This window comes from Actinomadura nitritigenes, assembly GCF_017573545.1.
Lineage (GTDB): Bacteria > Actinomycetota > Actinomycetes > Streptosporangiales > Streptosporangiaceae > Spirillospora > Spirillospora nitritigenes.
Genome location: NZ_JAGEOK010000055.1, coordinates 1 through 45,479, shown reverse-complemented (window position 1 = coordinate 45,479; position 45,479 = coordinate 1). Strand labels below are relative to the sequence as shown.

The 45,479-nt window shown below is 74.1% G+C and carries 42 protein-coding genes; 14 read left to right on the top strand and 28 right to left on the bottom strand.

Translation table 11 applies throughout. The features are described from left to right. Positions 1 to 136 (bottom strand): acyl-CoA dehydrogenase family protein (locus tag J4557_RS46225; RefSeq protein ID WP_208273831.1); only part of this gene is annotated, 136 nt, incomplete at its 3' end. 175 nt (positions 137 to 311) lie between these two features. Here J4557_RS46225 and J4557_RS46220 point away from each other — a divergent pair. Both J4557_RS46220 and J4557_RS46215 read left to right on the top strand, forming a co-directional pair. Then, positions 312 to 1,586: a UDP-glucose dehydrogenase family protein gene (locus J4557_RS46220; protein ID WP_243777432.1), complete on the top strand. Its 1,275-nt coding sequence runs from the start codon at positions 312 to 314 to the stop codon at positions 1,584 to 1,586. Positions 1,587 to 1,624: 38 nt separating this feature from the next. Beyond that, positions 1,625 to 2,044, top strand: coding sequence for a CoA-binding protein (locus tag J4557_RS46215; protein ID WP_208273816.1), 420 nt, complete (start codon positions 1,625 to 1,627; stop codon positions 2,042 to 2,044). 107 nt (positions 2,045 to 2,151) lie between these two features. On the opposite strand, the gene purE is transcribed toward J4557_RS46215, so the two are convergent. Further along, positions 2,152 to 2,643, bottom strand: coding sequence for a 5-(carboxyamino)imidazole ribonucleotide mutase (gene purE / locus J4557_RS46210; protein ID WP_208273813.1), 492 nt, complete (start codon positions 2,641 to 2,643; stop codon positions 2,152 to 2,154). 157 nt (positions 2,644 to 2,800) lie between these two features. Beyond that, positions 2,801 to 4,009: a 5-(carboxyamino)imidazole ribonucleotide synthase gene (locus J4557_RS46205; RefSeq protein ID WP_208273812.1), complete on the bottom strand. Its 1,209-nt coding sequence runs from the start codon at positions 4,007 to 4,009 to the stop codon at positions 2,801 to 2,803. Between the two features lie 220 nt (positions 4,010 to 4,229). Between J4557_RS46205 and J4557_RS46200 the strand changes: the two genes are divergently transcribed. Next, positions 4,230 to 4,817, top strand: a complete 588-nt coding sequence (locus J4557_RS46200; RefSeq protein ID WP_307800598.1) for a GtrA family protein — start codon at positions 4,230 to 4,232, stop codon at positions 4,815 to 4,817. Positions 4,818 to 4,893: 76 nt separating this feature from the next. Here the strand turns inward: J4557_RS46200 and J4557_RS46195 are convergent, their stop codons facing one another. From J4557_RS46195 to glgX, 5 genes are all read right to left on the bottom strand, one after another. Next, entirely contained in the window at positions 4,894 to 6,171 is a 1,278-nt protein-coding gene (locus J4557_RS46195) for a sensor histidine kinase (protein WP_208273810.1), read from the bottom strand. A 101-nt stretch (positions 6,172 to 6,272) separates the two neighbouring features. Further along, entirely contained in the window at positions 6,273 to 6,944 is a 672-nt protein-coding gene (locus J4557_RS46190; RefSeq protein ID WP_019629095.1) for a response regulator transcription factor, read from the bottom strand. Between the two features lie 175 nt (positions 6,945 to 7,119). Then, positions 7,120 to 8,955, bottom strand: coding sequence for a malto-oligosyltrehalose trehalohydrolase (gene treZ, locus J4557_RS46185; protein ID WP_208273809.1), 1,836 nt, complete (start codon positions 8,953 to 8,955; stop codon positions 7,120 to 7,122). Further along, entirely contained in the window at positions 8,952 to 11,192 is a 2,241-nt protein-coding gene (gene treY / locus J4557_RS46180; protein ID WP_307800597.1) for a malto-oligosyltrehalose synthase, read from the bottom strand. Before treY ends, treZ begins: the two co-directional genes overlap by 4 nt. Then, a complete protein-coding gene (gene glgX, locus J4557_RS46175) occupies positions 11,185 to 13,350 on the bottom strand; it encodes a glycogen debranching protein GlgX (RefSeq protein ID WP_208273807.1) in 2,166 nt (721 codons plus the stop codon). Before glgX ends, treY begins: the two co-directional genes overlap by 8 nt. Before the next feature lie 190 nt (positions 13,351 to 13,540). On the opposite strand from glgX, the gene J4557_RS46170 reads away from it, so the two are divergent. Together J4557_RS46170 and bfr are read left to right on the top strand one after the other, a co-directional pair. Further along, positions 13,541 to 13,843, top strand: coding sequence for a (2Fe-2S)-binding protein (locus tag J4557_RS46170; RefSeq protein WP_208273805.1), 303 nt, complete (start codon positions 13,541 to 13,543; stop codon positions 13,841 to 13,843). 106 nt (positions 13,844 to 13,949) lie between these two features. Next, a complete protein-coding gene (gene bfr, locus J4557_RS46165; protein ID WP_208273803.1) occupies positions 13,950 to 14,447 on the top strand; it encodes a bacterioferritin in 498 nt (165 codons plus the stop codon). A gap of 6 nt (positions 14,448 to 14,453) precedes the next feature. Here bfr and J4557_RS46160 read toward each other — a convergent pair whose 3' ends face one another. Further along, positions 14,454 to 15,485 (bottom strand): adenylate/guanylate cyclase domain-containing protein, encoded by a 1,032-nt coding sequence (locus tag J4557_RS46160; protein ID WP_372442599.1) that lies wholly within the window; start codon positions 15,483 to 15,485, stop codon positions 14,454 to 14,456. 243 nt (positions 15,486 to 15,728) lie between these two features. Continuing rightward, positions 15,729 to 16,592 carry a biotin--[acetyl-CoA-carboxylase] ligase gene (locus J4557_RS46155; RefSeq protein WP_208273791.1) on the bottom strand — a complete coding sequence of 288 codons (864 nt, stop codon included), beginning with the start codon at positions 16,590 to 16,592 and terminating at the stop codon, positions 15,729 to 15,731. A 141-nt stretch (positions 16,593 to 16,733) separates the two neighbouring features. Here J4557_RS46155 and J4557_RS46150 point away from each other — a divergent pair, with 141 nt between their 5' ends. Then, positions 16,734 to 17,507 carry an enoyl-CoA hydratase/isomerase family protein gene (locus tag J4557_RS46150; protein WP_243777422.1) on the top strand — a complete coding sequence of 258 codons (774 nt, stop codon included), beginning with the start codon at positions 16,734 to 16,736 and terminating at the stop codon, positions 17,505 to 17,507. 22 nt (positions 17,508 to 17,529) lie between these two features. Here the strand turns inward: J4557_RS46150 and J4557_RS46145 are convergent, their stop codons facing one another. Genes J4557_RS46145 through J4557_RS46135 form a run of 3 tightly spaced genes read right to left on the bottom strand, consistent with a single transcriptional unit; the run spans position 17,530 to position 20,933 of the window. Then, positions 17,530 to 17,862 (bottom strand): TraR/DksA family transcriptional regulator, encoded by a 333-nt coding sequence (locus J4557_RS46145; protein WP_307800596.1) that lies wholly within the window; start codon positions 17,860 to 17,862, stop codon positions 17,530 to 17,532. Between the two features lie 36 nt (positions 17,863 to 17,898). Then, positions 17,899 to 18,342: a GNAT family N-acetyltransferase gene (locus J4557_RS46140; RefSeq protein ID WP_208273790.1), complete on the bottom strand. Its 444-nt coding sequence runs from the start codon at positions 18,340 to 18,342 to the stop codon at positions 17,899 to 17,901. Then, on the bottom strand, positions 18,342 to 20,933 hold the full coding sequence (locus tag J4557_RS46135; protein WP_208273823.1) for a phosphoenolpyruvate carboxylase: 2,592 nt from the start codon (positions 20,931 to 20,933) through the stop codon (positions 18,342 to 18,344). Before J4557_RS46135 ends, J4557_RS46140 begins: the two co-directional genes overlap by 1 nt. A gap of 131 nt (positions 20,934 to 21,064) precedes the next feature. On the opposite strand from J4557_RS46135, the gene J4557_RS46130 reads away from it, so the two are divergent. The 3 genes from J4557_RS46130 to J4557_RS46120 all read left to right on the top strand — a co-directional run bounded on the left by J4557_RS46130 (position 21,065) and on the right by J4557_RS46120 (position 24,189). After that, entirely contained in the window at positions 21,065 to 22,657 is a 1,593-nt protein-coding gene (locus J4557_RS46130; protein WP_208273789.1) for an acyl-CoA carboxylase subunit beta, read from the top strand. Positions 22,658 to 22,730: 73 nt separating this feature from the next. Continuing rightward, positions 22,731 to 22,970: an acyl-CoA carboxylase subunit epsilon gene (locus J4557_RS46125; protein WP_208273788.1), complete on the top strand. Its 240-nt coding sequence runs from the start codon at positions 22,731 to 22,733 to the stop codon at positions 22,968 to 22,970. Positions 22,971 to 23,121: 151 nt separating this feature from the next. Then, positions 23,122 to 24,189: an NYN domain-containing protein gene (locus J4557_RS46120; RefSeq protein WP_190867070.1), complete on the top strand. Its 1,068-nt coding sequence runs from the start codon at positions 23,122 to 23,124 to the stop codon at positions 24,187 to 24,189. On the opposite strand, the gene J4557_RS46115 is transcribed toward J4557_RS46120, so the two are convergent. From J4557_RS46115 to J4557_RS46100, 4 genes are read right to left on the bottom strand one after another with little or no spacing between them, the layout of a single operon-like run. Beyond that, positions 24,186 to 24,713, bottom strand: a complete 528-nt coding sequence (locus tag J4557_RS46115; protein ID WP_208273787.1) for a hypothetical protein — start codon at positions 24,711 to 24,713, stop codon at positions 24,186 to 24,188. The two genes, J4557_RS46120 and J4557_RS46115, sit on opposite strands and share 4 nt — an antisense overlap. Before the next feature lie 5 nt (positions 24,714 to 24,718). Then, entirely contained in the window at positions 24,719 to 25,111 is a 393-nt protein-coding gene (locus tag J4557_RS46110) for a hypothetical protein (protein WP_208273786.1), read from the bottom strand. Positions 25,112 to 25,113: 2 nt separating this feature from the next. Beyond that, positions 25,114 to 25,833 carry a hypothetical protein gene (locus J4557_RS46105; RefSeq protein WP_208273785.1) on the bottom strand — a complete coding sequence of 240 codons (720 nt, stop codon included), beginning with the start codon at positions 25,831 to 25,833 and terminating at the stop codon, positions 25,114 to 25,116. Between the two features lie 50 nt (positions 25,834 to 25,883). Then, complete coding sequence (locus tag J4557_RS46100) at positions 25,884 to 26,195, bottom strand: hypothetical protein (protein ID WP_208273784.1); 312 nt, start codon at positions 26,193 to 26,195, stop codon at positions 25,884 to 25,886. Between the two features lie 97 nt (positions 26,196 to 26,292). Between J4557_RS46100 and J4557_RS46095 the strand changes: the two genes are divergently transcribed. After that, a complete protein-coding gene (locus tag J4557_RS46095; RefSeq protein WP_208273783.1) occupies positions 26,293 to 26,550 on the top strand; it encodes a hypothetical protein in 258 nt (85 codons plus the stop codon). 348 nt (positions 26,551 to 26,898) lie between these two features. Beyond that, positions 26,899 to 28,098: a YncE family protein gene (locus J4557_RS46090; RefSeq protein ID WP_208273782.1), complete on the top strand. Its 1,200-nt coding sequence runs from the start codon at positions 26,899 to 26,901 to the stop codon at positions 28,096 to 28,098. Here J4557_RS46090 and J4557_RS46085 read toward each other — a convergent pair whose 3' ends face one another. The 11 genes from J4557_RS46085 to J4557_RS46035 form a co-directional block, all read right to left on the bottom strand. Next, positions 28,099 to 31,206: a BTAD domain-containing putative transcriptional regulator gene (locus J4557_RS46085; protein WP_208273779.1), complete on the bottom strand. Its 3,108-nt coding sequence runs from the start codon at positions 31,204 to 31,206 to the stop codon at positions 28,099 to 28,101. 64 nt (positions 31,207 to 31,270) lie between these two features. Continuing rightward, positions 31,271 to 31,732: a TadE/TadG family type IV pilus assembly protein gene (locus tag J4557_RS46080; RefSeq protein WP_243777421.1), complete on the bottom strand. Its 462-nt coding sequence runs from the start codon at positions 31,730 to 31,732 to the stop codon at positions 31,271 to 31,273. After that, entirely contained in the window at positions 31,729 to 32,208 is a 480-nt protein-coding gene (locus J4557_RS46075) for a TadE family protein (protein ID WP_307800595.1), read from the bottom strand. Before J4557_RS46075 ends, J4557_RS46080 begins: the two co-directional genes overlap by 4 nt. Continuing rightward, a complete protein-coding gene (locus tag J4557_RS46070) occupies positions 32,205 to 32,681 on the bottom strand; it encodes a TadE family protein (protein WP_208273777.1) in 477 nt (158 codons plus the stop codon). The genes J4557_RS46075 and J4557_RS46070 overlap by 4 nt, the downstream gene beginning before the upstream one ends. A gap of 5 nt (positions 32,682 to 32,686) precedes the next feature. After that, complete coding sequence (locus tag J4557_RS46065; RefSeq protein WP_190867078.1) at positions 32,687 to 32,899, bottom strand: Flp family type IVb pilin; 213 nt, start codon at positions 32,897 to 32,899, stop codon at positions 32,687 to 32,689. A gap of 40 nt (positions 32,900 to 32,939) precedes the next feature. Continuing rightward, the gene (locus tag J4557_RS46060) at positions 32,940 to 33,854 is read right to left on the bottom strand and encodes a type II secretion system F family protein (protein ID WP_208273773.1); all 915 of its coding nucleotides are present in this window, start codon (positions 33,852 to 33,854) and stop codon (positions 32,940 to 32,942) included. Positions 33,855 to 33,870: 16 nt separating this feature from the next. Beyond that, positions 33,871 to 34,857, bottom strand: a complete 987-nt coding sequence (locus tag J4557_RS46055; RefSeq protein ID WP_208273761.1) for a type II secretion system F family protein — start codon at positions 34,855 to 34,857, stop codon at positions 33,871 to 33,873. A 70-nt stretch (positions 34,858 to 34,927) separates the two neighbouring features. Further along, entirely contained in the window at positions 34,928 to 36,229 is a 1,302-nt protein-coding gene (locus J4557_RS46050; RefSeq protein ID WP_208273757.1) for a TadA family conjugal transfer-associated ATPase, read from the bottom strand. Then, complete coding sequence (locus J4557_RS46045; protein WP_307800594.1) at positions 36,230 to 37,249, bottom strand: hypothetical protein; 1,020 nt, start codon at positions 37,247 to 37,249, stop codon at positions 36,230 to 36,232. A gap of 2 nt (positions 37,250 to 37,251) precedes the next feature. Then, positions 37,252 to 38,154 carry a hypothetical protein gene (locus tag J4557_RS46040; RefSeq protein ID WP_208273756.1) on the bottom strand — a complete coding sequence of 301 codons (903 nt, stop codon included), beginning with the start codon at positions 38,152 to 38,154 and terminating at the stop codon, positions 37,252 to 37,254. 245 nt (positions 38,155 to 38,399) lie between these two features. After that, a complete protein-coding gene (locus J4557_RS46035; RefSeq protein ID WP_208273755.1) occupies positions 38,400 to 39,110 on the bottom strand; it encodes a TetR/AcrR family transcriptional regulator in 711 nt (236 codons plus the stop codon). 130 nt (positions 39,111 to 39,240) lie between these two features. On the opposite strand from J4557_RS46035, the gene J4557_RS46030 reads away from it, so the two are divergent. From J4557_RS46030 to J4557_RS46020, 3 genes are all read left to right on the top strand, one after another. Further along, positions 39,241 to 39,714, top strand: a complete 474-nt coding sequence (locus J4557_RS46030) for an SRPBCC family protein (protein ID WP_208273754.1) — start codon at positions 39,241 to 39,243, stop codon at positions 39,712 to 39,714. 73 nt (positions 39,715 to 39,787) lie between these two features. After that, complete coding sequence (locus J4557_RS46025) at positions 39,788 to 40,729, top strand: NAD-dependent epimerase/dehydratase family protein (protein ID WP_208273753.1); 942 nt, start codon at positions 39,788 to 39,790, stop codon at positions 40,727 to 40,729. A gap of 117 nt (positions 40,730 to 40,846) precedes the next feature. Beyond that, the gene (locus J4557_RS46020; RefSeq protein ID WP_208273752.1) at positions 40,847 to 45,361 is read left to right on the top strand and encodes an FtsK/SpoIIIE domain-containing protein; all 4,515 of its coding nucleotides are present in this window, start codon (positions 40,847 to 40,849) and stop codon (positions 45,359 to 45,361) included. Positions 45,362 to 45,479 lie beyond the last annotated feature (118 nt).

Genomic DNA, 45,479 nt, shown 5'->3' with positions numbered 1-45,479 from the left:
CCTCCTGCGGGAAACGCGCGTCCTCGTCCACCTCCGCCGCGAACGGCGCGATCTTGGCATCCGCCAGCTCACGCACCGTCGCCCGCAGCAACTCCTGCTCCTCCGACGGCGCGTACGCGGGAAAGTCATGGCTCATGACGCAAATGCTACCGGCCAGTAGACTCCGCTGCGCCCCCACCGGTACCGGGCAGCACTTCGGGGAAGGTTGACTAGGGCGTACGACGGCGGCAGCGAACCGGAAGGAGCCCGCCTTGACCCAGCGGCTGACGGTCATCGGAACCGGTTACCTCGGTGCCACCCATGCGGCCTGCATGGCCGACCTGGGCTTCGAGGTGCTCGGCCTGGACGCCGACAAGGACAAGATCGCCCGGCTCGCGGCCGGTGACCTGCCGTTCTACGAACCCGGGCTCGAACCGGTGCTGCGCCGCGGCCTGGAGAGCGGGCGGCTGCGGTTCACCACGTCCTACGAGGAGGTCGCCGACTTCGGCGACGTCCACTTCCTGTGCGTCGGGACCCCGCAGAAGGCGGGCGAGTACGCCGCCGACCTCGCCTACGTGGACGCGGCGGTCGGCGCGCTCGCGCCGCTGCTGCACCGGCCCTGCCTGATCGTCGGCAAGTCGACGGTGCCGGTGGGGACGGCGGCGCGGCTCGCCGAGACGGTCGCGAGGACCGCGCCGGCGGGCGGCGACGCCGTCCTCGCGTGGAACCCCGAGTTCCTGCGCGAGGGGTTCGCCGTCGAGGACACCCTGCACCCGGACCGGATCGTCGCCGGGCTGCCCGCCGAGCAGGGCGCCGCCGAGCACGCGGAGAAGGTGCTGCGCGAGATCTACCGGACGATGATCGCCGACGACACGCCGTTCCTCACCGCCGACTACGCCACCGCCGAGCTGGTCAAGGTGTCGGCGAACGCGTTCCTGGCCACCAAGATCTCGTTCATCAACGCGATGGCGGAGGTCTGCGAGGCCGCGCACGCGGACGTGACCAAGCTGTCGGAGGCGCTGTCGTACGACGACCGGATCGGCGGCCGGTTCCTCGGCCCCGGGCTCGGGTTCGGCGGCGGCTGCCTGCCCAAGGACATCCGCGCGTTCATGGCGCGGGCCGGGGAGCTGGGCGCCGACCAGGCGCTGACGTTCCTGCGCGAGGTCGACGAGATCAACATCAGGCGCCGGATCCGGATGGTGGACCTCGCCCGGCAGCTGCTCGGCGGCTCGTTCGCGGACCGGACGGTCGGGGTGCTCGGCGCGGCGTTCAAGCCGAACTCCGACGACGTGCGCGACTCGCCCGCGCTGGACGTCGCCGCGACGATCCGCGCGCAGGGCGGCCGGGTGACCGTCTACGACCCGCGCGCGATGGAGAACGCCCGCCGCGCCCAGCCGTCGCTGGACTTCGCGCCGTCGGCGCTGGACGCGGTCAGGGATGCGCACGTCGTGCTGCTGCTGACCGAATGGCGGGAGTTCCGCGACATGGACCCGGCGGACCTGTCCGCGGTGGTGGCGGAGCGCAACATCGTGGACGGCCGCAACGCCCTGGACCCCGAGCGCTGGCGGACCGCCGGCTGGAACTACCGCGCCCTCGGCCGCCCCTGAACGGGAACGATCGGGGCCCGGCGGGTGTTGTCGCGGGCATGGGTGATGTCTACGCCGACCCGGACGTGATCAGCCGGCTGCTCAGCGAGTCCAGGACGTGGGCGTTCGTGGGCCTGAGCGACAACCCGGCCCGGGAGGTCTACAACCAGGCGCGGCTGCTGCAGCGGCGCGGCAAGCGGATCATCCCGGTGCATCCGTCGGGCGGCACGGTGCTGGGCGAGCAGGGCTACGCGTCCCTGGCCGACGTGCCGGACGCGGCGGACGTGGACGTCGTCGGCGTCTACCGGCGCTCCGAGCACGCGGGCGCGGCCGTGGACGAGGCGATCGCGGCGGGCGCGAAGGCCGTGTGGATGCCCCTCGACGTGGTCGACGAGGCGGCGGCCCGGCGCGCGAAGGAGGCCGGGCTCGACGTGGTCATGGACCGCTGCCCCGCCGTGGAGTGGAGCCGCCGGCACTGAGGAACCCGCCGGTGGAACCCGCCGGTGGAACCCGCCGGTGGAACCCGCCGGTGGAACCCGCCGGTCCCGAGCGAGAGCAAGCCGCGGCACCGGGCCGCGCGAGGCCGTCAGAGGCTCTCTCGGAGCCGTTCGCCCTTCGCCTTGGCCTGGTCGTACAGCGCCTGCTGGAAGTCCTTCATCTTCGCCTGGAGCGCCTCGTCGGACGCCGCGAGGATGCGGACGGCCAGCAGCCCGGCGTTGCGGGCGGCGCCGACCGCGACCGTCGCGACCGGGACCCCGGCGGGCATCTGCACGATCGACAGCAGCGAGTCCATGCCGTCGAGGTACTTCAGCGGGACGGGCACGCCGATCACCGGCAGCGGCGTCACCGACGCGAGCATGCCGGGCAGGTGCGCGGCGCCGCCGGCGCCCGCGATGATCGCCCGGAGCCCGCGCCCGGCGGCCTGCTCGCCGTAGGCGATCATGTCGTGCGGCATCCGGTGCGCGGACACGACGTCGGCCTCGTAGGGGACGCCGAACTCCTCCAGGGCCTCCCCCGCGGCCTTCATGACCGGCCAGTCGGAGTCGCTGCCCATGACCACGCCCACCAACGGGCTCATGCGTGCCTCCTGTGAGGAGACGACCCCCACGCCCCCCGGTTCGCTTCGCTCATGCGTGCCTCCTGTGGGGGGACGACCCCCCACACCCCCCGGTTCGCTTCGCTCATGCGTGCCTCCTGTGGGGGGACGACCCCCCACGCCCCCCGGTTCGCTTCGCTCATGCGTGTTCCTTCATCGCCGTCCCCCAGCGCAGGTAGTCCGCCGCATGCCGGGCGCGTTCCCGCAGGTCGGGCAGGTCGTCACCGAGCACGGTCACATGGCCGATCTTGCGGCCCGGCCGGGACTCCTTGCCGTACATGTGCACCTTGACGCCCGGATCGTGCGCCATCACGTGGACGTAGCGGGAGTAGACGTCCGGGTCGTCGCCGCCGAGGACGTTCGCCATCACCGTGTAGGGGGCGGTGGGCTCGGTGGAGCCGAGCGGCAGGTCCAGGACGGCCCGCAGGTGCTGCTCGAACTGGGACGTGCGGGCGCCCTCGATCGTCCAGTGCCCGGAGTTGTGCGGGCGCATCGCCAGCTCGTTCACCACCAGGCCGCTCCCGCCGCCCTGTCCGCCCTCCGGCGCCCCGGTCTCGAACAGCTCGACCGCGAGCAGGCCCGCGACGCCCAGCTCGTCGGCGATCCGCAGCGCGAGGCTCTGCGCCTCGGCGGCCAGCTCGCCGGACAGGCCCGGTGCCGGGGAGATCACCTCGACGCAGATGCCGTCGTTCTGGACGGTCTCCACGATCGGGTACGCGGCGCCCTGCCCGTAGGGGGAGCGGGCGACGAGCGCGGCCAGCTCCCGCCGGAACTGAACGTGCTGCTCGACCATCAGGTCGACGCCCTCGCCGATCAGCCGCTCCACCAGCTCGGCGGTCTCGACGCCGGGCTCGTCGGCGATCCAGACGCCCTTGCCGTCGTAGCCGCCGCGGGTCGCCTTCAGCACCACCGGCCAGCCGTGCTCCCGGCCGAACGCCTCCAGCGCGGGCACCGGGTCGGCCGAGGGCAGGGGCGCGTAGGCGGGGCAGGGCGCGCCGAACGCCGACAGCCGGTCCCGCATGACCAGCTTGTCCTGGGCGTGGGCGAGGGCCGCCGAGCCCGGCCGGCACGGCACCCCGGAGATCTCGACCTCCCTGATGTGCAGGTCGGGGACGTGCTCGTGGTCGAACGTCACCACGTCGCACCCCTTGGCGAACGCCATCAGGTCGTCCAGGGCGCGGTCGTCGCCGACCTGGACGTCCGCGACGACCTTCGCCGCCGAGTCGTCCGCCGACCCGGCGAGGACGCGCAGCGGCACGCCGAGGGCGATCGCGGCCTGCTGGGTCATCCGGGCCAGCTGCCCGCCGCCCGCCATGCCGACGACCGGTGTCTGAGGTGGATTGCTCACGTCAGAAGGCTATCGGCCCATGGACCCGAACAATTCCCCCGTTCCGGGCGTCGGACCAGGTGTGGACCTCCGGGCTCGGGGCAGGGAACGCGAGGAAAACGCAGAACGTTCATGTTCCGACGTCGTGGGGTCGGGGGCGTCTATCCTCGTTGTGCCCCCGCACCGGCCGCGTCAACGACCGCGGCGCCACCAGCCGAGGTCCGGAAGGACGGTTCCCTTCGTGAACCTGATCGCCACTCTCAACCGGCGTTTCGCGCACCTGCTGCGCGAACTCGCCCAGTTCGGCAGCGTGGGCGCGATCGCCTTCGTGATCACGGTCGGCATCGGGAACGGGATGAACAGCGGCCTCGGCATGGGCCCGCTGACCTCCAACGGCGTCGCCACCGTCGTCGCGACGACGTTCGCCTACCTCGCCAACCGCTACTGGACGTTCCGGCACCGCGACCGGACCGGGCTCGGCCGCGAGTACGTGCTGTTCTTCGCGCTGAACGGCGTCGGCCTGGTGATCACCGAGATGTTCATCGGGTTCACGCACTACGTGCTGGGGCTGACGGGCGCGATCCCCTACAACATCTCGCTGGTGATCGGCACCGGCGTCGCCACGCTGTTCCGCTTCTGGTCGTACAAGAAGTGGGTCTTCCTGCCCGCGAGCGCCCCGCCCGTCGACCCGGCGTCCGGGCTGCCCGAGGGGCCCGGCGCGCACGCCGCGACCAGCCCGCGCGCCATGAACGGCGGGTCCGGCCCGTCGGGGCGGCTCGGTCACCCGCTCGACCAGGACGCCGCGGGCGACTACGCCCAGTTCTCCTGACCTCGCACGGCGTTCCCTCCCGGCCTCGCGCGCTCTCCGAGCCGCCCCGGCACCGCCTCTCCTGGCAGGCCCCCCGCTAGGCGGGCCCCAGGACGACGCGTTCTCCGGCCAGCCGGGCCTCCGCCGCCTCCCGCAGGAACACCCCGAACACCGCCGGGCGGGACTGGAGCAGCTCCAGCCGCCCGCCGTCCACCACGGCCAGCGAGCGGGCCAGGTAGAGGCCGAGGCCGGTGCCGCGGCCGCCGCTGACGCTCCGCTCGAAGATCCGCGGCTCCAGCTCGGGCGGTATCCCGGCGCCCTCGTCGCCGACCTCCACCACCACCGAGCTGGCGCCCGGCTTGGTGTGGATGGTGACGGTCCCGGCGCCGTGCATCAGCGAGTTGTCCAGCAGCGTCGCGACGATCTGCGACAGGCCCTCCGGGTTGGTCATGCCGACCAGGCCCTGCTCGCCGACGATCCGCACGTCCCGGCCGTCCCGCCGGAAGATCGGCCGCCACTCCTCCACCTGCTGGCGGATGATGTCGTCGATCGGCGAGGCGACGGCGCCGCCGGTGCGGTCGTGGCGGGCGCGGGCGAGCAGCTGCTCGACGACGGCGACGAGCCGCTCAGCCTGCGCGACGGCCGCGGCGCCCTCCTCGCGGACGACGTCGGGGTAGTCGGCCGCATCGATCATCTCCTCCAGCCGCATGGACAGCGCGGTCAGCGGGGTGCGCAGCTGGTGGGAGGCGTCGGAGGCGAACTCGCGGCTCGCGGCGAGCAGGTCGGCGATGCGGACGGCGCTGCGGTCCAGCACCTCGGCGACCCGGTCGACCTCCGGGATGCCGTAGCGGCGCCGGCGCGGCCGGGCGTTGCCGGTGCCGAGCCGGTCGGCTGTCTCGGCGAGGTCGCGCAGCGGCAGCGTCAGCTTGCGGGCCTGGACCATCGCGAGGCCGACGGTGACGGCGACGCCGAGCAGCGCGAGGCTGCCGATGAACAGCAGCAGCCGCAGTTCCTGGTCCTTCAGCTGGGAGGCGGGCCGCGACATCCGCACCCGCACGCCCTGCCCCGCCGCGGTCGCGGTGAGCTGCCGCGCGCCCGGACGGGGCCGCGGCCCCGCCTCGACGGCGGCGCCACCCGGCAGGGTGACCGCGATGTACCGGCCGGGGTACTCCCGCGCGATCGCGGCGCCGGTGACCGGCTGGCGCGACTCGAGGGTGTAGGCGACCCCGCCGGCGATGGCGGACGCCTCCCGGTCGAGGGACTGCCCGGCCTCCTCGTAGATGAGCTTGTGGGCGGCGTAGGCGAGGGGTATGCCGAGCAACAGGATCGCGACCACCGCCACCGCGAGCGTCGACAGGAGGAGTCGGCGCCTCATCTGGGCTCCTTATGGTGGGGCCACGCCCGGGCGGGGCGCCCCGGGCCTCTCGGGAAGGCCCGGGGGCTGACCGCGCGGCCATGGCGGCCGGTACGGGCCTGTCAGTCGCCGCGCTCGAACCGGAAGCCGACGCCCCGCACGGTGGTGATGTAGCGGGGGCTGCCGGCGTCGTCGCCGAGTTTGCGGCGCAGCCAGGAGATGTGCATGTCGAGGGTCTTCGTGGAACCCCACCAGTTGGTGTCCCACACCTCGCGCATGATCTGTTCGCGGGTCACGACCTTCCCGGCGTCCCGGACGAGGACGCGCAGCAGGTCGAACTCCTTGGTGGTGAGCTGCAGTTCCTGATCGCCCATCCAGGCGCGGCGCGACTCGGCGTCGATCCGCACCCCCTGGACGATCGGGGTCTCGGTGCTGCCGCGGCGCAGCAGCGCGCGGACCCGGGCCAGCAGCTCGGCCAGGCGGAACGGCTTGGTGACGTAGTCGTCGGCGCCCGCGTCGAGACCGACGACGGTGTCGACCTCGTCGGCCCGGGCGGTCAGGATCAGGATGGGCACTCCATGCCCCTCGGCACGGACCCGGCGGGCCACCTCCAGGCCGTCCAGCTCGGGTAGGCCCAGGTCGAGAACAATGAGGTCCACGCCGCCCCCGAGCGCCCGCTCGAGCGCCTGCGGACCGTCCGGGCTGACTTCGACGGTGTACCCCTCGCGACGCAGCGCGCGGGCGAGAGGCTCGGAGATGGACGTGTCGTCCTCGGCGAGCAGTACTGAGGTCATGAACCGATCGTATGACCATTCTTGAACGTTTCCCGGGTGCCGCCGCGCTCTTGACCTGCGGTTTGCCACTCGTAGTACATCCTCGAACACCCATCTTCCGGTCGGTACCGGGAGCTAGGCGGACATCGCGCCGCGGGCCGCCGGGCGGCGGGCGGCGGGCGCGCCGCCGTGAGCGTCATCCGCAGACGGCGGCCGACGCGCCCGGGAGGATCACGACCGGGGTTTTGGAATCGCCGTTGACGCCGGTTTCCAACCGGATTGCCGGATCTGACGCGAGCAGCAGGCGGGCCCCGGCCCCGGGCAGCGGGAGCCGGACGGTCGCGTCGCCGAGGTTCGCCGCCACGCGGACGCCGCCGCGCCGCATGACCAGCCAGCGGCCGGCCGCACCGCCGGCGCCGGCGCTGCCGTCGGCTTCGCTGGTCACGACGGACGCGGCGGTCAGGCGCGGGTCGTTCAACTCCGGCCGGGCGCGGCGCAGCGCGATCAGGGACCGGTGCCATTCCAGCAGGCCGGCGTGCGGTCCGGCGGCGGGCTCGGCCCAGTCGAGGACGGACCGGCGGAAGGTTTCCACAGCCTGTGGATCGGGGACCTCGCCCGTCCAGCCGTGCCGGGAGAACTCCCTGCGCCGGCCCTCGCTGACGGCCCGCGCCAGTTCCGGGTCCTGGTGGTCGGTGAAGTAGCACCAGGGCGTGGAGGCGCCCCATTCCTCGCCCATGAAGAGCATCGGTGTGAACGGCGCCAGGACGAGCAGCGCCGCGCCGACCTTGAGCAGCCCGGGAGGGAGCCCCGCCCCGGCTAGGACGGCGCCTATACGGTCCCCCGCGCCCCTGTTACCGACCTGGTCGTGGTTCTGCAGAAAACCGAGGAACCGGTGGGCGGGCAGCTTTTCCAGGTCCACGGGACGGCCGTGCCTGCGTCCCCGGTACGTCGACATCGTTCCGTCGTGGACGAACACCCTCGTCAGTGCTTTCTTGAGGGTCTCCAGAGAACCGAAGTCGCAGTAATAACCCTGCCGTTCACCGGTCAGCGCGGCGTGCAGGCAGTGGTGGAAATCGTCGCTCCACTGGGCGTCGAGCCCGTATCCGCCCGCCTCCCGCGAGGTGACGAGGCGCGGATCGTTCAGGTCCGATTCCGCTATGAGGAACAGATGCCGTCCCAACTGCGCGGACAAGGCCGACACCGCCTGCGCCATCTCTTCCAGGAGATGGACGGCGCTGTGGTCGGTGATGGCATGGACGGCGTCCAGGCGTAGCCCGTCGAAGTGGTAATCCCGCAGCCACATCAACGCGTTCCCTATGGCGAAGGCACGGACCTCGTCCGAGCCTTCCTGGTCGTAGTTGACCGCGTCGCCCCAAGGGGTGCTGTGGGCGCTGGTGAAGTAGGGACCGAAGTCGCCCAGGTGGTTTCCGTCGGGCCCGAGATGGTTGTAGACGACGTCCAAGACGACGGCGAGGCCACGCGCATGTGCGGCATCGACGAAACGCTTCAGCGCGTCAGGGCCGCCATAAGGCTCGTGGGGCGCCCATAGGAGGGCACCGTCGTAGCCCCATCCGTGGTGGCCCGGAAAGGACGCGACGGGCAGGAGTTCCACGGCGTCGATCCCGAGCGTGACGAGATGGTCGAGACGCTCGATCGCGGCGTCGAACGTCCCTTCGGGCGTGAACGTGCCGACGTGCATCTCGTACAGGACGCTGCCGGGCAGCGGGCGTCCGCGCCATCGCCCGTCCGTCCAGGCGAACCGGTCGTGCTCGTAGACGCGGCTGAGACCGTGCACGCCGGACGGCTGCCACGGGGAGCGCGGGTCGGGCAGGGGATCGGCGGCGCCGTCCAGCGCGAACCCGTAGTCCGTCCCGTGCCCCGCGCCGGGCACGCCGGCCGTCCACCAGCCCGGCCGTCCCTCCGCCGCCGCCATGGGACGGCGCTCTCCCGCGACGACGACATCGACGCGCCGGGCCCCCGGGGCCCAGACCTCGAACGGCCGGCTCCTCTGCCGATCTTCCGGAGGGTTCACCTGTCGATCTCCCGGGGGACGATCAGCGCGACGGGCAGATGCGCGAACACCTCGGCGGCTTCGAGGCGCGGGCCCCAGTGCGTGGCGCCGGTGAGGACGTCCCGCCAGCCCTGCCGGCCGACGTCCACCTCCGTCCGGTCCCAGCCGCCCTCGCGATCCAGGCCGGCGGGGAGCCGGGTGGCGAGCGCGATCGCGCCGCCCCGCCGGAACGCGACGACGTGGTCGGCGGCGGGCCCCGCCACCGCGACCGGCTCGTGCGCCGCCGGCGGCCCGAACCACTGCGGATGGGTGCGGCGCAGCCGGAGGGTCCGCGCCGTGACCAGGAGCTTCTCGTCGTCGACGTCCCTCGGCGGCCGGCCGGTGTCGAGCCGGTGCAGCCGCTCCCGGCGCCGCCCGTAGTCCACCGGCCGCCGGTTGTCGGGGTCGACGAGCGCCAGGCCGGTCAGCTCGCAGCCCTGGTAGACGTCGGGGACGCCCGGCATCGCGAGCTGGACGAGCTTCTGCCCCAGCCCGTTCACCCGCGCGTACGGTTCGAGCCGCGCCACGAACGCGGTCAGGTCGGTGACGAGGTCGGGGTCCTCCAGGACGCGCCGGGCGTACCCGAGGGCGGCGTTCTCGTAGGCGGTGTCCTGCTCGGCCCAGGACGTGCGGGTCTTGGCCTCGCGCATCGCCTTGACGAGGAACTCGCGCAGCCGGTCGGGGGTGATCGGCCATGCGCCGACGAGCGTCTGCCAGAGCAGGTACTCCAGGTCGGGTTCCATCGGCGACTCGGCGGGCCCCCACCAGGAACGCCACCGGTGCACCGCGTCGGCCCACTCGTCCGGCAGCTCGGACAGGACGGCCAGCCGCGCCCGCACGTCCTCCTGGCGTTTGGTGTCGTGCGTGGACAGCGTCGTCATCGTGGACGGCCAGTCCCGCGCGAGCCTGATGCAGTGGGCGTGGAAGTCGGCGGGACTGACGGAGAAGCGCCCCGGGTCGCCGCCCACCTCGTTGAGGACGGCCATACGGTTCCAGCGGTAGAAGGCGGTGTCCTCGACGCCTTTGGCGGCCAGCGGCGCGGCCGTCTGCTGGAACCGCACGATGAACTCGGGATCGGCGTTCTCGCCTCGCCCGAGCGCCATCTCCACCACCGTGTCGAGCGCCGGATGCAGCTCCTCGGGCAGGTGCCCGCGCGCTCTCTGCGCGGCCTCGGTGAGCACGTCCACGGCCTGCGGAGGCGGGTCCTCACCGGGCACGACGTACGCCCGGTAGACGGGCATGGCCACGAGCAGCGCCTGCAGGGCCTGTTCCAGGTCCGCGTCCTGCTTCCCCACCACGCGCCCGAGGACGCGCATCAGCCGGTCCATCTCCGGCTTCATGCCGTGGGTCGCGGCGTGCAGGCGGGCGTCGTGCTCGACCTCCTCGAAGGCCGCGGGTCCGCCCGTCAGCGCCGTGTAGAGCTCGGTGAGCGGCTCCTCGCCCGCCGGGTCGACGAACAGGCCGCCGATCATCCCGAGCGAGTCGTAGCCGGTCGTGCCCGCGCACGGCCAGTCCGCGGGCAGCCGCTCCGCCCCCTCGGTGATCTTCTCGACGAGCAGCCAGCGGCCGGACGCGGCGCCAGCCAGGCGGCGCAGGTACCCGCGCGGGTCGGCGAGGCCGTCCGGGTGGTCGACGCGCAGGCCGTCCACCAGGCCCTGCCCGACCAGGCCGAGCAGCAGCGCGTGCGTCCGCTCGAAGACCTCCGGCTCCTCCTGCCGCAGCCCGATCAGCCCGGAGATGTCGAAGAACCTGCGGTAGTTCGGCTCGCCCTGGCCGGGCAGGACGAGCCGCCCGCCGCCCGCGTCCCAGTCCACGTCGAACCACTTCGCGTACGGCGACGACGGCCCCGTCGCCAGGACGGCGTCGAGCGGCAGGTTCAGGTCCGGCGGCACCGGAACGGCCATGTGGTTGGGGACGATGTCGACCAGCACCCGCAGCCCGTGCGCGCGGAACCGCTCCGCCATCGCGCCGAACGCCTCGCCGCCGCCCAGCTCGTCCGACAGCCGGGAGTGGTCGACCACGTCGTAGCCGTGCGTGGAGCCCGGCGCGGCCCGCAGGACGGGCGACAGGTACACGTGCGACACCCCGAGAGCCGACAGGTACGGGGCGAGCGCGGCGGCCTCGGCGAACCCGAAGCGGCCGTCGGGCGTGCCGCGGAGCTGGAGCCTGTAGGTGCCGGACGGGGGGTCGTCGTGCTCGGGGGGAGGCAGGTCAGACACGGCGTAGCACCTGGACGGAGCGGGCCGCGACCTTCACGGACTCCCCGGCCTTCACGACCGGCGACTCCTCCTCGGCGAGCAGCGGGTCGGCGGTGTCCAGCACCTTGATCCACATCTGCCCGTACGCGGCGGGCGGCAGCGCGAACGCCAGCTCGCCGTCGTGCGCGCTGAACAGCAGCAGGAACGAGTCGTCCCGCACCTGCCGGCCCCGCCGGTCCGGCTCGCCGATCGCCTCCCCGTTCAGGAACACGGTCAGCGACTTGTTGAACCCCGCGGACCAGTCCGTCCCGGCCATCTCCTCGCCGCCCGGGGTGAACCACACCAGGTCGGCCAGGTCGGAGACGCCGCCCCGGCCCGTCCTGTCGTCCCCGGACGGCCGGTCGCCGACGAAGAAGCGGCGGCGCCGGAACACCGGATGGTCCGTCCGCAGCTTCGACAGCCGCCGGACGAAGTCGAGCAGCGGGCCGCGCTCGTCGAAGAACGTGTCCTCGTGGAGGCCCGTCCAGTCCACCCAGGAGATCTCGGTGTCCTGGCAGTAGGCGTTGTTGTTGCCCTGCTGGGTGCGGCCGAGCTCGTCGCCGTGCAGCAGCATCGGGACGCCCTGCGAGAGGAACAGGGTGGTCAGGAGGTTGCGCTTCTGCCGCTCCCGCAGCGCGATGATGTCGAGGTCGTCGACCGGGCCCTCGTGGCCGCAGTTCCACGAGCGGTTGTCGTCGCTGCCGTCCCGGTTGTCCTCGCCGTTGGCCTCGTTGTGCTTGCCGTCGTACGACACCAGGTCGTGCAGCGTGAACCCGTCGTGGCAGGTCACGAAGTTGATCGAGGCGATCGGGCGGCGGCCGTCGTCGGCGTACAGGTCGGACGACCCGGTCAGCCGGGACGCGAAGTCGGGCAGCGCGCCCGGCTGCCCGCGCCAGTAGTCGCGCATCGTGTCGCGGTACTGGCCGTTCCACTCCGTCCACAGCGGCGGGAAGTTCCCGACCTGGTAGCCGCCCTCCCCCACGTCCCACGGCTCGGCGATCAGCTTGACCTGCGACACCACCGGGTCCTGCTGGACGAGGTCGAAGAACGCCGACAGCCGGTCCACCTCGTGCAGCTCGCGGGCCAGCGTCGCGGCCAGGTCGAACCGGAACCCGTCCACGTGCATCTCCGTCACCCAGTACCGCAGCGAGTCCATGATCAGCTGCAGCACGTGCGGGCTGCGCATCAGCAGGCTGTTCCCGGTGCCCGTGGTGTCCATGTAGTAGCGCTGGTCGCCGTCGGTCAGCCGGTAGTACGAGGCGTTGTCGATCCCCCGGAAGGACAGCGTCGGCCCCAGGTGGTTGCCCTCGGCGGTGTGGTTGTAGACCACGTCGAGGATCACCTCGATGCCGGCCTCGTGCAGCGCCTTCACCATCGCCTTGAACTCCAGCACCTGCTCCCCGCGCTCCCCCGACGAGGAGTACTCGCCGTGCGGCGCGAAGAAGCCGATGGTGTTGTAGCCCCAGTAGTTGCGCAGGCCCCGCTGGATCAGCGCGTCGTCGTGGACGAACTGGTGCACCGGCATCAGCTCGACCGCCGTGACGCCGATCGACGTCAGATGATCGATGATCACCGGGTGGGCGAGGGCCGCGTAGGTGCCGCGCAGCGCGGGCGGGATGTCCGGATGCCGGGCGGTGAGGCCCTTGACGTGCGCCTCGTAGATCACCGTCTCGTGGTACGGGATCCGCGGCGGCCGGTCGTCGCCCCAGTCGAAGTACGGGCTGACGACCACCGAGCGCATCGTGTGCCCGGCCGAGTCCAGGTCGTTGCGCGACCACGGGTCGCCGAACCGGTAGCCGAAGCACTCCTCGCCCCAGTCGATGCGCCCCTCGATCGCCTGGGCGTACGGGTCGAGCAGCAGCTTCGCCGGATTGCACCGGTGCCCGCGCTCCGGCTCGTAGGGCCCGTGCACCCTGAACCCGTACCGCCGTCCCGGCATCACCCCCGGCAGGTAGCCGTGCCAGACGAACGCGTCCACCTCCGGCAGCGTCAGCCGCGTCTCCTCACCGTCGCCCGCCGGCCCGTCGAACAGGCAGAGCTCCACTCGTTCGGCCGCCTCGGAGAAGACGGCGAAGTTCGTGCCCGCGCCGTCGAACCGGGCTCCGAGGGGGTATGCATCGCCCGGCCACACCTGTGCCACTGTCCCGCCCTCCCGTCGTACCGGGTGAAGCCCTTCCCCCTGAGGGTTGAATCACACCGTTTGGGAGACCACTGGCCAGAACGGACATCACTGGGTTACCTTAGGGGAGCCTAACCTTCATAAGGGTGCCCTAAGGGCCCAGGTCGGGCGCGTTCGTACCGGGTCGTCGCATGGAAGGTCCCCCAACCGGATGTACGTCTGCATCTGCAACGCGATCACGGAGGACGACGTCCACGGCTGCCTGTCCCGCGGCGGCTGCGGCACTGCCAAGGAGGTCAAGGCGGCCTGCGGCTTCAAGCCCGGCTGCGGCTCCTGCACCAAGCGGCTGCACGCCATGGTCAGCGAGTACCGCACCGCCGGGGAGCTCGCCGACGCCCTGACCGGCGGCCCGGTGCCGCTCGCCGCCGTCCCCGACGCCGCCCCGGCCGCCGCTCCCGTGACCGGTCCCGTGGCCGGCCCCGCCGCCGAAGCCGCCGCCGAAGCCGCCGCCTGAGCCGCCGCACCGCAGCCCGCACCGTCCGGCGACCCGCGCGGCGGCCCGCGCCGGCAGGCGCGCCGCTGCGGGGATCGGTGCGGCCCCCTGTGCGAGCATGAGGCCCATGGAAGGCGACAAGGACATCATCGCGCTGCTGAACGACCAGCTCACCGCGGAACTGACCGCGATCAACCAGTACTTCCTGCACTCCAAGATGCAGGAGAACTGGGGCTTCACGCGCATCGCGAAGCACACCCGCGACGAGTCGTTCGACGAGATGCGGCACGCGGAGCGGCTCACCGACCGGATCCTGTTCCTCGAGGGCCTGCCGAACTACCAGAAGCTCGGCACCCTGCGGATCGGCCAGACCGTCGTCGAGCAGCTCAAGGCGGACCTGGAGATCGAGATGGAGGCGGTCGCCCGGCTGCGCCCCGGCATCGAGCTGATGCGCTCGCGCGGCGACGTCACCTCCGCGCGGATCTTCGAGGACATCCTCGCCGACGAGGAGTACCACATCGACTACCTGGAGACCGAGCTCAGCCTCGTCCAGGCCCTCGGCGAGCAGAACTACCTGCAGCGCCTCACCGACGCCCCCGGCGAGGAGCTCGGCAAGCCGGCCTGACGCGCCCTACCGGCCGCCGTCGCCCGGCGGGCCGTCCTCGGGACGCGGCGCGCGCCGCAGCACGAACGGCTGCACGATCCCGAGCCCCTGGACGGGCCGCCGGACGATCCGCGTGATCCGGTACGCCGGCTCCTTCTCCAGCCGCGCCGCCAGCTCGCTGTCGATCACCACCGAACCCGGCCGGGCCAGCGACGTCAGCCGCGCCGCCAGGTTCACCGTGGTGCCGAACACGTCGCCCATCAGCGGCAGCACCGGCCCGTGCGCGACGCCGACCCGCACGTCCGGCACCTCGGTCTCGTCCTGGATCGCCGCCGCGATCGTCAGCGCGATCTCCGCGCCGATCGTCGGCGACTCCGCGCTGAACAGCACCTCGTCGCCCAGCGTCTTCACCAGCCGGCCCCCGCACGCGGCGATGATGTCGGCGGCGGTCTCCTCGAACCACTCCACCACCCGGGCCAGCTCGATCTCCTCCAGCTCCCGGCTGACCTGCGTGAACGACACCATGTCCGCGAACCCGACGGTGGTCAGCGGCCGCCCCGCGGGCTCCCCGTCCTCCCGGGTCGCCGCCGCCGCGATCGCCCGCGTCCCCGCCGCGGCGAGCTGCCGCCGCCACGCGTGCACCACCAGCGGCTCGAACTCCCCGATGTGCTTGTCGGCGATCTCCACGATCGTCCCGACCGCCTCCGCGGACGGCACGTCGTTCGGGTCCGGGGCGACCATCTCCCGCATGAGGTTGACCTGCCACTCCGCGAGCCGCGTCATGGTCTGCCCGAACGCCCGGATGAGGCGGATCACCCCGTCCTCGTCGAGCACGCCCTCCTCCATGAGGCGGCGGAGGCGGCACAGCGCCGCCACGTCGCCCTCGGTGTAGGCGACCGCGTCGTCCGGCATCGACGGGTACCCGAACGCGCGCCACACCCGCCCGGTGAAGTCCCGCGACACCCCCGACAACCGGACGGCGTCGACGCGCGTGTAGCGGAGCTCGCCGCCGAGGAGCAGCTCCTCGATCTCCTTGGGATCCGGCAGTCCGCGCGCCATCATCCGCCCCTCAGTCCGCCGTCGCGCGGAACCCCGCCGCCGGCGTCGTGGATCGGTACCATCCCATATCGTTGCAGATCCGACGTGACGCAGCGCACCCACCTGCGCTGTTCACCCGGCGTGCACCATCCCCCCACCGTCGCGAAGCGACGAACTTCAGTCCCTCGCCCCAGATACCGTCGCGAAGCGACAATGTTCAGTCCCTCGCCCAGATACCGTCGCGAAGCGACAATGTTCAGTCCCTTACCGGACGTGGATCACGTCGCCCGCGCTCACGGCGACGTCGCCGCGCGGCCCCTCGACCACGAGACGGCCCGACCCGTCCACGTCCCGCGCCGTGCCCTCCAGCGTCTCGTCCGCCGGCAGCTCCACCCGGACGCGGCGGCCGAGGGTCGTGCACAGATCCTTGTAGGCGGTGCGGAGCCCGCTGGACTCCGGGTCGCCGCCCAGCATCGTCCACTCGCCGTACCAGGTCCGCATCTCGCGCAGGATGGCGCGCAGCAGGGGCGCCCGGTCGGTGAGCGGGGCGCCCTCGATCGCCAGCGACGTCGCGGTCGGCACCGGCAGCTCCTCCGCGTGCAGTCCCACGTTCAGGCCGACGCCCACGATCAGCGCGTCGTCGACCTTCTCGGCGAGGATCCCGGCGAGCTTGCGGTCCCCGACCAGCAGGTCGTTCGGCCACTTCAGCCGGGCGTCCACGGCGACGTCGCCGTCCGCGCCGCCGAAGAACCGCTCCCCGGACTCGGCGAACGCGGTCATCCGGCGGATCGCGGTGGCGACCGCGACGCCGGTCAGCAGCGGCAGCCAGCCGAGCAGCGGCACCGGCACCGCCGGCCGCAGCAGCATCGAGAACATCAGCCCCGAGCGCGGCGGCGCCGTCCACGGCCGGCCGAGCCGCCCGCGCCCGGCCGTCTGCGACTCGGTGACCAGCACCGTCCCCTCCGGCGCGCCCTCCCTGGCCCGGGCCGCGAGGTCGGCGTTGGTCGACCCCGTCTCCGGCACGACGCGCACCTCCCGCCACAGCCCGCCCTCCTGGACGAGCGCGCTCCGCAGCGCCGCCTCGTGGAGCGGCGGCCGGTCCAGGTCCCCATACGCTGAATCGCTCACCCGTCCATCCAACCTCACCGGTCCCCGCTCTCTCCCGGCCGCCACCCGAACCCGGTTCCACGTGCGGCGAGTCGTCGTCATGAGCGGGCGGACGCCGACTCGCCGCGAGCCGGCGGAGGGGCGGCCGTTAGGGTTCGCGGCATGGATGGTGTGACGCTGCGGCGCGACGGGCACGTCGCGGAGATCGTGCTGGACCGGCCCGAGGCCCTCAACGCCCTGTCGACGTCGATGGCGCGGCGGCTGGCCGCGGTCTGCCGCGAGGTCGCCGACGACGCGTCGGTGCGGGCGGTGGTGCTGAGCGCGGCGGGCGAGAAGGCGTTCTGCGTCGGCGCGGACCTCAAGGAACGCAACTCGATGAGCGACGACGAGCTCCTCGCGCAGCGGCCGGTGTTCCGCGCCGCGTTCGGCGGCGTCCTGAACCTCCCGCAGCCGGTGATCGCGGCGGTGCACGGGTACGCGCTGGGCGGCGGCTGCGAGTTCGCGCTGTCCGCCGACCTGATCGTGGCGGACGAGTCCGCGGTGTTCGGGCTGCCCGAGGTGGGCGTCGGGCTCGTGCCGGGCGGCGGCGGGACGCAGCTGGCGCTGCGCAGGCTCGGCCCCGGCAAGGCCGCCGACCTGGTGTTCACGGGCCGCCGCCTCGGCGTCGAGGAGGCCCTGGAGTACGGCCTCGCCGACCGGAAGGTGCCCGCCGGGACCGCCCGCGAGGAGGCCCTGGGCATCGCCCAGGTGATCGCGCGGAACTCCCCGACCGCCGTCCGGGCCGCCAAGCGCGCGATGCGCCTCGGCGCCGGCGTCTCCCTGGAGGCGGGCCTGGACCTGGAGGACAACGCCTGGCGCACGGTCGCCTTCTCCGCCGACCGCCGCGAGGGCATCGCCGCCTTCAACGACAAGCGCAAGCCCGACTGGCCGAGCTAGCCCGCTCTGCTCGACGGGGGCGTCAGGGGCAGGTGACGCAGGTGCGGGCCGTCGGGCGGGCCTCCAGGCGTTCCGGCGCGATCGGGCCGCCGCAGCGTTCGCAGGTCCCGTAGGCGCCGCCGGCGAGCCGCCGCAGGGCGCCGTCGATCTCGGCGAGACGCGCCTCGGCCCGGTTCAGGGACGCCTCGATCCGGGCGCGCTCGAAGGCGATGGTGGCGCCCTCCGGGTCGTGCTCGTCGTCCACGTTGCTCTGCGCCGACGCCTCGACGACGCCGTCCCAGTCGCGGCGCAGCGACGCCAGGAGCTCCAGCGTGCCCGCGCGGTCCGCGATCAGGCGTTCCTCCGCTGTGGTCACACCGCGTTCAACGCCCGCCGCGCCCGGCGCGATTCCTCACGCCAGCGGCTTGGCCATGTGGACGACGTTGCGGCCCTTGAGGACCTCGCGGCCGGTCTCCCGGTAGCCGAGGCGCTGGTAGCGCGCGATGTTGCCGGTCATCCGCTCGTTGGTGATCAGGCGGAGCCGGGGCAGGCCGAGGGCGCGGGCGCGGGTCTCGGCGAACGCGAGCAGCCGCCCGCCGACGCCCGTGCCGTGCAGCTCCGGGTCCACGGCGACGTTGTCGACGAGGAGGACGCCGTCCTCGGGGACGAGGACGATCAGGCCGTCCGGCCCGGGGCCGGTCACGAACACGTGCCCGGCCCCGATCAGCGCGGCGTAGTCGTCGTCCATGGGCATGGGGCGGGTGCCGATGATCTCCGCCCAGGGCGCGTAGGCGGCCTGGACGATCTCCTCCACGCGCGCGCGGTCGGCGGCCGCCGCGGGCCTGACCTCCGCCATCAGCCGGTGTTCTGCAGCCCGGCGGCGACCCCGTTCACCGAGAGCAGCAGCAGCGCTTCGAGGTGGCTGCGCTCCTCCTCGTCGGTGACGCCCCCGGCGCGCAGCGCGGTGAGGGCGCGGAGCTGGAGGTGGGAGAGGGCGTCCACGTACGGGTTGCGCAGCTCGACGGCGCGGGACAGCACGCGGCGGTTCTCCAGCAGCCGCTCGTGGCCGGTGACCGCGAGGACGAGCCGCCGGGTGCGGTCGTACTCGGCGAGGACGGCCTCGGACAGCTCCGGGCGCCCGCCGAGGGCGAGGTAGCGCTCCGCGATCGCCCGGTCGGACTTGGCGAGGCTCATCTCGGCGTTGTCGAGCAGGGTGTTGAACAGCGGCCACGCCTCGTAGGCCTCGCGGAGCCCGGCGAGGTCGCGGCCGTCGTCGGAGACGGCGGCGAGGCCGCTGCCGAGGCCGTACCAGCCGGGCAGGTTGACGCGGGTCTGCGTCCACGCGAACACCCAGGGGATGGCGCGCAGGTCCTCCAAGCCGCGGGCGGCCTTGCGGCGGGCCGGGCGGGACCCGATCCGCAGCTCGGCGATCTCCTCCAGGGGGCTGACGCGGGCGAACCAGGCGGCGAAGCCGTCGGTCTCGATCAGCGCCTGGAACGCGTCCTTCGCCGCCTCGCCGAGCTTGTCGGCGAGCGGGCGGAACCGGGCGGCGGCCTCCCGGGCGCGGTCCTGGACGGCGTCGGTCGAGGCCAGCAGGACGGCGCTGGTGACCTGCTCGACGTGCCGCTCGGCGATCTCCGTCCGGCCGTACCGGGCGAAGATCACCTCGCCCTGCTCGGTGACCTTGAAGCGGCCCGCGACGGAACCGGGGGCCTGCGCGAGGATCGCCCGGTTCGCGGGGCCCCCGCCGCGGCCGAGGGATCCGCCGCGCCCGTGGAAGAGGGTCAGCGTGATGCCGTTGCGGGCCGCCCACGCGGCGAGCGCCTCCTGCGTGTCGTACAGGCGCAGGGTGGCGCTGGCCGGGCCGAGCTGCTTGGCGGAGTCGGAGTAGCCGAGCATGACCTCCATGCGGCGGCCGGTGTCGTCCAGCCGCCGCCGGACGGCCGGGATCTCCAGCATCCCCTCCAGCACGGACGGGGCGCGCTCCAGGTCCTCGCCGGTCTCGAACAGCGGGATGACGTCGAGGACGGGCGCGCCCTCGCCGAGGGACGCGGCCAGCTCGTGGACGTTCGCCATGTCCTGCGCGGACCGGGTGAACGACACGATGTAGCGGTGGCAGGCGCGGACGCCGAAGCGCTTCTGGATCCACGCGACGACGCGGAGGGTCTCGAGGATCTCCTCGGTCATCTCCGACCTCTCCCCGCCCGCGCGGACCTCGGCCAGGGCCGCCTCGTGCAGCTCGGAGTGCTGGCGGATCTCCAGCTCGGCGAGGTGGAAGCCGAACGTCTCGACCTGCCAGATCAGCTGCTGGACGCGCCCGTACGCCTGCCGGACGGCCCCGGCGGCCGCCAGGGACCCCTGGACGGTCCGCAGGTCGGCGAGCAGCTCGTCCGGGGACGCGTAGGCGAGGTCGGCGTCGCGTTCGCGGGTGGCCGCGACCCGCGCCGCCGCGTACAGCAGGAACTGGCGGTGCGGCTCGCCCGGCGACCGCTTGGCGTCCTCGGCGAGCCGGGACGGGTGCGCGGTGCGGGCGGCGGCGAGCGCGTCCCGCAGCTCCGCCGAGGCGGGCGTCGTGGCCTCGTGGACGGTCAGCTCGCGGCCGATCCGCGCGCAGGCGGTCTCCAGCGCGCGCAGCACGTGGTCGGCCTGGATCATGATCGCGTCGCGGGTGACCTGCGCGGTGACGTAGGGGTTGCCGTCCCGGTCGCCGCCGATCCAGCTGCCGAACCGCAGGTACGGGCGGGCCTTCGGCGGGCGGGTGCCGGTGCCCTCCCCGTCGAGGGCGCGGTCGAGGGCGCGGTAGACCTGCGGCACCACCCGGAAGATCGTCTCGTCGAACGCGGCCATCGCGGTGCGGACCTCGTCCAGCGGGTCCATCTGGGTGCCGCGGCGCAGCGCCGTCCGCCACAGCACGTCGATCTCCTCGCGGAGCCGCCGCTCGGTCTCCTCCCGCTCGCTCGCGCCCTGCCCGCCGTTCAGCGCCGTCAGCAGGTCGCTGATCCGCTGGATGGCGGTGACGACGGCGCGGCGGCGGGCCTCGGTCGGGTGCGCGGTGAAGACGGGCCGGAACTCCAGGCCCTCGATCATCTCGGCGAGCCGGTCGCCGCCCGCGGCGCGGATCTCGTCGACGGCCGCGGCCACCGAGCCCGGCACGCTCCCGCCGGTGTCGCGCTCGCGGAGCGTCCGGATCCGGTGGTGCTCCTCGGCGAGGTTCGTCAGGTGGAAGTACACGGTGAACGCGCGCGCGACCTGCTCGGCCCGCTCCAGCGTCCAGCCGTCGACGATCGCCGCGACCTCGTCGGCGGACGTCTCGCCCCGCCGGGCGGCGATCACCGCGTGGCGCAGCCGCTCGACGTCGTCCAGCAGCTCCCGGCCCCCGTACTCCACGAGCCCGTCGCCGAGCATCGCCCCGAGGAGGCGGACGTCGCGGCGCAGCGGTTCTGGCATGTCCTGCCGGAGGATGTCTCGCGTCTTCGTAGCCACGCGCCCAGCGTAACGAGCCCGGTGGGACGGAGTTCATCCCGGTCAGCGGGCCCCGCCCGCCGGTCCGGGGTCAGCGTGCGGTTACCCTGGCCCGCATGGCGACGGAAGCCCCTGAACCCGCGGTCGAGTACGACATCCACACGACGGCGGGAAAGATCGCGGACCTGGAACGGCGCCGCTACGAGGCGGTGCACGCCGGCTCGGCGCGCGCCGTCGAGAAGCAGCACGCCAAGGGCAAGATGACGGCCCGGGAGCGGATCGACGCGCTGCTCGACCCCGGCTCGTTCGTCGAGTTCGACGAGATGGCGCGGCACCGGTCCACCAACTTCGGGATGGAGAAGAGCCGCCCCTACGGCGACGGTGTCGTCACCGGGTACGGCACGGTCGACGGCCGGCCGGTCGCGGTCTTCAGCCAGGACTTCACCGTGTCCGGCGGATCCCTCGGCGAGGTGTTCGGCGAGAAGATCGTCAAGGTCATGGACCACGCGCTGAAGACGGGCTGCCCGGTGGTCGGGATCAACGACTCCGGCGGCGCGCGGATCCAGGAGGGCGTCGTCGCGCTCGGCCTGTACGCGGAGATCTTCAAGCGGAACGTGCACGCCTCCGGCGTCATCCCGCAGATCTCGCTGGTCCTCGGGCCGTGCGCGGGCGGCGCGGTGTACTCCCCCGCGATCACCGACTTCATCGTCATGGCCGACAAGACCTCGCACATGTTCATCACCGGCCCGGACGTCATCAAGACGGTCACCGGCGAGGAGGTGACCATGGAGGAGCTGGGCGGCGCGCACTCGCACAACTCCCGGTCGGGCGTGGCCCACTACCAGGGCTCCGACGAGGAGGACGCGATCGAGTACGTCAAGGCGCTCCTGTCGTACCTGCCGTCCAACAACCTCTCCGACGCGCCCGCGTTCGACGTGCCGGTCGACCCGTCCGAGCCGGTCGAGGACCTCGACACCCTCATCCCGGACTCGCCGAACCAGCCGTACGACATGCACACCGCGATCGAGCACGTGCTCGACGACGGCGAGTTCCTGGAGGTCCAGGAGCTGTTCGCGCCGAACATCATCTGCGGGTTCGGCCGCGTCGAGGGCCACTCGGTCGGCATCGTCGCGAACCAGCCGATGCAGTTCGCCGGGACGCTCGACATCGACGCCTCCGAGAAGGCCGCCCGGTTCGTCCGGACCTGCGACGCCTTCAACATCCCCGTGCTGACCTTCGTGGACGTCCCCGGCTTCCTGCCCGGCACCGACCAGGAGTGGAACGGGATCATCCGGCGCGGCGCCAAGCTGCTGTACGCCTACGCCGAGGCGACCGTCCCGCTCGTCACAGTGATCACCCGGAAGGCGTACGGCGGCGCGTACGACGTCATGGGCTCCAAGCACCTCGGCGCCGACATCAACCTGGCGTGGCCGACCGCGCAGATCGCCGTCATGGGCGCGCAGGGCGCGGTCAACATCCTGTACCGGCGCGAGCTGGCCGCCGCGGACGACCCCGACACCCGCCGCGCCGAGCTGATCACCGAGTACGAGGACACCCTCGCCAACCCGTACGTCGCCGCCGACCGCGGCTACGTCGACGCGGTGATCAAGCCGTCGGAGACCCGCGGCCAGGTCGTCAAGGCGCTGCGCGCGCTCCGCGAGAAGCGCAAGACGCTGCCGCCGAAGAAGCACGGCAACATCCCGCTCTAGAGCACCGAGACGGACGTCCGTTCCCGGGGCCGGACCGCCCGCCGCGTCCGGTCCCGGCCGCCGAGGAGAACCCGTGACCGCTGAAGACAAGCCTTTCCTGCAGGTGGTGCGGGGCGACCCGTCCCCCGAGGAGGTCGCCGCGCTGGTCGCCGTGCTGACCGCGCGCGCCCGCGCCGCCGCCGCGGCCCGCGACGGCGGCGAGCCCCGGACGTCCCGCTGGGCCGACCGGACCCGGCTCGTCCGCGCCACCGCGTCCGGCGGCCTGCGGCCCCGCGGGCCCGGTGCGTGGCGGGCCAGCGGCCTGCCTCGCTGACCCCGCGCCGGCACCCGCGCGACGCGCCCGGGATGCGTCCGATCTCCCGTCCTATGGGGTGTGTTGATCCCCGGACGGGGAATGGGATCGGGCGACACGTAACCGTGGTTCGCGCCCAGCGGGGGTCTCCGCACGAATAAGGTGGAAGGCCATGGCCACCTCGGAGTTCGTCCCACAGCCCGCGCGATACGCCATCTTCGTCGACGCGGGGTACCTTTACGCGGCCTCCGGGGCCCTGCTGCTCGGCTGCGGCTCGCGGCGCGAGTACCGGGTCGCCGCCGAACAGCTGATCAAGGCCCTGACCAGCCACGCGGACGACCAGCTGCTGGGCGAGCTGCTGCGCGTCTACTGGTTCGACGCGGCGCCGAAGAAGCAGCCCACCGTCGACCAGCGCGTCATCGCGAACCTGCCGCTGGTGAAGCTGCGGCTCGGCAACCTGAACGCGCAGGGCCAACAGAAGGGCGTGGACGCCCAGCTCCGCGCCGACCTCGAGGCGCTCGCCCGGCACCGCGCGATCACCGACGCGGTGCTGCTGGCCGGCGACGAGGACATGCTGCCCGCCGTGGAGGCCGCGCAGCGCTACGGCGTCCGCGTGCACCTGTGGGGCGTGGAGCCGACGCACGGCTCCAACCAGGCCGAGTGGCTGGTGTGGGAGTCCGACCGGGTCGAGGTGCTGTCCGCCGACTTCCTGCGCCCCTACTTCACCAAGGCCAAGGTGCTGCCGGTGCCCGCGCCCGGCACCGCCGCCGCCGTCCGCGACGCGGCCGCCGCCGCGCAGCGCACCTCGCCCGTCCCGTCCCCGTCCCAGGTGTTCGCCGGGCGCCCCCCGGCGGTCAAGCCCGCGCCCGCCGCGGCCGTCCGCACCGCCGTGCCCGTCCCGGGCGGCGCCCCGGTGACCCCGGCGACCGTGGCGGCCTCGATGAACGCGGCGTCCGCCGCCCAGTCCGACGGCCGCCTCGGCCCGGACCGCGACCACATGCTGGAGATCGGCGAGCACGTCGCCCAGAAGTGGATCTTCGAGCGGGGCCGCGACAACATCCGCGACCTGCTGCCCGGCCCGATCCTGCCGCCTGTCATCGACAAGGAGCTGCTGATCGAGGCCGAGAAGGAGCTCGGCGGCTCCCTGCGCCCCTACCAGGAGGCCCGCACCTGGCTCCGCGACGGCTTCTGGGAGCGCGTCTACCGCGAGTTCGGCATCGGCTTCGGCAAGTCCGACTAACTCCTCGCGTCCACCCAGTCCCCGAGCCCATGCCGCTCGACGTACTCGCGCGCCCGCGCCGCGAGCGCCGGAGAGGCGAACGGCGGCCGCTCCCCCACGATGACCAGGCGGAGTTCGCCGGGCCCGGCCGGCGTCCGCAGCCGCGCGACGTGCGCGGGAACGGCCGGAACCGCCGCCGGGTCGAACCGCACGTTGAGCGACCGGACGCCCTTCACCGGGACCAGACCGAACGAGCTGATCGCGGCGGCGGGCAGCAGGAACGACTCGTCGCGGCGGGAGACGCGGACTCCGCCCGGAGTGAGGGCGAGCCGGTCCGGTGCGGCGCCGCCCCTGAGCGCGAGCGCCGCCAGCGCCAGCAGGGCACCGCCGAAGACGAGAGCGATCACGCCGGCGATCGCCTTCGAGCCGCCTTGCGCGAGCATGGCGACGCTGGCGGCGGCGAACACCGCGCCGACGAGCGCCAGCACCGCCGTCCCCGCCGCCCCGCCCCGCCCGCTCCGCTGATGCAGCACCAGCTCGTCCACCGCGCTCAGCCTCCGGCCTCGAGGTCGTCCTGGTATCGCTGAAGCTCACGCACCTTGTCCTCGATCTCGGCCATCGCGCTCCGCACCCGGTCCTGGAGCCGCCGGAACTCCGCGACGCTCTCCTCGGACGTCACCTCCTGGCCCTCGGCGGTCGCCTCGTCCCACTTCTCGGCGAACGCGTCCAGGTGCGGCGCCATGCCGCTGCCGAACAGCGGGGTCCCCGCGGCCTCCCGCAGGCTTCTGCGCCCGTCGAGCACCTCCTGGATCAGCCGGCGGAACTCGGGATCGCGCGCGTTCTCCTGGAGCAGCTCCAGATTGCGGCGCACGCGGTGGGACGCCTCCACGTCCCCCCGCGCGATGTCCATCATGGGCCGGCCGACGTCGTCGAACTCCGTCATGCTCAGATCACCTTGTTGTCGTAGGAGGTCTTGGGGAACTGCTGCTCCTCCAGGCCGTGGAGCGCGCCGAGGAGGCCGCTCACCAGGCCGATGAAGGCGAAGACGGCGGACACGGTCATGCCGACGTAGCCGAGGATCTCCAGCCACTTCAGGATCCCGATGCCGATCTGGCTCATGATCAGGGCCATCCCGACGGACGGCCCCACGATCGTCCAGCTGGTGGCCGCCGATGCGGCGGCCTCGATGGCGATCATGAGGGCGAGGTCCAGCAGCGCCTCCAGCCCGCTGACCGCCGCCTTCGCCGACGCCCAGGACCCGAACGCGACCGACTGGCACTCGTCGGCGACGCTCTGGATCGGCTCGGCCTGCTTCTCCACCGCGCCCGAGAAGTCCTGGAAGTACGTGCCGCACGCGGCGGCCGCGTTGCCCTCCCAGTCCTTCAGCATCGTCGCCGAGCCCTCCTTCAGGCCCTTGCCGTACTCGGTGTAGAACTCGCTGACGTGCTTGAGGGACGAGGCGAACTTGGAGATCGACTCCCAGTCGCCGGCGAGCTGCTGGGCCAGCCATTCGGCCGGGTTGACGCCGCAGATCTTGTCGATGACCCACAGCAGCCAGTGCCCGGGGCTGACGAAGTCGGTGAGCGAGAGGGAGATGTCGACGGCCTGCGGCATCGGTTGCGTGACCGTCGGCGAGACGAGCTTCGCGGCGGGCGAGGCGGTCATGCCTGATCCTTCCGGGAGGGTTCCGGGGGTTCACCGGTGGCGGGAGCGGATCATCGGGGATAAACCGAGTCCACCCTTTCGGCCGTCTTCTTCTCCGTGTGCCGGTAGACCTCGGCGCACTTGTGCAGCTCCGTGCCCGACGCGGAACTGAGCGAGTCCAGCCGCTCCAGGTTCTTCTTCACGGCGTCGCCTATCCGCACGACCCCCATGGTGTACACATAACCGAGGAGGCGACCGCGCCCGGCCTTCACGTTCTTCTCGTTCGCCTCGACGTATCGCCTGCCCTTTCTGGCGTCTCCGGAGAGGGCGGTCAGTGCCTCGCTGAACGTCTCCAGTGAGCTGGGAACGACACGAAATGACATCGGGTTCGCCTTTCTGGTCGCGGCCGGCGGTGCTTGCGCACGCCCGCCGCGGACTGCGAGGATCTCGACGGTCCGCGGACGGCACGGAGAGCACGAGGTGATGATGCGTCGCGCCTGGCGTCTCGCCTGGGTGGGCTGGGGCTGCGTGGCGGCCGGCGCGGTCTTCGCGCTCTCTTCGGTCTGCTACCTCTATTTCGAGGGGCTGGCGGCATCCGCGGGACTCGTCGCAGGCGGCGCGCTCCTGGTGTGCGCGGCGCGCCGGAACGGTCTCCGCGCGGCGGCTTTCGCGGTAACGGGCCTGCTCGTCATGGCCGTTCTACTGCCCCTGCCCGGACTCCTTTCCCGAATCGGCTGACCGCCGGCCGAGGAAGACCGGCGCAGCGCGGGGCCACGGCGAACCGGGAGCACTCCCGCGATCACGTCGTCGAATAGGCATATTGCGGAACTCTCGACCAAGAACACGTGAACTATAGGGCCACCGGATCGGCAGCGTCCATGGTTCATTACAAGATCTGTCATGCGAGGACAGAAGCACCTGGACAGAGGTGCCTCCGGGGTGCGTCAAAGGGGAGTCGGCCCACATGGGCGTGCGCCTGCGCGGGTCATGGAGGGGGCGAGGGGCATCGCACGAACCGAGGGGCCGGACACGTTTGGTAATTATTCGGGCGCGTTGGGTGGCGGGCGGGTACAGTCGGCGGCCGTGATGGGGAGAGGCCGTGCCAGGGGACGGCGCCAGGGGCCGCTCGGCGCGTGCGCGCTCGCCGCGGTCGTCGCGCTGGTCTCGGGATGCGAGCCGCCCGTGGACTTCTACCGGCCCGGCGAGGGCGGCCCGGACGAGCCCGTCGTCGGGCTCGGCGGGCCCGCGCCCTACGTGCGGCCGGGGACGGAACGGCCCAGGGCGGCGGACCCGCCGGTCGTGCCGGCCGGCGGACGGGTGTACGCGGCGACCGGGCCCGGGATGATCGCGCCGGGCGCGCGGAGCATGCCGGCGCGGCTGTACGTCGCGGACGGGCGCGGCATCGAGGTCATCGACCCGCGGACGCTGAGGCAGGCCGGCCGGGTCGGCGCCGGGGCCGCCGCGGCGCGGGTGGTGCCGTCGTGGGACATGCGGCGGCTGTGGATCGCCGACACCGTGCACGACGTGCTGGTCCCGGTGTGGGCGCGGACGGGGCGGCGGGGCCGGCCGGTGCCCGCCGTCGACCCGGCGGGCCTGTACTTCACCCCCGACGGCCGGACGGCGCTGGTCGCGGCGGGACGGCCGAGGCGGATCGAGGTCCGCGATCCCCGGACGATGCGGCCGCGGGCGTCGGTGCCGCTGCCGTGCGCGGCGGCGGACGGCGACTTCACGCTCGCCGGGACGTCCCTGGTGATGAGCTGCACGTCGGCGAGGGCGCTGGTGCGGGTGGACGTGCCGGGGCGGCGGGTCGCGGGCACGGTCCGGCTGCCTCCGGGGGCGCGGCCCGGCGACGTGCGGCTGTCCCCCGACGGCGGGACGTTCTTCGTCGCGGACGCGGCGAACGGCGGGGTGTGGGCGGTGGACGCGCGGACGTTCGCGCCGCGCGGCTTCGTGCGGACGGCGCCGGGCGCGCGGGGCCTCGCGATCAGCCGGGACGCGCGGCGGCTGTTCGTCGCGGGCGGCGGGACGCTCGCCACCGTGGACTTCCGGACCCGCCGCGTCACCGCGCGGTGGCCGCTGCCCGGCGGCGGGGACGCGATCCCGGGCGGCGTGTCGTCGGACGGGCGGGCGCTGTGGCTGGCGGGCACGGAAGGGCTCGTCTACGCGGTGTCGACGCGGACGGGCCGGGTGCTGCGGCGGGCGCGGCTCCGGGGCCGTCCGGCGGCCCTGTGCGTGCACCCGCAGCCGGGCCGGTACTCGCTGGGCGGCACCGGCCTGTACCGCTGATCAGGAGCCGACCCGGTGCCATTCCGGGATCAGCTCCTCGACCAGCGCCTCCGTCTCCGGCTGCAGCTGGTCGAGCATCGGGTCGCGGCCGACGCGGCCGCGCAGCTCGTCCACCGCGATCCTGACCTGCGCCTGGTCGCCGGTCGCGTGCGTGGCGCGGAGCAGGTCCCGCCAGAGGCCCTCGTCGTCGGGCGCGAGCCGGAGCCCGGCGCGGGCGGCGGCGACCGCGCCGCGCGCGTCGCCCTCGTCCAGCCGCAGGACGGCCAGCCGGTGCGCCACGTCGACGACCCGCGCCGTGGCCTCGTACTCCAGGTCGTGCGCGGCGAGCCAGGAGTAGCGGCCGCGGGGGCGGCCGGAGAGCAGCGGGCCCCGGACGAGGTCCAGCGCGTACGCCATGTAGGCCATCTCGGAGGCGGGCTCGGCGGCGGACCGCCACACCAGCCACCGGAACACGGCGAGGTCGACCCGGACCTCCGAGCCGAGCCGGATCCGGCCGCGCTCGTCGTAGTACAGGTTGGGGCGGCCGCGGGCGTCGCGGCCGAGCCAGTCGGACACGCGGGCCACGCACGCGTCGCGGACGCCCGCGGTGACGCCGCGCGGCCAGATCGCGCCGGACAGGACGGTCGGGTGCACGCCGTTCGGGTGCGCCGCCAGGTAGACGAGGACCTCGGTGCAGAGTTCGCGGCGGCTCTCGTCCATCGGCCCCGGCGCCTCGACCTCGATCGGGCCGAGCAGCCGGACGTCGACCGACGACTGCTGCGCGTCGGGCGGCCGAGGGGTCTCCGCGGGGTCCGCCAGCGGCACCGGCTCGGTCCGCCCGGCCGTCTCGAACAGGTCGAACACCGCGCGGTACTGGTCGTCGCGGACGAGCTGCGCGTCCACCTCGAAGCCGAGGACGCCGGCGTGCAGCCGGCCGCGCTCGTCGACGTCCCAGGTCCAGGTGGCGCCGGACACGTCGCCGGGGACGAGGTAGCCGGCGGCCATCCGGGTGCCGGTGCGGGCGAGGGCGACGAGCCGGTCCGCCTCCCAGTCGGCCGGCGGGTCCGCCATGATCAGGTAGTGCGGCATCCACGCCTCGCCGAACACGCCGCGGCACCGCCCGGTGAGCACGGAGTCGACGCCGGACGCCGCGAGCGCCTGCCGGACCTCCTCGGTGCGGCCCTCCAGCTCGGGCAGCGCGTCCGCGAGGTTCGGCACGGACCGGACGCGGTCCGGGGCGATCCGGGCGAGGCCCTCGCCGAACTCGGCGCCGAACCCGACGAGCGTGATCCGCATGTGGTCGGACCACCGGTTGGTGGCGAGCTCCATCGCGACCGCGGCGAGCGCGGCGCGCCGGTCGGCGTCGGGGCCGCGCAGCGCGACCAGGCCGTGCGCCGCCTCCAGGTCGACGAGGATGCGGCCGTTGTCGTTGGTGCCGATGGAGACGAGGCCCGGGTAGGGGGCGAGGACGTCGGCGAGGTCGGCGGCCTCCAGGCCGGCCGCCGCGTCGGCGCGCAGCCGCCACACCTGCCCGTCGTCGAACGCCTGCCAGGGCGCGGGCGGGTTGCGGTCGGCGGGCGCGATCCACAGGTCGAGGCTGCCCTGCCCGTTCTGCGCGCGGCCGAGGTGCACCCCGTAGACGGTGGGGAGGGCGCGCCCCCCGGCGGCCATCGACTTCGACAGGTGCCGCAGGCCGAGGTCGAGGAGCCGCGCGCCGTCCTCGTCGGCGCCGAACCGCAGCGCGCGTTCCGCCTCCGCCGCGGCGCCCTCCGGCCGGGCGATCATGTGGCCGAACGCGCGGTTCCACATCTGCGTCCGGCGGCGCCGGCCGAGCACGCCGAGCAGCCCGGCGGCCAGCAGCGACGCGGCGGCGAGGCCCTGCGGCCATTTCAGCTCGAACGACGGGCCGGGGTCGTCGTAGGCGGTCCTGCCCTGGCCGGGCAGGCTCGCGCCGCCGGTGCCGGCTCCGCCGCCCATCTCGCCGGACGGCCCGCCCGCACCGCCGCCGCCGTGCGCGGGCGGATGCGACGGGGTCCCGGCCTCGTGCGACGGCGCGGCCGTATGGGACGGAGCCGGCGCGGCCGTATGGGACGGAGCCGGCGAGGCCGTGTGGGACGGGGCCGGGGTCGGCGCCGCTGTGCGGGACGGCCGGGCGGGCGCCGGCTTCTGCGGCTGCGGCGCCTCGGTGTGCGCCGGAGCCTCGGTGTGGGACGGCCGCGGTGCCGGAGTCGTCGGCGCCGAGGGCTGAGGCGCCGGCTTCTGCGGCGCGGGCGTCGAGGGCGCCGGGTCCCGCGGATGCTCCGGACGGTCCGGGACGGCGTGCCCGAACCGGTAGTAGTCGTGCAGGTCCTTCACGGGGATGGTGTGGGCGTGCTTGGCGTCCGCCGGCATCTCCAGGACCCAGCCGGGACGGATCAGGCTCGCGATCGTGAGGCGTGTCCCGTCCGGCTGCACGTGCCCCTTGTTGAGGTCGTAGATCTCCTTGTAGCGGCGCCCTTCGCCGAGGCACTTCTCGGCGATCTCCCAGAGGCTCTCGTGGTGGCGGCCCTCCGGCGGGTGCACCCGGTAGATCTTGGTGGTGTCCGGCTTCTCGCTGAGCGTCTCGGTGCGGGACTCGGCGGGCGCGGGCGGCGCCTCGGCCGGACGGGCCGGCGCGTCCGGCACGCGGTGGTACTCCTGCGCCGAGGCGTGCGCGGGACGCTGCGACAGCCCGCCGGAGAACGCCGGCATGATCACGGACGTGGCGCTGAACAGCAGCAGCGCCGCGACGACGAGCCGGTGCACCAGCGACTGCGTGCCGCCCGCGAGCGGCACCCGCGCGGGCACGCCGACCCCGCGGATCCCCGCGTACACCTCGACGACCACGCACAGCGCGAGCTGGATCCAGGCGAGCCAGACCAGCACGACGAGGACGCCGATGAGCGAGCCGGGCCCGATCCGGTGCGTGAGGTCGGACGCGGCGGGCAGGTGCGACGGGGCCGGCGACCCGAAGAACGTCAGCAGCGCGTAGGGGACGCCTGCGAGGAGCGCGGCGAGCGCCGCGAGCGCGCCGATGCCGGCGAGGACGTCGCCGGGGCCGCGGTGCGCCCGCACCCGCACGGGGGTCCGCCGCCCATGCCCTGTCACCATCGCGCCCCCACGGTTCGCCGGGTCTCGGACGTCGCCTCGATCGTAAGGCCGTTCTCCATGGGCCTCATGGGCCGTTTCCTCCGGTGACGGGGCGGGCGGTCTCGGTCGAGGTCAGGGTGAACGAGCCGAACCCCGGCACGATCCCGAGGATCTGCGGCTTCACCGTGATCTCGACGCTGACCGTCACCTGCTGCTGGTCGGCGTCGCAGCGCGACGCGGCGACCTGCGTGCCGAAGTCGCCGAGCAGGTCGCAGGCCGCGGCGCGGGCCCGTCCCGGATCGAGGACGGGCTCGCCGGTCGCGCGGAGCGCGTCGGTGTCGATCTGGTTCGCGCCGGCGCGCGCGGCCTGCTCGGCCATGTCGGCGGCGCGCTGCCGCGCGTGGATGGCGAGGCCGCCGTCCACCAGCAGGCCCGCCAGCATCAGCACGATCGGGGTGAACAGGACGGTGTACATCGCGATCGTGCCCCGGTCGTCACCGGCCCGGACGGGGACCCGGGCCCGGAGCCCGCGGAGGACGCGTCTCATCGGCCGTCCCCCGGTTCCGCCGGTCCGTTGCCGCCCCGGAAGGTGAAGGTGTCGATCGGGGCGACCGACCGGCCCTGCAGCCGCTTCGTGCCGGGCAGCCCGATGAACGCCAGGTCGGACAGGTTCACGTCGCACACGATCGTCACCTCGACGTGCCCGCCGGGCGCGAAGTCCGACACGTTCGTCTGCACGGACGGCCCGCCGGAGCACCAGTGCGAGTCGCGGAGCCCGGCGGTGGCGGTCTCCTGCGCGAGCTCCTGCGCGGACCCGGCGTCGCGGGCGATGGACGCGGCGCGGACCGCGTCGCGGGCGGCGCCGTCCACCTGGCTCTGCGCGTCCACCATCCGCCCCGCGCCGGCGAGGAACAGCAGGAACGCGACGAACAGCGGTGTGACGAGCACCAGCTCCAGCGACATGGAGCCCCGGTCGCCGCCGTCCGTGCCGCTCCGCCTCCGCCTTCCGATCCTCCCGATCACGGGCCCGCTCCCCGCTGGCAGGCGAGGCCCGTCCCGACGTCCGGCCGGAAGCACTCGATCGGCCCCTGCGACCGCTGCGACACGTGGAAGGTCAGGAACGGGATGACCTGCACGGCCTCGCCGCTGACCTGCACCCACCGCTCGTCGTTGACCTCGCCGGTGTCGACGTGCAGGCCGCTGATCAGGTGCGGCCCGATGTGGTCGATGTCGCCGGTCGCCTTCGCGACGGCCGCGTCCTGCCAGCCGCCGCCGACCGGCTGGGTCCGGGCGACGCGGGCGCCGGACTGCGCGGCGGCCAGCGCGACCTGCCGCGCGTGGAACACCATCGTGAACTGGACGACGGCGAGCAGCACGAGGATGAGCACCGGCGTGAGCAGCGCCCATTCCATCGACGACGCCCCCGCGTCCGACCGGAGCCGGCGGCGGGCGGCGGCGAGGGCGGCGGCCGGCCGCCCGCGTCCACGGCACCGCATCGCGGTCAGCCCGTGTTGATGCTGTTGGCCTTGTCCTGGATCTTTTTCTGGATGATCGCGCCGATGGTGATCGCGATCAGCGCGAGGATCGCGGTGATGATCGCCCATTCGATCGCCGAGGCGCCCTTGCTCCGCTCCTCCTCGTCGCGCAGCCGCGCGAGCCGCGTGCCGAGCAGGGCCCGCAGGTAGACGAGGGCCGGATCGTTCAGCGGGTTCATCGTGACTCCTTCGACGGGACGGGCCGGACGCGATGCGGGGTCACGAGGCGAGCACCCGCATCAGGGCCGGATAGGCCAGGAAGACCAGGAAGCCGGCGCACAGGAACAGCTGCGCGACGAGCATGGACTGGGACCGCTCGCCCGCCTTGCCCTCCAGCTCCGACAGCTCGCGGCTGCGCATCGACGCGGCGCGGGCGGACAGCGACCGGCGGATCTGCGCGCCGTCGTCGGACACCAGGGCGAGCGCGCCGGCGAGGTCGCGCAGCTCGGCGATGTCGAGGTCGTCGCCGAGGCCGCCGAGCGCCTGCCAGGGCGTCTGGCCGGTGAGGCGGGCGTTGCCGAGCGCGTCGCGGATGCGGCGCATCGCCGGGCCGTCCCCGACGTTCGACGCGGTCATCAGCGCCTCCGGGACGCCGCGCCCGCCCGCGAGGTTCATCGAGACCAGGTCGAGGAACGCGCCGACGACGTGCCGGAAGTCCTGCCGGCGGGCCTGCGCCTCCTGCCGCAGCTGCATGTCGGGGAAGAAGAAGAACAGCGCGGCGAACAGCACGCAGATCCACACCGGGACCTGCACGGACGAGCCGAAGCCGAGCAGCGCGAAGTACCCGACGACCAGCGGGATGAACAGCAGCGCCGCGGCGGGCAGCAGGAACTTGGTCGCGAGGAACGCCTCCAGCGACCGCTCGGTGATGGCGAGGTCCGCGCGGACCGAGCGCATCCTCCAGCCCCGCGACTCGCAGAACGCCACCAGCTCCCGCCCGAGCCGCGCCCGCATCCCGCCGAACCGGCCGGCGGGGCGGACCGTCCCGGCCTGCGCGTCCTCCAGGTCGCGGCGGCGGGCCGCGTCGAGCGCGGCCATCCGCGCGGCGAGGCCGGGACGCGCCGGGAACAGCGCCCGGACGAGCGCGTACAGCCCGAGGCCGACGACGGCGCCCGCGAGGATCGCGCCGGTCACGCGGCATCACCCCCGGTCATGCCGCACCACCGCCGCCCGCGTCCATGGTGTGCCGGCCGCGCAGCGGGAGGTCCTGGGCGCCGGTGGCGGCGCGCCCGGCCTGCCAGCCCGCGACGGTGCTCGGCACCTCGCCGGGCACGCCGGGACGGGCCTGCCGCGGCTCGCCGAGGAACCGTCCGGGCAGGTCGTACCTGGCGAGGCGGCGCAGCCACAGGAACGCCGCGCCGTACAGCGCGACGACGACGCACAGCACGAGCTGGCCGAGGAGGTCGTCGTAGGGCTGCACGTAGGAGTGGTTGAACACGGCGAGCGCGAGGGCCGTCCCGACCGAGACGCCGACGACGATCCGGACGCTCCGGCGGGTGGAGCGGCGGTCGGCCTCGACGCGGCGCCGCATGTCGAGTTCCGCGCGCGCGGACGTCGCGAGCGCGGTGAGCATGTCGCGCAGGCCGGGACCGCGCAGCCGGGCGTTGAGGACCAGCGCGGCGATCACGAGGTCGGCGGACGGGTCGTCGATGTCGTCGGCGAACCGGCGCAGCGCCTCCGGCATCGGGACGCGGGTGTGCAGCCGGTCGACGAGGGTGCGCAGCGGCTGCTGCAGCGCGGGGGCGGCGGCGCGCTGCGACGCCGGGATGGCCTGTTCGAGGCCGACCGCGCCCGCGATGGTGTCGCGCAGCGACTCCGTCCACGCGGCGAGGCCCTCCAGCCGCGCCATGCCCTTGCGCTCCTCGGCGGCGCCGCCGGCGAGGCCGTCCCAGGCGAGGACGAGCGCGCCCGTCCCGGCGGCGGCGATCGGCCAGCGGGTCACCGCGAGCACGAGCACGCCGACGATGACGGCGACGGCGGTGCGGGTGGTGAGGGTCCGGACCAGGTCCTCGCGGCTGCGGCCGCGCACCGGGCGGGTCCGCGGCGGCAGGCCGCGGACCGCGACGGCCAGCAGCAGGAGCCCGCCGCCGGCGACGGCGCCGGCGACGACGGCGAGCAGCACGTCGGCGGAGTACATCAGCGGCCCCCGCTCCGCGCGCGCCGCGCGCGCCGCTCCCCGCCCGCAGTGATCGCCCTGCCCACGAGAGTCACCAGGCACCCCCGTGGGACGGGTCGTAGCCGTACTCGGCGAGCTCCTCGACGCAGGCGATCGGCGCGGACGGCACCGCGAACCCGCCGGGTCCGAGCGCGAACACCTCCGACGACAGCACCCGCCCGTCCACGCCGGTGACCTCGCGGACGCTCGCGACGTAGCGGCGCAGCCGCCCGCCGGAGGCGTAGTCGTTGCGCTTCTCGATGAAGACCACGAAGTCGATCGCGCCCGCGATCAGCATGTGCGTCGCCTCGACGGGCAGCCGCTCCTCCGACTGGATCGCGTAGGTGGAGATGCGGTTGAACACCTCCGCCGACGAGTTCGCGTGGATCGTCGACAGGGACCCGTCGTTGCCCTGCGTCATCGCGTTCAGCATCGTGACGATCTCGTCGCCGAGCACCTCGCCGACGATGACGCGGGACGGGTTCATCCGCAGCGACCGGCGGACCAGCTCCGCCATCGAGATCGCGCCCTGCCCCTCGGAGTTCGGGAGCCGCTGCTCGAACGCCACGCAGTTCGGGTGCAGCTCGGGGAAGGCGTCGAGGCCGAGCTCCAGGGCCCGCTCGACGGTGATGAGCCGCTCGTTCGCCGGGATCTCGTTGGCGACGGCGCGCAGCAGCGTGGTCTTCCCCGCGTTCGTCGCGCCGGCGATCATGACGTTCTTGCGGGCGAGGACCGCGGCGCGGAAGAACCGGCCCAGCTCCTCGGTGAACGTGCCGTTCCCGACCAGGTCGGACAGGAACACCTTGCCGAGCCGGGCGCGGCGGATCGACAGCGCGGGGCGCAGCGTCACGTCCATGACCGCGGAGAGCCGCGAGCCGTCCGGGAGCCGCAGGTCCAGCTGCGGGTTCGCGGTGTCGAACGGCCGCGACGACAGCCCGCTGTAGGCGGCGAGGATCTGGATCAGCTCGACCAGCTCCTCGTCGGTCTCGGCGACCGGCTCGCCCATCACCTCGCGGCCGTCGGCGTAGCCGATGAACACCCGGTCGCAGCCGTTGATGTCGATGTTCTCGATCTCCGGGTCCTCCAGCAGCGGCTGGAGCCGGCCGACCCCGAACAGCGCGGCGTGCACGCCGGCGGCGAGCGCCTCCTCCTCTTCGGCGTTCGGCGGGCGCCGCCCGGCGGTGATCTCGCCGCGCGCGAACTCCTCCAGCACCTGGCCGATCAGCGCGCGGGCGAACTGCCGCTCGTCCTCCCCGGACATCGGGGGCAGCCCGTGCGCGGCGTCCATCCGGCGCTGCTGGGCGAGCCGGTCGCCGACCTCCTGGCGGAGCCGTTTGACGAGGACGTGGTCCACCTAGCGCCCCCGCTCCTCGTGCCGTCCGCCCGCCGGGACCTGCTCGGACCGCGCGTCCGCCGGCGGGACGGGACGCCCGTTCGCGGCGGCGTGCCGCGCGTGCGGCGCCGGCTCGCCGGCCGCGTCCGGCACGGGCGGTGCGGCGGGCGAGGCGGACGCGAACGGGCCGGACGCGATCTGGCCGGACGCTGACGGGGCGGCGGGCGCGGCGCCGAGGCGCGCGACCAGGTCGCCCGCGACCTCGCGGGCCGACCGGATCAGCAGCGACCGGTCCAGGCGGCCGCCCCAGCGGCCCGACAGCAGGTCGGCGCCCTTCGGGTCGAGCGCCAGCCCGCCCAGCACGCGCACCTCCGGCGGCGGCGGCCCGGCCTGCGCGGCCGGGTCCGGGGCCTGCCGGCCGCGCGCGCCGACGATGATCCGGTCGACCTCGGCGATCGAGCCGCGGAAGTCGCGCGGGTCGGCGAGCACCAGCACCCCGACCGGCGGCCCGCCGCGCAGCTCCGCCGTCAGCGCGGCGACGCGCTCGCGCAGGTGCGCGACCTGCTCCAGGGTCGCCCGGGTGAGCAGGACGACGAGGTCCGCCTCGCGCAGCAGCTCGGTCAGCGGGGTGCCGGCGCCGAGCCGCCCGCAGTCGGCGATCACGTCCACGGGGGCGAGCCCGGCGAACGCGCGGCCGAGCGGCCCCCACAGCCACGTCATCCCCTGCGCCTGCTCGGCGTTGGTGATCCCGACGAGCACGTCGAGGCCGCCGACGAGGCGCTGGCAGTGCTCGCCGATCTGGTCGGGGCGCAGCCCGCGGCGGGCCGTCGCGGCGAGGCTGAGCAGCCCGCGCGCGGGGTTCAGCATGCCGCCGTCGCCCGCGCCGTCCGGCGCGGCGGCGGGCAGCCGGTACACGAGGTCGCCGCCCGCCTGGTCGCACTCGGCGACCAGCACGGGGCGCGGCCACACCGCGCCGAGGGCCACCGCCGCGGTCGTGACGCCCGGCGCCCCCTTGTCGGCCGCGAGCGCGATCAGTGCCACTGTCAGTTCCCGCCTGTGCCCGGAGTGCCGTTCCCTGCGCCGGGAGTGCCGGTACCGGCGCCGCTGCCGTTGCCGTCGCCGTTGCCGCCCGTCCCGGCCGGGGGCTGGGCGCCGCCGGTCGCCGGGGCCTGCTTCCCCTGCGTCCCGCCGGCCGGCTGGGCGGGCGCCTTCGTCCCGTCCGGGATCAGCGCGATCGCGACCGTCCCGGCGGACGCGGCCTCGGTCACCTGCGGGGCGTCGCCGGGCGCGACGGCGACGTCCACGGTGGTCTGGTCGGAGCGCAGCCGGTCGCCCCCGCCGCCCCCGACGTTGATCACGATGGCCTCGGCGGCGAGCACCGTCCCGGCGCGCGGACCGCCCCCGCCGCTGCCGACCGCGTACAGGGTCACCTTCTTGCCGCTCTCGACGCCGTCGGACGGCAGCTGCCCCGGCTTGAGCGCGAGGCCCACGACCAGGCGGCCCTTGGCCGCCTCGTCGGTCCGGCTGATCATGCCGTTGGTCAGCAGCGCGCCCTTGACCAGCGGGACCGAGGCGTAGTACCGGGACACGTTCAGCCGTTCCGACCAGTTGATGTACTGGACGCCGGTGTCGCCGATCTGCACCTCCTCCAGGGCGCTCTGCGGGATCTGCTGCCCCGCCGCGACGGGCTGCGCGATCCGGATCGCCGACACCCGCTGGCCGCTCGCCATCACCAGGTAGGCGCTGGCCAGCGCGCCGCCGAGGATGAGCAGCACCGCGAGCGCGGCCAGCGCCGGCTTGCGCTCGCGCGGCGAGACGGGCAGCCGCTGCCCGCCGGAGGTCCCGAGGCCGGTGCGGCCGAGCCCGCCGCCGGCGTTCGGCCCGGAGGAGCCGCCGGACGAGCCGCCGGCGAGGGCCGACTGGTTGGCCTTCATCGCGCTGCGCACGTGCCCCTTCCCGCCCTCCCGCGGACCCCGCCTCAGGAGGTCTCCGCATCATCGGGCGATCCATGCTTGCGGTGCGGGCAAGGCCGCGTCAATGGATTCGGTGAGGGTAAGCGGGCCGTTCTCCCCGACCATGGCGATGACCTGCGAATTCACCGGCCACTTCGCTACTTACCACCAGTCACATCTGTCACTGACCGCATCTGGCGGGACGTTCGCGGCGGCCTGCCGGCCCCGGGGCGCCGCGGCTACGGGACGTCCTGGAAGCCGACGAGCCGCCCCAGCAGGGTCATCGTGTGGTCGAAGTAGGCGGCCCGTTCCTCGATCACATTGTTGAATTGCCCGAACAATTCGAAACTGACCGTCCCGTACATACCGGCCCAGGCGGTCAACGCCCGCGCCGCCACGTCGTCGGGCGCGTCGATGAGGAGTGCGGCCCGCCCGCGCGCCAGGTCCTCGCCCAGCACGGGCGGCGCCGGCGGGCACGGTCCGGCGGGCTCCAGGGCCCCCGCCGCGTGGGCCTCCGTGACGAGCCGCGCGAGGACGACCGTGTCCCGCATGGCCGCGGGGACGGTGTCCTCCGGCGCCTCGTAGCCGGGCACCGGCGAGCCGTACAGCAGCGCGTACTCGTGCGGGTGCGCCAGCGCCCACTCGCGGACGCTCCGGCACACGGCGAGCCACCGCCCGGCGAAGGACGTCCCGGCCTCGCGGGCGGCCGCATCGGCCTGCTCCACGGCTTCGCCGACGGCGTTGTAGCCGTCGATGATCAGCGCCGTCAGCAGGTCGTCGCGGCTCGGGAAGTAGCGGTAGATCGCCGAGGAGGCCATGCCCATCTCGCGGGCCACCGCCCGCAGCGACAGCCCCGCCGCGCCCTCCGTCGCCAGTTGTTCCCGCGCGATGCCGGTGATCTCTCTGATCAGCTCCGCGCGCACCCGTTCCCGTACCGTCCGCCCGCTCATGCCGCGAGGTTAGCAGAGCGCCGAAACGAAACGAGAGCACCGCTCTTGACGAGCGCCGCTCCAATGAGAGAGCATTGCTCACATCAGAGAGCACCGGACCCGCGGCGCTCCGGACCGGACGGAGACGGCCATGCCGAACCTGGCGACCCTGCACGACGAGTACGCACTGCACGGCCATATCGACGAGGACGCCCCCGTCGTCAGCGCGTCCAGCGTCCTGATCGACGCGTCGCCGGACCGGATCTGGGGCGTGCTCGCCGACCTGCGCGCCTGGGAGGGCTGGGCCACCGACTTCCGGCTGCGCGCCCTGGACGCCGTCGAGCCGGGCCGCGAGTTCCGCTGGGCCCAGAAGGGCGTGCCGCTGCGCTCGCGCTTCGCGGTCGTCGCCCCCGGCCGGGAGCTGAGCTGGACGGGCAGCATGCTCGGCCTCTACCGGGCCATCGACCGCATGGTCCTGACCAGGGAGGACGGCCGCACCCGCGTGACGCTGGAGGAGTCCCTGGACGGCCCGCTCGTCCGCCTCGTCTACGGCGAGGACAACCTCCGCGCCGGCCACGAGGCCCGGCTGTCCGCCCTCAAGGACCACATCGAGAGCGCGGCCTGAGACCGCGACCCGCACCGGCACCCGACCCGCACCGGACAGCGGCCGGGCCGAACAGCAGCGAAGGAGAAGGACCATGGGCAAGCACGTGATCGTCGGCGCCGGACAGGTCGGCGCGCACCTCGTCGAGCGGCTCACCGGCATGGGGCACGACGTCACCGTCGTGACGCGCTCGGGATCCGGACCGGAGGGCGTCGAGCGGATCGCCGCCGACGTCGCCGACCGGGACCGGCTGGCCGCCGCCGCCAAGGGCGCCGACACGATCTACAACTGCGTCAACCCGAAGTACCACCGCTGGGCGCAGGACTGGCCGCCGATGGCCGCGTCGTTCCTGGGCGCCGCCGAGGACACCGGCGCCGCCCTCGTCACCCTCGGCTGCCTCTACGGGTACGGGCCGGTGGACGGCCCGATCACCGAGGACCTGCCGCTCGCCGCGACCGGCACCAAGGGGCGGGTCCGCGCGAAGATGTGGCACGACATGCTCGCCGCGCACAGGGCGGGCCGCGTCCGCGCCACCGAGCTGCGCGGGTCCGACTACTACGGCCCCGGCAGCACCGACCAGGCGTACGTCGGCGAGACGCGGTTCGTGAAGCCGCTGCTGGCGGGCAGGCGCGTCCTCTACTTCAGCGACCCCTCGATCCCGCACGCCTGGACGTACCTGCCCGACGTCGCCGAGGCCCTCGCCATCGCCGGCACCGACGAGCGCGCCCACGGACGGGCCTGGCACATCCCGACCGGACCCGCCGTGTCGACGCGGGAGGTCGCCGAGCGGCTGTGCCGCATCGCCGGCGCGCCCGCGCCGCGCATCCACGAGGTGCCGCGGCCGGTCTTCACCGCGGCGGGGCTCGCCCACCCGATGCTCAAGGAGATGCGGGAGACCCGCTACCAGTTCGACAAGCCGTACGTCCTGGACTCCTCGGCCTTCCAGTCCACCTTCGGCATGGCGCCGACGCCGATGGACGACGCGCTCAGGACCATCGTCGCCGCGTCCCGCGAGACGGCCTCCCGCGAAGGGTGACGCCAGGACGCCCCCCACACCCCCGACCGGCTTCGCCGGAATATGGGAGCCCCGGTAATTAAGCTGGCCCGGACGGCGGCGCCGGCGGCGCGGGACGGCGCGCGATGGAGGGCTCGGATGCGGATCTCGTTCACGGCGCTGACCGGCGGCGGACCACGCGACGTCGTGATCGACATGGACTCGGAGATCACCGTCGGCGGGGTCGCGCGGTCGCTGACCGCCGCGCTCGACGCGCCGGCGGCCGCCGGCGGGGTCTCCGCCCCCCGCTTCTCCAAGGAGGCGCTGCTCACCGGGGCGCCGCAGGCACCGCGCGTCCCGCCCGAAAGCCCGTCCGCCGAGCGCGGGGCCCTGTGGATGGACGGGCGGATGCTCGACCCGCAGGCGCTCGCCGCCAAGGAGCTGCGGGACGGCGCGGTCGTCGCGGTCGAGCGGGGCGCCGCCGCCGCGACCGTCCTCGCCGAGCCGACCGGGCTGGTCGAGGTCCGGGTCGTCGGCGGGCCCGCCGCGGGCACGGTGCACCGGCTCGGCCTCGGCGTCAGCACGATCGGGTCCGGCGACGACGTCGACGTGGTGCTCGGCGACCCGTCGGTCCCGGCCCGGTCGCTGCGGCTCACGGTCGGCCGCGACGAGGTGCAGGTCGAGGCGTCCGCGATGACGATGCAGGGCGCCGCCAGGCTCGACGGCGAACCGCTGACCGCCAGGACCGCCTGGCCGTCGGGCGGGATGCTGACCGTCGGCGCGAGCGTGCTGACCCTCGCGCCGAGCGCCGCGCCCGACACGCACCTGGAGCCGCTGCCCGAGGGCGGCCTGGCGTTCAACCGGCCGCCGCGGCTCGCGCCCGCGCACCGCGCCCGCACGCTGGAGATCCCCAAGCGGCCCGAGCGGAACCCGCGCGAGCGCCTCCGGCTGTTCGGCGCGATCCTGTTCGCGGTGTTCGGCCTCGCCATGGCGTTCGGGCTGCACCAGTGGTGGTGGGCGCTGTTCGCGCTGGCCTGGCCGGTGATGACGGTCGGCGAATGGGCCGGCGACCGGATCCACGGCCGCAAGTCGTACAAGAAGGCGCTGAAGGAGTACCAGCGCAGAGCCGACGCGTTCGGCGGCGAGCTGGACGGGCTGCGCCGCGAGGACGAGGCCGAGCGCCGCGCCCTGCACCCCGACCCCGCCGAGGTGCTGCTGACCGCGACCGGCCCGCGCCGCCGCCTGTGGGAGCGCCGCCGCGAGGACCCCGACACGCTGCACCTGCGGCTCGGCGTCGCCGACCTGCCCGCCCGCATCGAGCTGACCGACCCGTCGGGCGGCGAGTCCGGCGCGCTGCCGGTCCCGGCCGCCCGCCTGGTGCCGGTCGCGCTGCCGCTCCGCGAGATCGGCGTGCTCGGGCTGACCGGGCCGCGCGCCGCGTCCCGGGCCCTCGCCCGCTGGCTCGTCGCGCAGGCCGCCGTGCTGCACAGCCCCCGCGACCTGTCGATCATCGTGCTGTCCGCCGACCGGCACGCCGGGGACGCGTGGAACTGGGTGCGGTGGCTGCCGCACTGCGCGCCGCGCGAGGGCGAGGAGTGCGTGGCGCTCGTCGGCACCGACCCCGAGTCCGCCGCACACCGGGTCACCGAACTCGCGATCCGCGTCACGGAGCGGCGCCGCGCCGCGCAGGCCGAGTCCGCGTTCTTCGGGCAGGGCAAGCCCGCCGACGCCGTCCCCTACAACATCCTGCTCGTGCTGGACGGCGCGCGCGCACTGCGCCGCATACCCGGCATGCCGATGCTGCTGTCGCGTGGCGCCGAGTACGGCATCCACGCCATCTGCGTGGACGACGAGGAGCGCCTCCTTCCCGAAGAGTGCAACGCCGTCGCCGAGTGGGACTCGCAGTACCCGTCCTTCGTCCACCTCCGTGGGCAGGGCCTCGACGACCTCGGCCCCGTGCTCGCCGACCAGGTCTCCCCCGCCTGGACCGAACGCGTGGCGCGCGCGCTGGCGCCCGTCCGGGACGTGTCCCGCGAGGACGCCCAGGAGGCCATCCCGTCGGACGTGCGTCTTCTGGACCTGCTCGGCATGGCCGAACCCACCGCCGAGCACATCCTCCAGTCCTGGTCCCGCACCGGCGGCCGCAGCACCCGCGTCCCCATCGGCCTCGGCACCGGCGACCGTCCCGGACGTCCGGGACGCCCCTACGAGATCGACCTGCGCACCGACGGCCCGCACGGCCTCATCGCCGGCACCACCGGCGCTGGCAAGTCCGAGCTGCTGCAGACCCTCATCGCGTCCCTCGCCGTGGCGAACCGCCCCGACGAGATGACGTTCGTCCTCATCGACTACAAGGGCGGAGCCGCGTTCAAGGACTGCGCCCGCCTCCCGCACACCGTGGGCATGGTCACCGACCTCGACGGGCACGCCACCGAGCGCGCGCTGGAGTCCCTCGCCGCCGAGCTCCGCCGCCGCGAGGAGGTCCTGCTGCGGGCCGGTGCCAAGGACATCGACGACCACAACGACCGGGCGGCCGCCCTGCCGAGGCTCGTCCTCGTCATCGACGAGTTCGCCGCGATGGTCACCGAGCTGCCCGACTTCGTCGCCGGCCTCGTCGACATCGGGCGCCGCGGCCGCTCCCTCGGCGTCCACCTGATCCTCGCCACCCAGCGGCCCGCCGGCGTCGTCACCGCCGACATCCGCGCCAACACCAACCTGCGGATCGCGCTGCGCGTCACCGACCCCGACGAGTCCACGGACGTCATCGACGGGCCCGAGGCGGCCCGCATCGCCAAGTCCACGCCGGGCCGCTGCTACGTCCGGTCCGGCGCGGCGGCGCCGCACGCCGTCCAGTCCGCCCGGATCGGCGGGCGCCGCCCCGGGCCGGCCGGCCGGCGGACCAGCGTCCGGCCGCTGCCCTGGCAGGGCCTCGGGCACCCGCTGCCCGCGCCCGGCGAGCCCGCCGGCGACACGCCCGTCACCGACCTCGCCGTCCTCGTCCAGGCCGTCGACGAGGCCGCCCGCCGCGCCGGGATCGCCCGGCAGCCGTCGCCGTGGCTCACCCCCCTGCCCGAGCTGGTCCGGCTCACCCCGCGCACCGCCGCCGGCGGCTCGGTGGTGGACGTCCCCGCCGTCCCGTTCGGGATCACCGACCTGCCCGCCGTCCAGTCGCGCGAGCCGCTCGTCCTCGACCTCGCGGCCGGCGGCCACCTGTACATCGCCGGATCGCCGCAGTCGGGGCGGTCCACGGCGCTGCGCACCATCGCCGGGTCCCTCGCGGGCGCCTGCTCCCCCTACGACGCGCACCTGTACGCCATCGACTGCGGCGCCAACGCGCTCCTGCCGCTGATCTCGCTGCCGCACTGCGGCGCCGTCGTCACCCGCGACCAGCTCGACCGCTGCGAGCGCCTCCTCACCGCCCTCGCCGCCGAGGTCGCCCGCCGCCAGCAGCTCCTCGCCGAGGCCGGGTTCGCGTCCCTCGCCGAGCAGCGCGCCGCCGTCGCCGCCACCGACCGGCTCCCCTGGATGGTCCTGCTCCTCGACCGCTGGGAGGGGTTCCTCGGCGCGTTCGAGCACTACGACTACGGGCGCCTCGTCGACCAGACCCTCCGGCTGCTGCGCGAGGGCGCCGCCGTCGGCCTGCGCGCCGTCTTCACCGGCGACCGCACCGGCCTCGGCGGGCAGATCTCCACGGTCTTCGACCGCCGCCTCGTCCTGCGGATGGCCGACCCCAACGACTACGGCTACGCCGGACTGCAGGACCGGCACGTGCCCGCCGCGATGCCGCCGGGCCGCGCCCTCGAACCCGCCGCGCCCGGCGCCGCTCCCCGCGAGTCCCAGATCGGGCTGCTCGGCGACGACCCGTCCGGCACCGCGCAGGTCGCGGCCCTGCAGGAGATCGCCCGCGCCTCCGTCGCCCGCTACGGCCGCCTTCCCCGCCGCCAGCGCCCCCTGCACGTCGACGAGCTGCCCGTCCGCGTCACCTACCGCGAGGCGATGGCCCTGGACGAGGCGTTCCTCGCCCCGTCCGCCCTCTGGGCCCTCGTCGGCGTCGGCGGCGACACCCTCGCGCCCGTCGGCGCCGACCTGCTGAACGAGGGGCCCGGCTTCACCGTCGCGGGCCCGCCCCGCTCGGGCCGGTCCACCACGCTGCGCACCATCGTGCACTCGCTGCTGGACCCGGCCGTCGGCGGCGGGCTCGTCCCGGTGGTCCTGGTCACCCCGCGCCGCTCACCGCTGCGGCTGCTGTCCGGGCGGCCCGGCGTCCTCGGGGTGCTCACGTCCGACTCCGACCCCGACGACCTGGAGCGCGCGATCGGCGACGAGCACCGCTACGCCGTCGTCGTCGACGACGCCGAGCTCCTCGACGAGACGGACATGGACGACGCCCTCCGCGACGTCCTGCGCACCGCCCGCGACGGCGAGCACGCCGTCGTCGTCGGCGGCACGACCGCCGACATCGGGCGCGGCTACCGCGGCTTCCTCGCCGACGCCCGCCGGTCCCGCTCCGGCGTCCTGCTGTCCGTCGAGTCGCCGGACGACGGTGACCTGTTCGGCCTGCGCCTCCCGCGCAACGCCCCGCTGGCGGGGCCCACCGGCCGGGGCCTCTTCGTCGCCGCGGGCGCCACCACCCAGATCCAGGTGGCGCTCCCGCCCCCGGTCGCCGCCGACTAGCTGTACTCGGTCACGAGGTTGGTGACACGCCGGGTTGGTGGTTGATCAAAGCGAAGACCTCCGAGTGCGGTGGAGATAGCCGTCTTCACCCGTCTCGGAGGTCTTCATGGCCCACGCT

Bases quoted from the DNA above. Each gene is read 5' to 3' on its own strand.
- J4557_RS46070 (WP_208273777.1), bottom strand. From the start codon at position 32,681: ATGCGGTGCCGTGGACGCGGGCGGCCGGCCGCCGCCCTCGCCGCCGCC.
- J4557_RS46030 (WP_208273754.1), top strand. From the start codon at position 39,241: ATGCCGAACCTGGCGACCCTGCACGACGAGTACGCACTGCACGGCCAT.
- J4557_RS46130 (WP_208273789.1), top strand. From the start codon at position 21,065: ATGGCGACGGAAGCCCCTGAACCCGCGGTCGAGTACGACATCCACACG.
- J4557_RS46110 (WP_208273786.1), bottom strand. From the start codon at position 25,111: ATGACGGAGTTCGACGACGTCGGCCGGCCCATGATGGACATCGCGCGG.
- J4557_RS46160 (WP_372442599.1), bottom strand. From the start codon at position 15,485: ATGGCGCGCGGACTGCCGGATCCCAAGGAGATCGAGGAGCTGCTCCTC.
- J4557_RS46190 (WP_019629095.1), bottom strand. From the start codon at position 6,944: ATGACCTCAGTACTGCTCGCCGAGGACGACACGTCCATCTCCGAGCCT.
- J4557_RS46150 (WP_243777422.1), top strand. From the start codon at position 16,734: ATGGATGGTGTGACGCTGCGGCGCGACGGGCACGTCGCGGAGATCGTG.
- J4557_RS46025 (WP_208273753.1), top strand. From the start codon at position 39,788: ATGGGCAAGCACGTGATCGTCGGCGCCGGACAGGTCGGCGCGCACCTC.
- J4557_RS46080 (WP_243777421.1), bottom strand. From the start codon at position 31,732: ATGAGACGCGTCCTCCGCGGGCTCCGGGCCCGGGTCCCCGTCCGGGCC.
- J4557_RS46140 (WP_208273790.1), bottom strand. From the start codon at position 18,342: ATGGCGGAGGTCAGGCCCGCGGCGGCCGCCGACCGCGCGCGCGTGGAG.
- J4557_RS46090 (WP_208273782.1), top strand. From the start codon at position 26,899: ATGGGGAGAGGCCGTGCCAGGGGACGGCGCCAGGGGCCGCTCGGCGCG.
- J4557_RS46055 (WP_208273761.1), bottom strand. From the start codon at position 34,857: ATGTACTCCGCCGACGTGCTGCTCGCCGTCGTCGCCGGCGCCGTCGCC.
- purE (WP_208273813.1), bottom strand. From the start codon at position 2,643: ATGAGCCCGTTGGTGGGCGTGGTCATGGGCAGCGACTCCGACTGGCCG.
- J4557_RS46170 (WP_208273805.1), top strand. From the start codon at position 13,541: ATGTACGTCTGCATCTGCAACGCGATCACGGAGGACGACGTCCACGGC.
- J4557_RS46135 (WP_208273823.1), bottom strand. From the start codon at position 20,933: ATGCCAGAACCGCTGCGCCGCGACGTCCGCCTCCTCGGGGCGATGCTC.
- J4557_RS46100 (WP_208273784.1), bottom strand. From the start codon at position 26,195: ATGTCATTTCGTGTCGTTCCCAGCTCACTGGAGACGTTCAGCGAGGCA.
- J4557_RS46035 (WP_208273755.1), bottom strand. From the start codon at position 39,110: ATGAGCGGGCGGACGGTACGGGAACGGGTGCGCGCGGAGCTGATCAGA.
- J4557_RS46085 (WP_208273779.1), bottom strand. From the start codon at position 31,206: ATGGTGACAGGGCATGGGCGGCGGACCCCCGTGCGGGTGCGGGCGCAC.
- J4557_RS46220 (WP_243777432.1), top strand. From the start codon at position 312: ATGGCCGACCTGGGCTTCGAGGTGCTCGGCCTGGACGCCGACAAGGAC.
- J4557_RS46020 (WP_208273752.1), top strand. From the start codon at position 40,847: ATGCGGATCTCGTTCACGGCGCTGACCGGCGGCGGACCACGCGACGTC.
- J4557_RS46215 (WP_208273816.1), top strand. From the start codon at position 1,625: ATGGGTGATGTCTACGCCGACCCGGACGTGATCAGCCGGCTGCTCAGC.
- J4557_RS46195 (WP_208273810.1), bottom strand. From the start codon at position 6,171: ATGAGGCGCCGACTCCTCCTGTCGACGCTCGCGGTGGCGGTGGTCGCG.
- J4557_RS46105 (WP_208273785.1), bottom strand. From the start codon at position 25,833: ATGACCGCCTCGCCCGCCGCGAAGCTCGTCTCGCCGACGGTCACGCAA.
- bfr (WP_208273803.1), top strand. From the start codon at position 13,950: ATGGAAGGCGACAAGGACATCATCGCGCTGCTGAACGACCAGCTCACC.
- J4557_RS46120 (WP_190867070.1), top strand. From the start codon at position 23,122: ATGGCCACCTCGGAGTTCGTCCCACAGCCCGCGCGATACGCCATCTTC.
- J4557_RS46065 (WP_190867078.1), bottom strand. From the start codon at position 32,899: ATGAACCCGCTGAACGATCCGGCCCTCGTCTACCTGCGGGCCCTGCTC.